This is a genomic window from Streptomyces echinoruber, assembly GCF_014651135.1.
In the GTDB taxonomy this organism is placed as follows: Bacteria; Actinomycetota; Actinomycetes; order Streptomycetales; family Streptomycetaceae; genus Streptomyces; species Streptomyces echinoruber.
On the sequence record NZ_BMWH01000027.1, the window covers coordinates 52201 to 107596 of the forward strand.

General features: G+C 73.9%; 54 protein-coding genes, 2 tRNA genes, 1 pseudogene and 1 riboswitch. Of the genes and pseudogenes, 20 read left to right on the forward strand and 37 right to left on the reverse strand.

The window, feature by feature from the left end; translation table 11 throughout:
• The 5 genes from IE225_RS33510 to IE225_RS26025 form a co-directional block, all read right to left on the reverse strand.
• Positions 1-146: Gfo/Idh/MocA family oxidoreductase (locus IE225_RS33510; protein ID WP_229880053.1), on the reverse strand; the 146-nt coding region annotated here is incomplete at its 3' end.
• A 166-nt stretch (positions 147-312) separates the two neighbouring features.
• On the reverse strand, positions 313-1221 hold the full coding sequence (locus IE225_RS26010; protein ID WP_190060046.1) for a sugar phosphate isomerase/epimerase family protein: 909 nt from the start codon (positions 1219-1221) through the stop codon (positions 313-315).
• A 1-nt stretch (position 1222) separates the two neighbouring features.
• Positions 1223-2134 carry an ATP-binding cassette domain-containing protein gene (locus IE225_RS26015; protein ID WP_190060047.1) on the reverse strand — a complete coding sequence of 304 codons (912 nt, stop codon included), beginning with the start codon at positions 2132-2134 and terminating at the stop codon, positions 1223-1225.
• An 8-nt stretch (positions 2135-2142) separates the two neighbouring features.
• Entirely contained in the window at positions 2143-3219 is a 1077-nt protein-coding gene (locus IE225_RS26020) for an ABC transporter permease (RefSeq protein ID WP_190060096.1), read from the reverse strand.
• A complete protein-coding gene (locus IE225_RS26025) occupies positions 3219-4238 on the reverse strand; it encodes a sugar ABC transporter substrate-binding protein (protein WP_190060048.1) in 1020 nt (339 codons plus the stop codon). The genes IE225_RS26020 and IE225_RS26025 overlap by 1 nt, the downstream gene beginning before the upstream one ends.
• Positions 4239-4567: 329 nt before the next feature.
• Between IE225_RS26025 and iolC the strand changes: the two genes are divergently transcribed.
• The 5 genes from iolC (at position 4568) to IE225_RS26050 (ending at position 10671) form a co-directional block, all read left to right on the forward strand.
• Positions 4568-5527: a 5-dehydro-2-deoxygluconokinase gene (gene iolC, locus IE225_RS26030; protein WP_190060049.1), complete on the forward strand. Its 960-nt coding sequence runs from the start codon at positions 4568-4570 to the stop codon at positions 5525-5527.
• Positions 5528-6067: 540 nt separating this feature from the next.
• Positions 6068-6946, forward strand: a complete 879-nt coding sequence (locus IE225_RS26035; protein ID WP_190060050.1) for a Cgl0159 family (beta/alpha)8-fold protein — start codon at positions 6068-6070, stop codon at positions 6944-6946.
• Between the two features lie 97 nt (positions 6947-7043).
• Positions 7044-7946, forward strand: a complete 903-nt coding sequence (iolB, locus tag IE225_RS26040; RefSeq protein ID WP_190060051.1) for a 5-deoxy-glucuronate isomerase — start codon at positions 7044-7046, stop codon at positions 7944-7946.
• Entirely contained in the window at positions 7943-9814 is a 1872-nt protein-coding gene (gene iolD / locus IE225_RS26045; RefSeq protein WP_190060052.1) for a 3D-(3,5/4)-trihydroxycyclohexane-1,2-dione acylhydrolase (decyclizing), read from the forward strand. Before iolB ends, iolD begins: the two co-directional genes overlap by 4 nt.
• Before the next feature lie 53 nt (positions 9815-9867).
• A complete protein-coding gene (locus IE225_RS26050) occupies positions 9868-10671 on the forward strand; it encodes a GntR family transcriptional regulator (RefSeq protein ID WP_190060053.1) in 804 nt (267 codons plus the stop codon).
• 178 nt (positions 10672-10849) lie between these two features.
• Here the strand turns inward: IE225_RS26050 and IE225_RS26055 are convergent.
• Positions 10850-10923: transfer RNA gene (locus IE225_RS26055), tRNA-Pro, on the reverse strand.
• A gap of 138 nt (positions 10924-11061) precedes the next feature.
• Between IE225_RS26055 and IE225_RS26060 the strand changes: the two genes are divergently transcribed.
• Together IE225_RS26060 and cobF are read left to right on the forward strand one after the other, a co-directional pair.
• Entirely contained in the window at positions 11062-11592 is a 531-nt protein-coding gene (locus tag IE225_RS26060) for a DUF309 domain-containing protein (RefSeq protein ID WP_190060054.1), read from the forward strand.
• A gap of 200 nt (positions 11593-11792) precedes the next feature.
• Positions 11793-12593 (forward strand): precorrin-6A synthase (deacetylating), encoded by an 801-nt coding sequence (cobF, locus tag IE225_RS26065; RefSeq protein ID WP_190060055.1) that lies wholly within the window; start codon positions 11793-11795, stop codon positions 12591-12593.
• A gap of 33 nt (positions 12594-12626) precedes the next feature.
• Here the strand turns inward: cobF and IE225_RS26070 are convergent, their stop codons facing one another.
• The 4 genes from IE225_RS26070 to IE225_RS26085 all read right to left on the reverse strand — a co-directional run bounded on the left by IE225_RS26070 (position 12627) and on the right by IE225_RS26085 (position 16489).
• Entirely contained in the window at positions 12627-13373 is a 747-nt protein-coding gene (locus IE225_RS26070; RefSeq protein WP_190060056.1) for a cobalt-precorrin-6A reductase, read from the reverse strand.
• A 181-nt stretch (positions 13374-13554) separates the two neighbouring features.
• The gene (locus IE225_RS26075; RefSeq protein WP_190060057.1) at positions 13555-14382 is read right to left on the reverse strand and encodes a polysaccharide deacetylase family protein; all 828 of its coding nucleotides are present in this window, start codon (positions 14380-14382) and stop codon (positions 13555-13557) included.
• Positions 14383-14676: 294 nt separating this feature from the next.
• On the reverse strand, positions 14677-15618 hold the full coding sequence (locus IE225_RS26080) for a DMT family transporter (RefSeq protein ID WP_190060058.1): 942 nt from the start codon (positions 15616-15618) through the stop codon (positions 14677-14679).
• Between the two features lie 16 nt (positions 15619-15634).
• Complete coding sequence (locus tag IE225_RS26085) at positions 15635-16489, reverse strand: SDR family NAD(P)-dependent oxidoreductase (RefSeq protein ID WP_190060059.1); 855 nt, start codon at positions 16487-16489, stop codon at positions 15635-15637.
• A 298-nt stretch (positions 16490-16787) separates the two neighbouring features.
• Here IE225_RS26085 and IE225_RS26090 point away from each other — a divergent pair, with 298 nt between their 5' ends.
• Complete coding sequence (locus IE225_RS26090; RefSeq protein WP_190060097.1) at positions 16788-17861, forward strand: MGDG synthase family glycosyltransferase; 1074 nt, start codon at positions 16788-16790, stop codon at positions 17859-17861.
• 81 nt (positions 17862-17942) lie between these two features.
• Positions 17943-18362, forward strand: coding sequence for an Hsp20/alpha crystallin family protein (locus IE225_RS26095; protein WP_190060060.1), 420 nt, complete (start codon positions 17943-17945; stop codon positions 18360-18362).
• Between the two features lie 130 nt (positions 18363-18492).
• Here IE225_RS26095 and IE225_RS26100 read toward each other — a convergent pair whose 3' ends face one another.
• Positions 18493-18897 carry a hypothetical protein gene (locus IE225_RS26100; RefSeq protein ID WP_229880042.1) on the reverse strand — a complete coding sequence of 135 codons (405 nt, stop codon included), beginning with the start codon at positions 18895-18897 and terminating at the stop codon, positions 18493-18495.
• Positions 18898-19045: 148 nt separating this feature from the next.
• Here IE225_RS26100 and IE225_RS26105 point away from each other — a divergent pair, with 148 nt between their 5' ends.
• Positions 19046-19201 carry a hypothetical protein gene (locus IE225_RS26105; protein ID WP_190060061.1) on the forward strand — a complete coding sequence of 52 codons (156 nt, stop codon included), beginning with the start codon at positions 19046-19048 and terminating at the stop codon, positions 19199-19201.
• 209 nt (positions 19202-19410) lie between these two features.
• Here IE225_RS26105 and IE225_RS26110 read toward each other — a convergent pair whose 3' ends face one another.
• Together IE225_RS26110 and IE225_RS26115 are read right to left on the reverse strand one after the other, a co-directional pair.
• Positions 19411-20193 (reverse strand): sulfite exporter TauE/SafE family protein, encoded by a 783-nt coding sequence (locus IE225_RS26110; RefSeq protein WP_190060062.1) that lies wholly within the window; start codon positions 20191-20193, stop codon positions 19411-19413.
• A 207-nt stretch (positions 20194-20400) separates the two neighbouring features.
• Positions 20401-21588 carry a thiolase family protein gene (locus IE225_RS26115; RefSeq protein ID WP_190060063.1) on the reverse strand — a complete coding sequence of 396 codons (1188 nt, stop codon included), beginning with the start codon at positions 21586-21588 and terminating at the stop codon, positions 20401-20403.
• Between the two features lie 170 nt (positions 21589-21758).
• Between IE225_RS26115 and IE225_RS26120 the strand changes: the two genes are divergently transcribed.
• The 5 genes from IE225_RS26120 (at position 21759) to IE225_RS26140 (ending at position 24691) form a co-directional block, all read left to right on the forward strand.
• Positions 21759-22562, forward strand: coding sequence for an alpha/beta hydrolase (locus IE225_RS26120; protein ID WP_190060064.1), 804 nt, complete (start codon positions 21759-21761; stop codon positions 22560-22562).
• 263 nt (positions 22563-22825) lie between these two features.
• Positions 22826-23083 carry a WhiB family transcriptional regulator gene (locus IE225_RS26125; protein ID WP_190060065.1) on the forward strand — a complete coding sequence of 86 codons (258 nt, stop codon included), beginning with the start codon at positions 22826-22828 and terminating at the stop codon, positions 23081-23083.
• Positions 23080-23565 (forward strand): Dps family protein, encoded by a 486-nt coding sequence (locus tag IE225_RS26130; protein ID WP_190060066.1) that lies wholly within the window; start codon positions 23080-23082, stop codon positions 23563-23565. Before IE225_RS26125 ends, IE225_RS26130 begins: the two co-directional genes overlap by 4 nt.
• A gap of 85 nt (positions 23566-23650) precedes the next feature.
• Positions 23651-24001 (forward strand): DUF3140 domain-containing protein, encoded by a 351-nt coding sequence (locus IE225_RS26135; protein ID WP_190060067.1) that lies wholly within the window; start codon positions 23651-23653, stop codon positions 23999-24001.
• A gap of 39 nt (positions 24002-24040) precedes the next feature.
• Positions 24041-24691, forward strand: a complete 651-nt coding sequence (locus tag IE225_RS26140; RefSeq protein WP_190060068.1) for an endonuclease — start codon at positions 24041-24043, stop codon at positions 24689-24691.
• Positions 24692-24842: 151 nt separating this feature from the next.
• On the opposite strand, the gene IE225_RS26145 is transcribed toward IE225_RS26140, so the two are convergent.
• A complete protein-coding gene (locus tag IE225_RS26145) occupies positions 24843-25706 on the reverse strand; it encodes a Cof-type HAD-IIB family hydrolase (RefSeq protein ID WP_190060069.1) in 864 nt (287 codons plus the stop codon).
• A gap of 174 nt (positions 25707-25880) precedes the next feature.
• Here IE225_RS26145 and IE225_RS26150 point away from each other — a divergent pair, with 174 nt between their 5' ends.
• From IE225_RS26150 to IE225_RS26165, 4 genes are all read left to right on the forward strand, one after another.
• Positions 25881-26693: an SAM-dependent methyltransferase gene (locus tag IE225_RS26150; RefSeq protein ID WP_190060070.1), complete on the forward strand. Its 813-nt coding sequence runs from the start codon at positions 25881-25883 to the stop codon at positions 26691-26693.
• A gap of 74 nt (positions 26694-26767) precedes the next feature.
• Complete coding sequence (locus IE225_RS26155; RefSeq protein WP_190060071.1) at positions 26768-28171, forward strand: glutamine synthetase family protein; 1404 nt, start codon at positions 26768-26770, stop codon at positions 28169-28171.
• Between the two features lies 1 nt (position 28172).
• Positions 28173-29306: an amidohydrolase family protein gene (locus IE225_RS26160; protein ID WP_190060072.1), complete on the forward strand. Its 1134-nt coding sequence runs from the start codon at positions 28173-28175 to the stop codon at positions 29304-29306.
• A gap of 281 nt (positions 29307-29587) precedes the next feature.
• On the forward strand, positions 29588-30115 hold the full coding sequence (locus tag IE225_RS26165) for an NUDIX hydrolase family protein (RefSeq protein ID WP_190060098.1): 528 nt from the start codon (positions 29588-29590) through the stop codon (positions 30113-30115).
• A gap of 173 nt (positions 30116-30288) precedes the next feature.
• Here IE225_RS26165 and IE225_RS26170 read toward each other — a convergent pair whose 3' ends face one another.
• The 18 genes and pseudogenes from IE225_RS26170 to IE225_RS26255 all read right to left on the reverse strand — a co-directional run bounded on the left by IE225_RS26170 (position 30289) and on the right by IE225_RS26255 (position 49054).
• On the reverse strand, positions 30289-30756 hold the full coding sequence (locus IE225_RS26170; RefSeq protein ID WP_190060073.1) for a hypothetical protein: 468 nt from the start codon (positions 30754-30756) through the stop codon (positions 30289-30291).
• Positions 30757-31401: 645 nt separating this feature from the next.
• Positions 31402-31475: transfer RNA gene (locus IE225_RS26175), tRNA-Pro, on the reverse strand.
• A 171-nt stretch (positions 31476-31646) separates the two neighbouring features.
• Positions 31647-32009: an MmcQ/YjbR family DNA-binding protein gene (locus tag IE225_RS26180; protein WP_229880043.1), complete on the reverse strand. Its 363-nt coding sequence runs from the start codon at positions 32007-32009 to the stop codon at positions 31647-31649.
• Between the two features lie 147 nt (positions 32010-32156).
• Positions 32157-32684, reverse strand: a complete 528-nt coding sequence (locus IE225_RS26185; protein WP_190060099.1) for a GNAT family N-acetyltransferase — start codon at positions 32682-32684, stop codon at positions 32157-32159.
• Positions 32685-32770: 86 nt separating this feature from the next.
• Positions 32771-33673 (reverse strand): LysR family transcriptional regulator, encoded by a 903-nt coding sequence (locus IE225_RS26190; protein ID WP_190060075.1) that lies wholly within the window; start codon positions 33671-33673, stop codon positions 32771-32773.
• Between the two features lie 31 nt (positions 33674-33704).
• The gene (locus IE225_RS26195) at positions 33705-34898 is read right to left on the reverse strand and encodes a glycine C-acetyltransferase (RefSeq protein ID WP_190060076.1); all 1194 of its coding nucleotides are present in this window, start codon (positions 34896-34898) and stop codon (positions 33705-33707) included.
• A 27-nt stretch (positions 34899-34925) separates the two neighbouring features.
• Positions 34926-35954: an L-threonine 3-dehydrogenase gene (tdh, locus tag IE225_RS26200; protein ID WP_190060077.1), complete on the reverse strand. Its 1029-nt coding sequence runs from the start codon at positions 35952-35954 to the stop codon at positions 34926-34928.
• 333 nt (positions 35955-36287) lie between these two features.
• Complete coding sequence (locus IE225_RS26205) at positions 36288-36830, reverse strand: GAF domain-containing protein (RefSeq protein WP_190060078.1); 543 nt, start codon at positions 36828-36830, stop codon at positions 36288-36290.
• Positions 36831-37032: 202 nt separating this feature from the next.
• Positions 37033-37719, reverse strand: coding sequence for a GTP-binding protein (locus IE225_RS26210; protein WP_190060079.1), 687 nt, complete (start codon positions 37717-37719; stop codon positions 37033-37035).
• Positions 37697-38083 (reverse strand): DUF742 domain-containing protein, encoded by a 387-nt coding sequence (locus tag IE225_RS26215; protein ID WP_190060080.1) that lies wholly within the window; start codon positions 38081-38083, stop codon positions 37697-37699. Before IE225_RS26215 ends, IE225_RS26210 begins: the two co-directional genes overlap by 23 nt.
• 2 nt (positions 38084-38085) lie before the next feature.
• A complete protein-coding gene (locus IE225_RS26220; protein ID WP_190060081.1) occupies positions 38086-38520 on the reverse strand; it encodes a roadblock/LC7 domain-containing protein in 435 nt (144 codons plus the stop codon).
• A gap of 74 nt (positions 38521-38594) precedes the next feature.
• Entirely contained in the window at positions 38595-40817 is a 2223-nt protein-coding gene (locus IE225_RS26225) for an ATP-binding protein (RefSeq protein ID WP_190060082.1), read from the reverse strand.
• A gap of 635 nt (positions 40818-41452) precedes the next feature.
• A pseudogene (locus IE225_RS26230) lies at positions 41453-41780 on the reverse strand (MBL fold metallo-hydrolase); the annotation flags it as partial.
• Positions 41781-41972: 192 nt separating this feature from the next.
• Complete coding sequence (locus IE225_RS26235; RefSeq protein ID WP_229880045.1) at positions 41973-45338, reverse strand: type ISP restriction/modification enzyme; 3366 nt, start codon at positions 45336-45338, stop codon at positions 41973-41975.
• Between the two features lie 235 nt (positions 45339-45573).
• Positions 45574-45729, reverse strand: coding sequence for a hypothetical protein (locus IE225_RS26240; RefSeq protein WP_190060084.1), 156 nt, complete (start codon positions 45727-45729; stop codon positions 45574-45576).
• A gap of 1 nt (position 45730) precedes the next feature.
• Positions 45731-46915 (reverse strand): MBL fold metallo-hydrolase, encoded by a 1185-nt coding sequence (locus tag IE225_RS26245; protein ID WP_229880052.1) that lies wholly within the window; start codon positions 46913-46915, stop codon positions 45731-45733.
• A gap of 207 nt (positions 46916-47122) precedes the next feature.
• Positions 47123-47908: an SGNH/GDSL hydrolase family protein gene (locus IE225_RS26250; protein ID WP_190060101.1), complete on the reverse strand. Its 786-nt coding sequence runs from the start codon at positions 47906-47908 to the stop codon at positions 47123-47125.
• A gap of 243 nt (positions 47909-48151) precedes the next feature.
• The gene (locus IE225_RS26255; RefSeq protein ID WP_190060085.1) at positions 48152-49054 is read right to left on the reverse strand and encodes a M23 family metallopeptidase; all 903 of its coding nucleotides are present in this window, start codon (positions 49052-49054) and stop codon (positions 48152-48154) included.
• 4 nt (positions 49055-49058) lie between these two features.
• Positions 49059-49216, reverse strand: a riboswitch (cyclic di-AMP (ydaO/yuaA leader).
• 548 nt (positions 49217-49764) lie between these two features.
• Here IE225_RS26255 and IE225_RS26260 point away from each other — a divergent pair.
• Positions 49765-50562, forward strand: coding sequence for a tyrosine-protein phosphatase (locus tag IE225_RS26260; protein WP_190060086.1), 798 nt, complete (start codon positions 49765-49767; stop codon positions 50560-50562).
• Positions 50563-50574: 12 nt separating this feature from the next.
• On the opposite strand, the gene IE225_RS26265 is transcribed toward IE225_RS26260, so the two are convergent.
• The 5 genes from IE225_RS26265 to IE225_RS26285 form a co-directional block, all read right to left on the reverse strand.
• Positions 50575-50694 (reverse strand): DUF6126 family protein, encoded by a 120-nt coding sequence (locus tag IE225_RS26265; protein ID WP_190060087.1) that lies wholly within the window; start codon positions 50692-50694, stop codon positions 50575-50577.
• On the reverse strand, positions 50691-51314 hold the full coding sequence (locus tag IE225_RS26270) for a helix-turn-helix domain-containing protein (protein ID WP_190060088.1): 624 nt from the start codon (positions 51312-51314) through the stop codon (positions 50691-50693). The genes IE225_RS26265 and IE225_RS26270 overlap by 4 nt, the downstream gene beginning before the upstream one ends.
• 166 nt (positions 51315-51480) lie before the next feature.
• Entirely contained in the window at positions 51481-52866 is a 1386-nt protein-coding gene (locus IE225_RS26275) for an aspartate aminotransferase family protein (protein ID WP_190060089.1), read from the reverse strand.
• A complete protein-coding gene (gene dxs, locus IE225_RS26280; RefSeq protein ID WP_190060090.1) occupies positions 52867-54849 on the reverse strand; it encodes a 1-deoxy-D-xylulose-5-phosphate synthase in 1983 nt (660 codons plus the stop codon).
• A 33-nt stretch (positions 54850-54882) separates the two neighbouring features.
• Positions 54883-55396, reverse strand: a 514-nt coding sequence (locus IE225_RS26285; RefSeq protein WP_190060091.1) for a flavodoxin-dependent (E)-4-hydroxy-3-methylbut-2-enyl-diphosphate synthase, incomplete at its 5' end; no start/stop codon positions are given.

Here is a 55396-nt window from a genome sequence, read left to right on the forward strand (position 1 = left end):
GCGACGCGTTCGGCGCGGTCGGCGTCGACGTCCGCGACGGCGGTGACGCGGGCGCCGCTGATCGTGCGCTGGATGCGGCGCACGTGGTCGGCGCCCATGCGGCCGGTTCCGATGACGGCGATCCCGAGGTCCGCCGGCTGCGTCATGGTGTCCCGCCCTCCCCCTTGCCTCGTCCGTCCCCGCGCGGCCGGCCGCGGGCCGTCGCACGGCCCGGCGCCGGCGGGTGGTGCCCGGCGCTCCCGGTCGCGGGGCGCCGCCGTCCGCGGCGGGGCGGGCGCACCACCGGCCGCGCCGCCGCCCCACCGCGCCGTGTCAGGCCCCGCAGCTCCTGAGGAACTTCCGCGTGCGCATTGCGATCGGCAGCGGCTTGTCCGGCTCGCACGGGTACATGTCCTGCTCGACGATGGCGAACAGCTCCACGCCGAGCTTCTGCGCCGCCGCCAGCACCGGCTCCAGCGCCGGCACCCCGGACGGCGGCTCGCACATCACCCCGCGCTGCACCGCCGGTCCGAACGGCACGCCGTGCGCCCGCACGTCCGCCAGGATCTCCGGGTCGACCTGCTTGAGGTGCAGGTAGCCGATGCGCTCGCCGTAGGTCTCGATCAGTTTGACGCTGTCGCCGCCGCAGTAGGCGTAGTGCCCGGTGTCGAGGCAGAGGTTGACCAGGTCGGAGTCGGTGGAGTCGAGGAAGCGTTCGACGTGCTCCTCGGTGTCGATGTGGGTGTCGGCGTGCGGATGGACGACGATGTCCAGGCCGTAGGTCTCCTTCACCTCGCGGCCGAGGCGCTCCATGCCCCGGGTCAGGTGGGTCCACTGCTCGTTCGTCAGCTCCGGCGGCTCCAGGATCTCGGCGGTCTTGTCGTCGCGCCAGAAGGAGGGGATGACGACGAGGTGCTTCGCGCCCATCGCCCGGGTGAGGGAGGCGACTTGGCCGACGTGCTCCCAGGTGGACTCCCACACCGCCGGGCCGCGGTGCAGGCCCGTGAAGACGGTGCCGGCGGACACCTTCAGGCCGCGCCGGTCCACCTCCTCGGTGAGGCGGGCCGGGTCGGTCGGCAGGTAGCCGTAGGGGCCGAGCTCGATCCAGGAGTAGCCGGCCTCGGCGACCTCGTCCAGGAAGCGTTGCCAGGGGACCTGCCGGGGGTCGTCGGGGAACCACACGCCCCACGAGTCGGGGGCGGAGCCGACCCGGATGCGGTCCAGGACGGGGGTCTGGGTCATCTCAGGAGGTCCCTTCGGAGGAGGACGCCACGGGTGCCTGCAGGTCGCCCTCTTCGGGCAGTTCGTCCACGTCGACGCCGCGCACCTGGGCCAGCTCGTGCTTGAGCGCGGCCAGTTCGGCGCCGCCCGCCATGTGGTGGGTCAGTTCCTCGAGGCCGATCTCGCTGCGGGCGGCGGACAGTTCCACGGTGCCCAGGCGCAGCACGGTGAAGTGGTCGCCGACCATGTAGGCGTGGTGCGGGTTGTGGGTGATGAAGATGACGCCGAGGCCGCGGTCGCGGGCGGCGGCGATGTACTTCAGCACCACGCCGGACTGCTTGACGCCGAGGGCGGCGGTCGGCTCGTCCAGGATGAGGACGCGGGCGCCGAAGTAGACGGCGCGGGCGATCACCACGCACTGGCGCTGGCCGCCGGAGAGGGTGCCGATGGGCTGCTCCAGGTCGTCCAGGACGATGCCCATGTTGCGCAGTTCCTCGTCCGCGGTCTTCTTCATGCGGGCGATGTCCAGGCGCCGGAAGGGCCAGGGGCCTTTGGTCATCTCCGAGCCGAGGAAGAAGTTGCGCCACACCGGCATCAGCGGGACGACGGCGAGGTCCTGGTAGACGGTGGCGATGCCCCGGTCGAGGGCTTCGCGCGGGGTGGTGAAGCGGACCGGCTCGCCGTCGACGAGGAACTCGCCCTCGGTGTGCTGGTGCAGCCCGGAGATGATCTTGATGAGGGTGGACTTGCCGGCGCCGTTGTCGCCGAGCACGCAGGTCACCCGGCCGGGGTGGACGGCGAGGTCGACGCCGTGCAGGGCGTGGATGTTGCCGTAGGACTTGCCGGCGCCCCGCAGTTCGACCAGGGGGCGGTCCCGCTCGGGCGGGGTGTCGGCGAGGACGGCGCCGTGGGTTCCGGTTCCGTTGGTCGTCATGGGGTCGGTCACCTCCGGGTCGCCGTGCGCTGGACCCACAGATTGATCAGGACGGCGCCGAGGAGCATCACGCCGAGGAAGGCCTTGAACCAGTCGGGGTTCCAGCCGGCGTAGACGATGCCCTGGTTCACCATGCCGAACATGAAGGCGCCGAAGACCGGGCCGATCGCGGAGCCGTAGCCGCCGGTGAGCAGGCAGCCGCCGATGACGGCCGCGGCGATGTAGATGAGCTCCTGGCCGACGCCCTCGCCGGACTGCACGGTGTTGAAGGAGAACAGCTGGTGCATGCCGACGAACCAGGCGCCGAAGCCGACGAGCATGAACAGCGAGATCTTGGTGAAGGTGACGGGGACGCCGACCGCGCGGGCGCTGTCCTTGTTGCCGCCGACCGCGAAGATCCAGTTGCCGTATTTGGTGCGCAGCAGCACCCAGGTGGCCAGGGCGGCGTAGAACAGCCACCACACCACGGTGATCTTCACCTGGACGCCGCCGACGTCGAAGGACGACGCGAAGATCTTCTTCGCCTGGTCGAAGCCGTCCATGTCGCTGATGTCGTCGGTGGCGACGTTGCCGGTGACCAGCTTGGTCACCGCGAGGTTCACGCCCTGCAGGATCAGGAACGTGCCGAGGGTGACCAGGAAGCTCGGCAGGCCGGTCTTGACCAGCATCCAGCCGTTGAACGCGCCGATCCCCAACGAGACGACCAGGGCGACGACCACGCCCATCCAGACGTTGAGGGTGAGCTGGTAGCTGAGCATGCTCGCGGTCAGCGCGGAGGTGATCACCGCGACGCCGGCGGAGAGGTCGAACTCGCCGCCGATCATCAGCAGCGCCACGGGCAGCGCCATGATGCCGATGGTCGACGACTGGTAGAGCACCGTCGCCATCGAACTGCCCTGGCGGACCGTGGGCGCCGCGACGAGGAAGAAGACGAACACGGCGACGGCGCCCAGGAAGACGCCGACCTCCGGCCGGGCGAGCAGCCGCAGCGCCGGCGGGCGCCGCGCGGTCCGTCCGTCGCTCTCCTTCCGGCCGGGGGCCGGCGGTGTGGTCACCGCCGGCGCAGCCTGCTGGGTCATACCGATCACCGAGTGCCCTTCGCGGCGAACTGGGCGACCTTGTCGACGTTGGTCTTGTCGACGAAGGCGGGGCCGGTCAGCACCGGCTGCTCGCCGCCGCCGCTGTAGTTGCCGTTGTTCTTGTAGAGCCACAGGGAGTCGATCGCCAGGTAGCCCTGCAGGTAGGGCTGCTGGTCGACGGCGAACTGGATGGTCCCGTTCTGGATGGCCTTGGTGAGGTCCTTGTTCAGGTCGAAGGTGGCGATCCTGGCCTTGCTGCCGGCGTCGCTCACCGACTGCACCGCGGTCAGCGCGAAGGGGGCGCCGAGGGTGGCGACGTAGTCGATGGACTTGTCCTGCTTCAGCTTCGCGGTGATCGTCGACTTCACGGACGGCATGTCGGTGCCGTTGACGTAGAGGACGTCGGTCTTGCCGCTGAAGGTCTTCTTCACGCCGTCGCAGCGCTGGGTGAGGCCGATGTTGCCCTGCTCCTGGATGACGCAGACGGTGTGCTTGGCGCCGACCTCGTTGAGCTTCTTGCCGAAGGCCTCGCCGGCGACGGTCTCGTCCTGGCCGAAGAACTCCAGCAGGCCGAGCTTCTTCCAGTCGCTGACGCCGGAGTTGAGGCCGACGACGGGTATGTTGGCGCCCTTGGCCTTGGCGACGACGCTCTTGAGGGCGTCGGGCTTGGCGAGGGTGACGGCGATGCCGTCGACCTTCTGGTCGATCGCGTTCTGCACCAGGTTCGCCTGGTTGCCGGCGTTGGGATCGGCGGAGTAGACCAGCTTGATGTTGTCCTTGGCGGCGGCGGCCTCGGCGCCCTTGCGGACGATGTCCCAGAACGTGTCGCCGGGTGACTGGTGCGTGACCAGTGCGACCGTCATGCGCGGGGTGGTGGCCTTGCCCGCGGAGGCGTTCGCCCCACCCTCCTCGGACTTCTTGCCCCCGGAGCTGCTGGAGCAGCCGGCGAGGGTCAGGGCCGCCGCCGCGGCGAGGGCCACGAAGGGGGCGAGTCTGCGGGAGCGGGGGTGGGAAGAGCGGTCCATCTTTCCTGCACCTCACTGTGCGACCGGGGGGGAGACGAGGGGGCGAGGTCCGGTGGCCGGTTCTCGCTGCTTGCGTAAGGGTGCCGCGCTGCGGTTGTCGTGCCGCGTTGCGGCTGTTGCGCTGGGACGCGATCCAATCCCTTGGGGCGCCCGCTGTCAATACTTTGTTAAGACATCATTTCACAAGCAGGTCCGAATGTAAGTACAAACTATTGACAGCGTCGCCGTCCGGGGCCTACACCTGGGAGGCGGCAGGACCCGCGCGGAAGGCGTCCCGAGGACCTTCCGGCGGTGCCCGCATCCCCCGCCCAGTCCGAGGAGCATCGCGCATGGCCGCATCATCCCAGCCCTTCGATCTGATCACGATGGGCCGTATCGGCGTCGATCTCTACCCGTTGCAGTCCGGTGTCCCACTGAGCCGGGTGGAGACCTTCGGCAAGTTCCTCGGCGGCTCGGCCGCCAACGTGGCGGTCGCCGCGGCCCGCCTCGGCCGCCGTACGGCGGTGATCACCCGCACCGGCGACGATCCCTTCGGCACCTACCTGCACGAGGCGCTGCGGGAGTTCGGGGTCGACGACCGCTGGGTCACGCCCGTACCCGGACTGCCCACCCCGATCACCTTCTGCGAGATCTTCCCGCCGGACGACTTCCCGCTCTACTTCTACCGGCAGCCCAAGGCGCCCGATCTGGAGATCCGCGGCGACGAACTGGACCACTCCGCCCTGCGCCGCGCGCGCATCTTCTGGATGACCGGCACCGGGCTGAGCGAGGAGCCCAGCCGCTCGGCGACGCTCGCCGCGCTCCGGGCGCGGGACAGGGCCGGCACCACCGTCTTCGACCTGGACTGGCGCCCGATGTTCTGGCGGGACCCCGAGCAGGCCCGCCCCCACTACCGGGAGGCGCTGCGGTACGCCACCGTCGCCGTCGGCAACCTCGACGAGTGCGAGGTCGCCACCGGGGTGCGCGAGCCGCAGGCCTGCGCGGAGGCGCTGCTGGCGGCGGGGGTGGAGCTCGCCGTGGTCAAGCAGGGCCCCAAGGGCGTCCTCGCCGTGCACCGCGACGGCGGCCGCGCCGAGGTGCCGCCGGTTCCGGTCGAGGTCGTCAACGGCCTCGGCGCCGGCGACGCCTTCGGCGGCTCCCTGTGCCACGGCCTGCTCTCCGGCTGGGACCTGGAGCGCGTCATGCGCCACGCCAACGCGGCCGGCGCCCTCGTCGCCTCCCGCCTCGCCTGCTCCTCGGCGATGCCCACGGCGAAGGAGGTGGAGGAACTGCTGGCGTCCCTGGCCTGACCCCGTGCCTGACCCCGATGCCGGTGTCCGCGCACGGCGGGCGGGACGGGAGGGCGGCGGGACCGCCGGGTCCGGTGCCCGGTACCCGGCAACCTGCCCCCCCGGGCGCCGGGAATCCGGGCGGCCGGACCGGTCGGCCGAGCCCGGTCCCGGCCGACGGGCACACGCTCACGGAGCCGGTCCGGCGCCCGGAACGGGACACCGACCGAGCCGAGCGAGCCGCCGGACGCACCAAGCGGTCGGGCACACCGGGTGGTCGGGCGCACCGAGCGGCCGGACGCACGAGCACACCGCATCCGACCGGCCGGCAGCCGCACACAACCGGCCCCCACTGCCCGACCTCGCCGGCCGCCACCGCGCGGCCGCGCGGCCACCGCCACCGTCCCGCCACCGCAGAACCCCGCCCCCGGCACCGCCCCCCGACCGACCACCCCCACCACCCCGCCGGCGCCCCGAGGCCGCACCCGGCCCACTCCCCCAGCGGCCCACCCGGCCCACCCGGCCGCCCCGGCCGGCCGAGCCACCCGAACGGAGCCTGTCTTGACCCTCAGCATCCCCGACCTCACCGCGGTCAGAGCCCGCCGTCCGGAGGCGGTCGCGGAGGCGGCCGCGCGCCGGGTGCGGCGTCCGCTGCTCGGCGACCGCGGCCGCCTGATGATCGTCGCCGCCGACCACCCGGCCCGCGGCGCGCTCGGCGCCGGCGGCCGCGAGCTGGCCATGGCCAACCGCGCCGAGCTGCTGGAACGCCTGTGCCTGGCCCTCTCCCGCCCCGGCGTCGACGGCGTGCTGGCCACCGCCGACATCCTGGAGGATCTGCTGCTGCTCGGCGCGCTGGAGAACAAGGTCGCCATCGGCTCCATGAACCGCGGTGGCCTGGCCGGCGCCGCCTTCGAACTCGACGACCGCTTCACCGGCCACCGCGCCGCCGACCTGGCCCGGCTGCGCTTCGACGCCGGCAAGCTGCTGCTGCGCCTCGACTACACCGACCCCGGCTCCCTGGCCACCCTGGAGGCCGCCGCCCGCGCCGTGAACGACATGGCCGCCCACCGCCTGCCCGTCTTCGTCGAGCCCTTCCTCAGCCACCGCCGCCACGGCCGGGTGCACCACGACCTGTCCGCCCCGGCCGTCACCCGCGCCATCGCCATCGCCTCCGGTCTGGGCGGCACCTCCGCCTACACCTGGCTGAAACTCCCCGTCACCGACGACCCCGACGCCATGGCCCAGGCGCTGGCCGCCTCCACCCTGCCCGCCGTCCTGCTCGGCGGTGAGGTCGGCGACGACCCGGACGCCACCTTCGACAAGTGGCGCAAGGCCCTGCGCCTGCCCACCGTGCACGGCCTGATCGCCGGCCGCGCCCTGCTCTACCCGCCCGACGACGACGTCGCCGCCGCCGTCGACACCGCCGTGGCCCTGCTGTGAGGACGAAGACCGGGACGCCCCGCCCCGATCCCGGGAACCGGCCACGCCGACCGGCCGCCGCCGACGACGACCCGCGACGCCGAGGAGACAGCAGACGATGACCTCCAGCCCGTACCACCTTCCCGCCGGCAAGGCCCTGGGCGGCCCGTACACCGTGGACGTCACCCCCGCCACCGCCGGCTGGGGCTACTCCAGCCTGCGCGTGCTGGAGCTGCCGCCGGGCGGCTCGCACACCTTCGGCACTGAGGAGAGCGAGTGGATCGTGCTGCCGCTCGCCGGGGGCTGCACCGTGGCCTGCGCCGACGACTCCGGTCACGCCACCTTCGCCCTCACCGGCCGCGACAGCGTCTTCACCGCGGTCAGTGACTTCGCGTACGTGCCGCGCGAGGCCCGCGTCACCGTCGCCTCCGACGGCGGCGGCCGGTTCGCGCTGACCGGCGCCCGCTGCACCCGCCGGCTGCCCGCCCGCTACGGGCCGGCCGAGTCGGTCCCGGTGGAGCTGCGCGGCACGGGCAACTGCTCCCGTCAGGTGAACAACTTCGGCGCGGCCGGGGTCTTCGAGTGCGACAAGCTCATCGCGGTGGAAGTGCTCACCCCGGGCGGCAACTGGTCGTCGTTCCCGCCGCACAAGCACGACGAGCACCGTCCCGGCGAGGAGTCGGTCCTGGAGGAGATCTACTACTTCGAGTTCGCCGCCCACGACGGCACGCCCGGCCTCGGCTACCAGCGGGTCTCCCCCTCCGGGCGGGGCCGCGGCACGGACGTGCTGGCCGAGGTCCGCGACGGCGACGTCGTGCTCATCCCGGACGGCTGGCACGGGCCGTCGATGGCCGTGCCCGGCCACCACATGTACTACCTCAACGTCATGGCCGGCCCCGGGGCCGAACGTGCCTGGCTGATCTGCGACCACCCCGACCACGCCTGGATCCGCGGCACCTGGCCGGGCCGGCCCGTCGACCCCCGTCTGCCCCTCTACACCGCGCCCGAGAGGTCCCGATGAACGCAACCACCCGCCGACTGACCACCGCCCAGGCGCTGGTGCGGTTCCTCGCCGCGCAGTACACCGAGCGCGACGGGGTACGGCACCGGCTGATCGCCGGCACCTGGGGCATCTTCGGCCACGGCAACGTGGCCGGGATCGGCCAGGCGCTGGTGGAGTACGCCGACGTGATGCCGTACCACCAGGGCCGCAACGAGCAGGCCATGGTGCACGCGGCCGTCGGCCACGCCCGCCAGCTCGACCGGCTGTCCACGCAGGCCGTGACCACCTCCATCGGGCCCGGCGCCACCAACCTGGTCACCGGTGCCGCCCTGGCCACCATCAACCGCCTGCCGGTCCTGCTGCTGCCCGGCGACTACTTCGCCACCCGCCCCGCCGACCCGCTGCTGCAGCAGCTGGAGCACCCGGTCGAGGCGGACGTGTCCGTCAACGACACGCTCCGGCCGGTGTCGCGGTACTTCGACCGGATCACCCGGCCCGAGGCGCTGATCCCGTCGGCGCTGCAGGCGATGCGGGTGCTCACCGACCCCGCCGAGACCGGCGCGGTCACCCTCGCCCTGCCGCAGGACGTGCAGGCCGAGGCGTACGACTGGCCGGAGGAGTTCTTCGCCGAGCGGGTGTGGCACGTGCGACGGCCCGAGCCCGACCGGGCCGAGCTGGCGGAGGCGGTCCGCCTGATCCGGGCGGCCGAGCGGCCGCTGATCGTCGCCGGCGGCGGTGTGCACCACAGCCGGGCCGAGGCGGCGCTCCAGGCGTTCGTCGACGCCACCGGCATCCCGGTGGCCTCCACCCAGGCCGGCAAGGGCTCGCTGCGCCACGACCACCCGGCCGACCTCGGCGGCATCGGCCACACCGGCACCGCGGTCGCCGACGACCTCGCCCGCACCGCCGACCTGGTGATCGGCGTCGGCACCCGTTACACCGACTTCACCACCGCCTCCGGCACCCTGTTCGAAAACCCCCGGGTGCGCTTCCTCAACCTCAACATCACCGCCTTCGACGCCCACAAGCTCGCCGCGCGGACCCTGGTCTGCGACGCGCGGGCCGGGCTGGAGCGGCTGCGGGAGGCGCTGGACGGCCACCGCGTGGATGCCGCCTACGAGGCGGAGTACCGCGCCGGCAAGGAGCGCTGGGAGCAGGTGGTGGCGGCCGCCTACCGCGCCGCGGACGACAGCGCCGTACCGACGCAGACGCAGGTGCTGGGCGCGCTGGACGCGGTCGTCGGGGACGACGACGTGGTGATCAACGCGGCCGGTTCGCTCCCCGGCGACCTGCACAAGCTGTGGCGGGCGCGCAGCCCGCGCCAGTACCACCTGGAGTACGGCTACTCCTGCATGGGCTACGAGATCCCCGCCGCCATCGGCGTCCAGCAGGCCGCGCCGGAGACGGTGGTGTGGGCGCTGGTCGGCGACGGCACCTACCTGATGATGCCGACGGAGCTCGTCACCGCGGTGCAGGAGGGCCTGCCCGTCAACGTCGTCCTCGTCCAGAACCACGGCTACGCCTCCATCGGCGGCCTGTCGGAGGAGACCGGCGGCGAGCGCTTCGGCACCGCCTACCGCCACCGGGCCGCCGACGGCACCTTCACCGGCGCCCCGCTCCCCGTCGACCTCGCCGCCAACGCGGCCAGCCTCGGCATGGACGTGCTGCGCGCCAAGACGGTGCGCGAGCTGCGCGAGGCCCTGGCGGCCGCGCGGGCCTCGGACCGGCCGACGTGCGTGTACGTGGAGACCGACCCGACGCCGACCGCTCCCCCCGCGCAGGCCTGGTGGGACGTGCCGGTCGCCGAGACCGCCACCCGCGAGGCCGCGCGCGCCGCCCGGGAACGCTACGACCGGCACGTCGCCGGCCGCCGCCGCCACCTGTGAGCACTCCGACAATTCCTGACGGCACGTCACACAACGATCCCCGGGAGTGCCCGGTGCCGAGGACGACGAAGACCGGCGACCGCCCGCGCGGCGCGCGCGGCGCGGGCGCCACCGCGCTCGACGCGCTGGACCTTGCGCTGGACCGCGCCAGTCCGGTGCCGCTGTACCACCAGCTCGCCCGGCAGCTGGAGGCGGCGATCGAGCACGGGGTCCTCGCCCCGGGCAACCTCCTGGGCAACGAGGTGGACCTCTCCGTCCGCCTCGGCCTGTCCCGCCCCACCGTCCGCCAGGCCCTCCAGTCCCTCGTCGACAAGGGGCTGCTGGTGCGGCGGCGCGGGGTGGGCACGCAAGTGGTGCACAGCCAGGTCCGGCGCCCGCTGGAGCTGAGCAGCCTCTACGACGACCTGGAGGCGGCCGGGCAGCAGCCGGCCACCGAGGTGGTGCGCAACGAGACGGTGCCCGCGCCGCCCGGCGTCGCCGCCGCCCTGCGGCTCGCGCCGGGCAGCGAGGTGCGGCTGCTGGAGCGGCTGCGCCGCGCCCACGGCCGGCCGGTGGCGCTGCTGTGCACCTACCTGCCCGAGGCCCTGCTCGACCTCGGTACCGAGCGGCTGGAGTCGACCGGCCTGTACCGGCTGCTGCGCACCGCCGGCATCACCCTGCACAGCGCCCACCAGACCATCGGCGCCCGCGCGGCCGGTCCCGAGGAGGCGGCGCGCCTCGACGAGCCGGAGGGCGCCGCCCTGCTCACCATGCGGCGCACGGCCTACGACGACACCGGCCGCCCCGTCGAGTACGGCACGCACCTGTACCGGGCGTCGCGGTACACGTTCGACTTCCGGCTGCTGGTCCGGCCGTGACCGCCCGCCCCGGCGGCACCCGCCCGGGGTCGGCGCACCGGCCGGGCCCGTGCCGCCGGGCGGCGGCACGGGCGCCGGAACAGACGCCGGAACGAGTGCCGGGCGTGCCGGGTGGAACACGCCCGAGGGGCCCGGCCGGAAATTTCCGGCCGGGCCCCTCGGACCGCGTTCTCGCAAGTCGGGACGACAGGATTTGAACCTGCGACCCCTTGACCCCCAGTCAAGTGCGCTACCAAGCTGCGCCACGTCCCGATGCGCTCACGACGGCCTTCCGAAGTGATCGCGCGGGCATCACTTTACCGCACGCGACGGGGTGGGCCGAAGCGGATCCGGGGCCGGGGAACGAGCCGGAGGGACAAGCCGGGGGACAATCGGCGTATGGGCAGGCGTATGAGCAGTGCATCCTCACCCCGGCCGCGGCCGGCGGCCGCCGCGCGGGACCGGGACGGCGCGGGCCGGGCCCGCAACGCCCGGCCCCGGGACGGCCTCGGGCGGCCGTTGCCGTACGGCACCGAGGGCGTGCCCCGGCAGCCGGAGGGCGTCGTACGCACCCCGCGCGAGACGGTGGCCGAGGCGCAGGCGCTGCTGGCGTCCGGGCGGCCGTTCCACGCCCACGAGGTGTTCGAGGACGCCTGGAAGTCGGGACCGCAGGCGGAGCGCACGCTGTGGCGCGGGCTCGCCCAGCTCGCCGTCGGCCTCACCCACGCCGCGCGCGGCAACGCCGCCGGCGGCGCCCGGCTGCTGCGCCGCGGCGCCGGCGCCGTCGAGGAGTGGATGGCCGAGCAGGGGCGCTCGCAGCCGTACGGGATGGACCTGGCGGGGCTGACGGCGTGGGCGCGCCGGCTGGCCGGGGAGGTGGCGGCCGGCGGCGGGCCCGTCGACGCGGCGGCGCACGCGCCCCGGCTCACCGGGACGCCGTAGCGGCGCGGCGCACACGCCACGGCAGCGCGGCGCGCGGTCGCCAGGACCGGCGCACACCGCCGCGGCCGGCCGACGCGCGGTGCGGAGTCGGCGCGCGGTCCGGAGTCGGCGCGCGGTCCGGGATCGACGCGCGGTCCGGAGTCGACGTGCGGTCCGGGGCCGGGGGCGGTGGCGCCAGGGGCGTACGGCAGACTCGGGGCGTGCGAAGGATCAATGTCATCGGTATCGGCGCGGGCGACCCCGACCAGCTGACCCTGCAGGCGGTGAAGGCCCTGCGGGCCACGGACGTGTTCTTCCTCCTGGACAAGGGAGAGGCCAAGGCGGACCTCGTCGGGCTGCGCCGGGACATCCTCGCCGCGCACGTGCCCGAGGGGACGTACCGTCTCGTCGAGGCCCGCGACCCCGAGCGGGACCGCACCGCGGGCGGCGCCGCCTACTCCCCCGCCGTCGGGGACTGGCGCAGCGCCCGCGCCGGCATCTACGAGCGGCTGATCGCCGAGGAGCTGGGCGAGGACGAGACCGGCGCGTTCCTGGTGTGGGGGGACCCCGCGCTGTACGACAGCACGCTGGGCATCCTCGAGGAGGTACTGGCCCGCGGCACGGTGACCTTCGAGTACACCGTCGTGCCCGGCATCAGCAGCGTCTCCGCGCTCGCCGCCCGGCACCGCACCGGGCTGAACCGGGTCGGCGGCCCGGTGCAGATCACCACCGGCCGGCGGCTCGCCGAGGGCTTCCCGCGGGACGCGGACGACGTCGTGGTGATGCTCGACGCGCACCAGGCCTTCCGGCGGTACGCCGACCGGGACGCCGACGACGCCGGCGACATCGACATCTACTGGGGCGCCTACCTCGGCACCCCGGACGAGATCCTCGTCTCCGGCCCGCTCGCCGAGGTCGCCCCGCGCATCGAGCGGCTGCGGGCGCAGGCGCGCGCACGCAAGGGCTGGATCATGGACACGTACCTGCTGCGACGGCGCCGCGAGGACGGCGACGGCGCGTAGCCGGCAGCGGGCGGGCGACGGCCCCGGGCGCCGTCACGGCGCGGTGAGCCCGAGCCGCTCCAGCACGCCGGGCACGTCGGGGACGGCCGTCACGCCGGGCGGCAGCGGAGGGCGCCGGACGACCACCACCGGCACCCCGAGCCGTCGCGCGGCCGTCAGTTTCGCCGCGGTCGCCGCGCCGCCGCTGTCCTTCGTCACCAGCACGTCGATGCGGTGCCCGCGCAGCAGCGCCTCCTCGCCGGCCACGGTGAACGGCCCGCGCGCCAGCAGCACCTCGGTGTGCGGCGGCAGCGGCGGCGCGGGCGGCTCCACGGACCGCACGAGGAAACGCAGCCCGGTCAGGTGCGCGAAGGCCGCCAGGCCCAGGCGGCCGGTGGTCAGGAACACCCGGCGTCCCAGCCGCGGCAGCAGGTCGGCGGCGGCCGGCAGGGAGGCCGCGTCGTGCCAGCGGTCGCCCTCGCCGGGCCGCCAGCCCGGGCGGCGCAGGACGACCGCGGGCACCCCGACGGCCGCCGCGGCCCGCGCCGCGTTGCGCGTGATCGTCTCGGCGAAGGGGTGGGTGGCGTCGACGAGGGCGTCCACGCGGTGTTCCCGCAGCCACGCGGCGAGTCCCTCCGGCCCGCCGAACCCGCCGGTGCGTACCTGCCCCGCGACCGCCGCGGGGCGCGTCACCCGCCCCGCCAGCGAGACGGTGACCCGCACACCGGGGCGCGCCGCCAGCTCGGCGGCCAGTTCACGTGCCTCGGCGGTGCCGCCGAGGACCAGGACGTGCGGGGACATGGCGACGAGCGTACGGCGGGCCCGGGCCGGCCGGCGGTCCGGGGTCCGAGCCCGCCGGAGGTCCGGGGTCCGAGCCCGCCGGAGGTCCGGGGTCCGGGCCGGGAGTCCGGGCCGAGGGCAAGCGGGGAGTCCGGGCCGAGGGCAGGCCGGGAGTCCGGGGGCCAGGCCGGGGTCCGGGCCGCTACCGCTCCGCCCGCGCCCCCACCCCGTGCTCCGCCAGCGGCCCCACCTCCCAGCCGGCCTCCCGGCAGTCCCGGACGAGGCCGGGGAGGGCGCCGAGGGCGGCGCGCCAGCAGCCGGGGGCGGCGGTGCGATCGGTGTCGTGGAGCAGGATCGTGCCGCCGCCGCGCAGGTCGGCGCCGACGGCGGCGCGCACGGAGGCGGGGGTGGCGTCCGCCGTCCAGTCCCGGCCCCACGCGGTCCACAGCACCGGACGCAGGCCGGCCCGGCGGGCGGCGGCCCAGCGTCCGGAGGTGAGGATGCCGTACGGGGGCCGGTACCAGCGGGGCCGTCGGCCCGTGGTGTCGTGCACGACGCGGCCGGCCAGCTCCGTCTCGCGCAGATCCCGGGCCGGCGCGGGCAGCCAGGGGCGGCCGTGGGTCCAGCCGTGCACGGCGAGTTCGTGCCCGCGGCCGGCGATCTCCCGGGTGAGCCCGGGGTGGCGGACGACGCTCTCGCCGAGGACGAAGAAGGTGGCACGCACCCCGAGGTCGTCCAGGGCGTCGAGGAAGCGGGGGGTGGTCGCCGGGTCCGGGCCGTCGTCGAAGGTGAGGGCGACGTGGCGGGGGTGGCCGAGGCCGGCCAGCCGCGGGAAACAGGCGGCGCGCAGGCGGGGCAGCCAGGTGGCGGCCGGCACGAGGTGCGCGGCGGCCACCGCGGCGACCGCGGCGGTACACGGCAGCAGAACGGCGGCGGCCGCAGGACGGACACGGACGGGGGGCGCGCCGGCGGGGCGGACGGGGCCCGGCGTCGTGGCCGTGCTGCCGGGGCGGGCGGAACGGCGGTTCATCGAGGAGCCTCCTTTCGTCCTCCGGTCACGCGGTCACGCTGCGACTTCCGGCCATGCTCCGGCCTCCGCACCAGGCGCGCACCGTCCCCGGTCACCCTTCGCCCCCGGACACGCATCGCCCTCCGGCCACGCGTCGCCCCCGGCCACGTTGCGGCCTCCGCACCAGGCGCGCACCGTCCCCGGCCACGCTCCGGCCCCCGGACCAGGCACGCACCGCCCCCCGGTCGCCCTTCGTCCCCAGGCACACATCGCCCTCCGGCCACATGTCATCCCCGGCCATGCTCCAGCTTCCGGTCACGCCGCGCTCGCCGTCCGCGGTGGCTGCCCGCTCGGTGTCCCGCCGGTGTCCCAGTCGCCGGAGACGGTGGGCGCCCGGGCCAGTCCGATGCTGCCGGCGGCGATGAGCGCGACGCCGACCGCCTCCGGCAGCAGGCGCGGGCCGAGCGCGATGCGCTCGCCGAACAGCGCCCAGCCCAGGGCCATGCTGGTGAGCGCGTCACCGAGGGTGAGGGCGGGCTGGGAGGCCACCAGGGTGCCGGCCCGGAAGGCGCCCCGCAGCAGCACCAGGGCGGTGACGCCGGTGAGCGCGAGGGCGTAGAGCGGCCAGTCCGTCACCAGGGCGGTCAGGCCCCTGGACAGGCGCCCGGTCACCTCTTTCAGGACGGCGGCCGTGGCCGCGAACGACAGGGCCGCCGCCAGGCCCAGCAGCGCGGCCCGCGGAGCGCCCCGGACCAGGTGGGCGACGGCGGCGAGCAGGAGCACCGCCGCGCCGGTGGCGGCCCCGGCGGCCGCCCAGCGGCCGACCGCCGCGGTGGAGTGCCCCGCGACGGGGGCGGCCGACGCGAGGAAGAGCGCGAGGCCCGCCGCCAGCGCCAGGAACGACGCCCAGGTGATCCGGTCCGGAGGCCGGTGGAAGACGGCGGCGCCCACCGCCAGCGTGAACAGCAGCTCGGTCGTCATCAGGGGCTGCACGAGGGACAGGCTGCCCACGGCGAGGGCCGCGGCCTGCGCCGCCGCCGCGAGAGCCATGGCGGCGGCGCCCGCGAGCCAGTACCGGCGGTGCGCGGCGCGGGCGCGCTCCCGCGCCGCGCGGACGCGCTCCCGCGCGCGGCTGCTTTCCGCCCGCCGCGTCTTCGCCGCCCTGGGCGCGGCCAGCGCGGCACGGCGCCAGAACACCGAGGCCGCGGCGTTGGCGAGGGCGGCCAGGAGGGCGAGGACGACGGTGAGGGCGTTCACCCCGCTGTCCCACCCGTCATCCGAAGCGCGCGGCCAGGCGCCGGTAGAGGGCGGGGGCCGCACCGTGGATCCGGCCGGGCAGGCGCAGCCAGCCGGGGACGTACACCTCGTCGCGGCCGCGGGCAACCGCGTCCCACACGGCGTCGGCGACCCGCTCGGCGGGGACCGGGCGGGGCCGCGACCGGCGGTAGGGGGTGCCGCGCCGTTCGAAGAAGGGGGTGTCCACGACGCCCGGGACCACGTGGCTGACGCCGACGCCGGTGCCGCGCAGCTCGTAGCGCAGGGCGTCGGCGAAGGCGGCCAGCGCGGCCTTGGCGGCGGAGTAGACGGCCTCATCGCGCACGCCGACCGCGCCGGCCAGGGAGCCGATGACGACGACGCGCCCGCGGCCCTGCGCGACCATGTGGGGCAGGACGAGCCGGATCAGGTGCAGCGTGGAGCGCACGTCGACGTCGACGACCTCGTCGATGGCCGCGGGCGGCATGGAGGTGAAGGGCCCCGCCCAGCCGATGCCCGCGCCCGCCACCAGCAGGTCGACCCGGCCGAGGCGGGTGAGCGCGAAGTCGGCCAGCCGCCGTTCCGCGCCGGGGCGGCCGAGGTCGGCGGGGAAGGGGTGGGCGGGCAGACCCGCGGCGACGTCCTCCAGGCGCGTGCGGTCGCGCCCGTTGAGGACGAGTCGCCAGCCGCCCTCGGCGGCCAGCCGCCGCGCCACGGCCGCGCCGATGCCCGAGGAGGCGCCGGTGACCAGGGCCGTCCTGGTGCCGTCCGGCGCGGTCCGGTCCGCCGGCCGCGGCGGCACCGTCGTGAGGGCCCGCCGCGCACCGGCCGGCGGCGCGGCGGAGGACCGCGCGTGGGACGGGACGTGGGACATGGGCGACGCACCTCCGGGACCCGACGGGCGGCGACGCGCTCCCGGCGGGTGGGCGGGACCAGGCGGTCACGGAGTAACCCGGTGGCGGAGTCCCAAACGCGGCGGGAGAGTGTGCCGTCGTTTGCCCGGGGCCGTACGGGTTACTCGGGCGGCCGTGCTCGACGACCGCACCCGCCGCGCCGCGGCCGACGATGTCCTTTCCGCCTCCTCCCGCCCTTCCCGCGCCGCGGGTTCCCCCCGTCCTTCCCCCGCCGAGGGTCCCGACGGAGCCCGGACGCTGCTCGTGGTGAGCGCGAGCATGGGCTCCGGGCACGACACGGTGGCCGCCGAGCTGGCCCGCCGGGCCCGCGCCACCGGCCGGCGGGCCCATGTCGTGGACGTGCTGGAGCTGCTGCCGTACGGGCTGGGCGCGGGGCTGCGCCGCTCGTACCGGTCCTGGGTGCGCGACACGCCGTGGGTCTACGCCGGCGTCTACCGCGCGTTCCTGCGCCCCGGCCGCCGGCCGCGCCCCTCCGGCACCCCGCTGGCGCGGCTGGCGTCCGGGCGGCTGCTGGAACTGGTGGACGCCACCGGCGCCGACGTGGTGGTGCCCGTCTTCCACCTGGCCGCGCAGCTCACCGGCCACCTGCGGGCGCGGGGCGCGCTGCGGGTGCCCAGTCGCGTCGCCGTCGTCGACTTCGCCGTGCACCGGCAGTGGTTGCACCCCGGCAACGACCTCCACCTGTGCGTCTCCGCACCGGCGGCGGCCGAGGTGCGCCGGGCCACCGGGCGGCCGGCGGAGGCGACCGGGCCGGTCGTGGACCCGGCGTTCACGGTGGCGGGCCCCGGCGCCGAGCGGTGGCGGCGCGTGTGCGAGCGGCGGGGCCGGGGGCGTCCCGCGGTGCTGGTGTCGGCCGGCGCCTGGGGGGTCGGCTCGCACCTGCCGGCCACGGCCCGGCTACTGGCGGCGGACGGTTTCCTGCCGGTGGTGCTGTGCGGCGCCAACGAGGCGCTGCGGCGCCGGCTCGCGGCCGAGCCGGGTGTGCTGGCGCTGGGCTGGGTGTCCGACCTGCCGGATCTGATGCACGCCGCGCGAGCCCTGGTGGACAACGCCGCCGGGCAGACCGCCGTGCAGGCGCTGGCCGCCGGGCTGCCCGTGGTGGGGTACCGCCCGCTGCCCGGCCACGGCGCCGAGGGGGTGCGCCGGATGGCGGCCCTGGGGGTGTCCGAGCACGCCCCGGACGCGTCCGCCCTGTCGGCCTCCCTCGCGCGCCTGACGGCACCCGGACCCGAGCGCGAGCGGCGGGTCGCCGCGGGCCGAGCTCTCTTCCGCGCCGACGCACTGACCCGGGTGGTGCACGGGGTTCCCGCGACGAAAAAACTTGAGCCCTAAGATGTCAATTTTCCCGCGCGGTGGTATATAAGAAGTGAGGACGGAACGCGGCAGGAGCGAGCAGCAGAAGGAGGGATGCAGATGCTGATGCGTACGGATCCGTTCCGGGAGCTCGACCGGCTCGTCGACCAGGTCTGGGGCACGACGGCACGTCCGTCCGGCATGCCTCTGGACGCCTGGCGCGAGGGTGACACCTTCTTCGTGGAGATGGACCTGCCGGGCGTGACTCCGGAGTCGATCGACCTGGACGTCGAGCGCAACGTCCTGACCGTCAAGGCCGAACGCAAGCCGACGTACGGCGAGGGCACCGCGCCGGTGATCACCGAGCGGCCCACGGGCACGTTCACCCGGCAGCTGTTCCTCGGCGAGGCACTGGACACCGACCGCATCGAGGCCTCGTACGAGGCGGGTGTGCTGTCGCTGCGGATTCCGGTCGCCGAACAGGCCAAGCCGCGCAAGATCGAGATCGGTGGCGGCTCCCGCAAGGAGCTGAGCGGCTGACGGGGCCCGGGCCCAGCGCCCGGCGCCGCGTCGGCCCGGCAGGCCGCGCCGGACCCCGGCACCTCCGGGGATCCGGCGCGGCCTGCGCGCGTTCTCACCCGGCCCCTGCCCCGATCCCTCACCCGGTCCGTCACCCGGTCCGCGCGGGCGCCTCCCCGCGGGACGCCGGCTCCGGCGCCGTGCGCGCGTCCGCCGCCCGCCGGATCCGCCGCACGACCTCCTCCGGGCCGGGCACGGTGACGGCCAGGCGCGCCCAGGACGCCGGGGAGCCCAGCTCCACGCGGACGGCCGGCCCGCCGGCGCGTACGGCGACGAAGTCCCGGCCGCGCACATGGCGCCGCTCCCCCAGGCAGCGCCCCGGGCGCCACCGCCCCCGCCGCGGCGTGCCCCGCAGGCAGCGCCACCAGTCCGGCTCGACGTCCGCGCGCACCACCGCGGCCGACGGCACCCGGACCTCCCGGCGGCCGGCCGCGAGCCGCTCCCGCCAGGACAGCCGCAGCACCAGGTCGTCCCCGTCCACCACCAGCCGTGCCATGGGATGCCACCTCCTCACCTCGGGTTCCGGACTCCCGGCGGTAAGATTCTTGAGTCATCTCTTGTAAAGGTAGTTCGCCGCGAGTATGCATGGAACCGGTGTCCTGCTGTTCAGGGTTCCGCTCCGTGATCGGAAGGGAGGGTGACTCGTGCACGCCCTGGCGTGGCTGCTCATTCCCCTGGTGACGGGTATCGGCGCGAGCGTCTGGGGCTGGTGCGCCGGCCGGCCCCGCCGGTCCGACGTGTGGACGGACGTGGAGCGCTACGACCGGCTGCGGGCCGCGTTCACGCGTCCGGCGCCCTGACCCGCCCGAGCGCACCGCGGAGCGCGGGGCCGGGGCCGACCGGCCACCGGACCCCGCGCCGGCGGCCCCCGCCATCGCCGACCACGGCGGCGGCCGCCTTCCCACTCTCCCAGTGTTTCCGGCGACGGGCGCCCGCGCGGCACCGCCCGATTCCTCTTCCGCCCGGTTCCGCTTCCCCCCGGTACCGTTTCCCGCCCGGGCCGCTCCGTTCAGCGCAGCAGCAGCTGCAGTCCGCCGACGACGGTCGCCGCGAGCACCAGTTGCTCGAACAGCCGCTGGTCGATGCGGCGCACCGCCCACTTGCCGAACAGCGCGCCGGGGACGACGAACACCGCCAGCGCCGCGTCCAGCAGCAGCGACGGCCCGTCGATCAGACCGAGGCCGGCGCTGAAGGGCACCTTGGCGAGGTTGACGATCAGGAAGAAGAACGCCGAGGTGCCGAGGAAGCCCAGCTTGCGGAAGCCGGCCGACAGCAGGTACAGCGACATCACCGGACCGCCGGCGTTGGCGACCATGGTGGTGAAGCCGCCCAGGACGCCGTAGGACCGGGCCTTGATCCGCCCGGCGCGGGTGGTGACCGCGTCCGGGGCCCCGTCGTCCTCGTCCCGCCCGGCGGCGCGTCGGCGCCACACCGTCACCGCGGCCATCAGCAGCAGGATGGCGCCGATGGAGGTCCGCATGACGCCGTCGTCGGCCCACAGCAGGAACAGCGTGCCGGTGACGACGCCCGCGGCGACCGCCGGGAACAGCCGCCACAGGGTGGGCCAGTGGGCGTGTCGCCGGTAGGTGGCGACGGCGAGCAGGTCGCCGGCGATGAGGACCGGCAGCAGCACGCCGGTGGAGGCGCGGGCCGGCAGGACGGCCGCGAACACGGCCAGGCTGACGGTGTTGGCGCCGCTGACGGCGGTCTTGGAGAAGCCGACGAGCAGCGCCGCGAAGGCGAGCGCGGCGAAGTCCCAGCCGGTGAGGTGCCAGAGCGTGATCGTGTCCATGCGGGCACCGATGCTATGTCCGGACATCCCACCGGCGTAAGGACCGTCTCGCCAGGCGGCCTCCACCGACATGCCGACGTGCCGGTATGCCGACATATCGATGAAAGGGCGAGCCCGCCGACCAGTCACCCGCGGGGCCTGTGGGGCCCATGGAGGAACCGCGGGCCCCGCGGGGAACGTGAGGAACGTACGGACGGACGCGTCCGGCTAGTGCCGCTCGACCAGCACCGCGCTGCCCTGGCCGACGCCGACGCACATGGTGGCCAGCCCGCGCGCCGCTCCCGTGCGGCGCATGCGGTGCAGCAGGGTGGTGAGGATGCGGGCGCCGGAGCAGCCGAGCGGGTGGCCGAGGGCGATGGCGCCGCCGGTGGGGTTGACCAGCTCCGGGTCGATGCCGAGCTGGTCCACGCAGGCCAGGGCCTGGGCGGCGAACGCCTCGTTGAACTCGGCCTCCTCCACCTGGTCGAGCGACCAGCCGGCGCGGGCCAGCGCCTTGCGGGTGGCGGGCACCGGTCCGATGCCCATGACGTCGGGGTGGACGCCGGCCGAGGCGCCCGCGACGTAGCGGCCCATCGACTCCAGCCCCAGCTCGTTCAGGGCCTCCTCGCTGACCAGGAGGAGTCCGGCGGCGCCGTCGTTCATCGGGGAGGCGTTGCCCGCGGTGACCGTGCCGTCTGCGCGGAAGACCGGCTTCAGCCGCGCCAGCTTCTCGTAGGAGGTGTCCTCGCGGATGCATTCGTCGCGGTCGACGACCACGCCGTCGGGGCGCTCGACGGGCAGCAGTTCGGCGTCGAAGTGGCCCAGTTTGCGGGCCTCGGCGGCGCGCTGGTGGCTGCGCAGGGCGAACTCGTCCTGCCGCTCGCGCGGGATGCCGTACCGCCGGGCGACCTCCTCGGCGGTCTCCCCCATGGACAGTAGGCCGTGCAGTTCCTTCATCCGCGGGTTGACCAGGCGCCAGCCCAGGCGGGTGTCGAAGGTCTCCAGGCGGGGCGGCAGGCCCTCGTCGGGGCGGGGCAGCACGAAGGGGGCGCGGCTCATCGACTCCGAGCCGCCCGCGACGACGACGTCGGCCTCGCCGGCGGCGATGGCGCGGGCGGCGGTGGTGACCGCCTCCAGGCCGGAGGCGCACAGCCGGTTGACGGTGGCGCCGGGGACCGACTCCGGCAGGCCGGCCAGCAGGGCGGCCATGCGGGCGACGTTGCGGTTGTCCTCGCCGGCCTGGTTGGCGGCGCCCCAGTAGACGTCGTCGATGCGGGCCGGGTCGAGGGCGGGCACGTCGGCGACCAGCGCGCGGATCACGGCGGCGGCGAGGTCGTCGGGCCGTACCGACGACAGGGCTCCGCGCAGCTTGCCGATGGGGGTGCGGCGGGCGGCCGCGAAGTGGACGGGACGCACGGCAGGACTCCTCACCGACTCCACGGGTGGCCGGCTCCGGTGACGACCACCCGTTAATTATCAGTGCTAGTTTTAAACTATAGACCCCCGGACCGCTCCCTGGGAAGATCCCACCGTCGCACCCGCGGCCCGCCCGTCCGCCGTAGGAGACCCGAAGGAGACCGAGGAGCATGGCCGACGCCCGCGAGCACGTCCTTGCCGGAACCCGGGGCCCGCTCCACGTCCGCGAGTGGCCGCACGAGCGGCCGCGCTACCTCGCCCTGCTGGTGCACGGATACGGCGAGCACATCGGCCGCTACGAGGAGGTCGCCGGCGTCCTGCGGGAGCACGGCGCGGCCGTCCTCGGCCCGGACCACGCCGGCCACGGCCGCTCGGCGGGCGAGCGGGTGCTGGTCGAGGACTTCGAGGACCTCGTCACCGACGTGCACGCCGTCGCCGGCCTGGCCCGCGCCGCCCATCCCGGGGTGCCGCTGGTGATGGTCGGCCACTCCATGGGCGGGCTCGTCGCCGCCCGCCACGCCCAGCGCCACCGCGGCGCACTCGCCGCGCTCGTGCTATCCGGCCCGGTCATCGGCGCCTGGGAGCTGCCGCGGCGACTGCTCGCCCTCGACGAGATCCCCGACACGCCGATCAGCCCGGCCGCCCTCTCCCGGGACCCGGCGGTCGGCGCCGCGTACGCGGCGGATCCGCTGGTGTGGCACGGTCCGATGAAGCGGCCGACGGTGGAGGCCTTCGCCCGGACCCTGAGGACCGTGCGGGAGGGCGGCGACGTCGGCCCGCTGCCGGTGCTGTGGCTGCACGGCGACGACGACCGGCTGGTGCCGCTCGCCGGGAGCCGGGTGGGCGTGGAACGGCTCGGGGGCCGCCTGACCGAGCGGATCTACTCCGGTGCCCGGCACGAGGTGTTCCACGAGACCAACCGGGACGAGGTCTTCGCCGACCTGCTGCGGTTCCTGGACGGGGTGCTGCCCTGACCGGTACCGGTCGCACCGGTGGGTCGCACCAGTCGTACCGGTGGGTCGTACCGGTCGTACCGGTGGGTCGTACCGGTGCCCGCCCGCCGCGGCGCTTCCCGGCACTCCCCGGTCCTCCCCCACGGCCGGGGCGGGTGGCTCGGCCGCGCGGCCCCGGCGCCGGTCCGCCCGCCGCCCCACGACCCCGTTCACGTGCTGAGACGCCGATCACGGGGCGGCCGGGGAGGCGTTTGTGGAGGGGGCCCCTGGGCACCCGCCGCGTCATGGAGTGGTTGCGGAAAGCGGCCTGCGTGGGTGAGGACCCGGGGCTCTTCTTCCCCGTGGGCACGTCGGGTCCGGCCCTGCGCGACGTCGAGGCCGCCAAACGCGTCTGCGCCCGCTGCCCGGTGACCGTCGAGTGCCTGTCGTTCGCGATGAGCGGCGGCCGGAGCCCGGGGGTGTGGGGCGGCACCGGCGAGGAGGAACGCGCCGCACTGCTCCGGACCGCCAGAGACGACGCCAGAAGGAGTACCACGCCATGACCGTGGTGAAGAGCAACCTGCCCGAGCCGGCGCTCAGGATCACCGGGGCCGCCCTGCAGGAGACCCTGATCGACCTCCTCGGGCTCTCGCTGATCGGCAAGCAGGCGCACTGGAACATCGTCGGGCCCCGGTTCCGTTCGATCCACCTGCAGCTCGACGAGGTCGTCGCCGCCGCGCGCTCCTACGCCGACGACGTCGCCGAGCGCGCCGCGGCCCTGGGCGTGCCGCCGGACGGCCGTCCGGAGACCGTCGCCGCCGCGCACTCGCTGCCCGGCCCGAAGGAGGGCTGGGTCAAGGACGTCGACGTGGTGCAGCTGATGGTGGAGGCGCTGGACACGGCGATCCGCCGGCTGCGCGAGCGCATCGAGCAGACCGAGAAGGCCGACCCGGTCACCCAGGACATGCTGATCGGCATCACCGCGGAGCTGGAGAAGCAGCGGTGGATGTTCGAGGCGGAGAACCACCAGCCGGACGAGCGCTGACCGGCGGACCGCCCGTCGCCCGCGTCCGCGCGACCGCCCGTACCGACGAACCGACGAGCCGACGAGCCGACGAGAGGGGCCCGTGATGACCGATGCCCTCGACCTCGACGCGCTGTGGGAGGACTTCCACCGCGTGGTGAACATGACCTCGCAGGAGCTGGCGGACTGGCTGCGGGTCCGTGACGCCGACGAACGGACCGAGCCGCTGCCGGAGGAGGCGGGCACGCCCACCGGGAAGCACGTGCTGGCCATCCTGCAGAAGCGGCGCACGGACCTGACCGAGGACGACCTGCGGGTGATGCGCAAGGTCGTCGACACGGTCACCTCCGAGGCGGACCTGGAGAACGAGCCCGAGCCGGAGCGCACGGAGGAGGACACGCGCCGCCGGCACCGGCTGATGACGCTGGGCCACGACCCGCTGAAGGCGACCCGGTGAGCCGTGGCGAGCCCTGACGAGCCAGAGCCATGACGAGCCATGACGAGCCGTGACGAGCGCGTCCTGCGGGAGCTGCTGGACGCGCATGGGTGCACCTTCGCCGAGGAGGCCGGCATCACCCTGAGGGACACCCCGCAGCCGCTGTACCGGCTGCTGGTGCTGGCCGTGCTGCTCAGCGCCCGCATCCGCGGCTCCGTCGCCGTGGCCGCCGCCCGCGAGCTGCAGCGGGCCGGGCTGCGCGACCCGCGCCGGATGGCCGGCTCCGCCTGGCAGGAGCGGGTGGACGCGCTCGGCCGGGGCGGCTACCGGCGCTACGACGAACGCACGGCGACCCTGCTCGGCGACGGCGCCGAGCTGGTCCTGGACCGCTGGGGCGGCGACCTGCGCCGGCTGCGCGAGGAGGCCGGCGGGCAGCTCCCGCGGCTGCGCCGCCTGCTCCAGGAGGTCCCGGGCCTGGGCCCGGCCGGCGCCGGCATCTTCCTGCGGGAGGTGCAGCGCGTGTGGCCCGGCGTCGCTCCGTTCCTGGACCCCAAGGCGCTGTCCGGGGCGGAGCGGCTCGGGCTGCCGACCCGTCCCGAGCACCTGGTGAAGCTGGCCGGGGACGCCGAACCGGCCGTCCTGGCGGCCGCGCTGGTGCGCGCCGCGCTGGACCGGCGGACGGCCGAGGAGTGCCTCCGCCGCGCCGGCTGAGCCCTCCACCGCGCCGGGCCGGCCGCCGGCCCCCTCACCGCGCGACCCCTTCACCGCGCGCGGCCCCCTCACGCCGTACGGCTTTTCACCACGCGCCGCCCCACCCCATACGGCCTTCACCCCATACGGCCTTCACCGCGCACGGCGGCGCTCACGCCCCCGGCAGTCCCAGCACCCGCTCGATCGTGCGCAGCACCCCGTGGTCCCGATGGGACGGGGCGACGTACCGGGCCCGGCGGACGACCTCCGGGTGGGCGTTGGCCATGGCGAAGGACCAGTCGGCGGCGTCCAGCATCTCCAGGTCGTTGAGGTAGTCGCCGAAGACCATGGTCTGGGCCGGGGTGACGCCGAGGGCGCGCTGGAGGCGGCGCAGGGCGGCGCCCTTGGTGGCGGTGCGGTTCATCACGTCGACCCAGTGGGCGCCGGAGACGACGACCTGGTGGGTGCCGGCGAAGGGCGCGAGGGCGGGCGCGAGGGTGTGCTCGGCGGCGCCGAAGTCGAACAGCGCCACCTTGATGACCTCGTCGTCGACGGCGGTGGCGTCGGCGACGACGCGGTGCCGCACGTAGTAGGCGCGCACCTCGGACAGGAAGGCCTCGTCGGCGCGCTCCACGTACGCGGACCGCTTGCCGCACACCACCGCCCCCACGTCGGCGCCGTCGGCGGCCAGGCGGCGCACGGTGTGCACGACACGGGCCACGACGGCCGAATCCAGCGGGTCGGAGCTGAGTTCGACGCCGTCACGGACGACGTAGGTGCCGTTCTCCGCGATGAACACCATGCCCTGCCCCGCGTCGCCGAACTGGTGGGCCAGCGTGGCGTACTGGCGGCCGCTGGCGGGGCTGAACACCACGCCGCGGCGGCGCAGTTCGGCCAGCAGCGGCCACAGGTCCCCGGGGATCCGCCCGGCCTCGTCGAGCAGGGTGCCGTCCATGTCGGTGACGATCAGCCGGATGTCGGGGGCGGCGGACGGGCCGGGGACGGTGGCCGGGGGCGCGGAGGTCGAGAAGGTCATGTCCTGTTTCCTGTGCGGGGCTGCCTGCGCCGCCACCCTATCGATCATGCCCGCGGCGGCCCGGAGCGGCCCGGAGCGCGCGTTCTTCGGGGCAAATGCGCGTTCTCCGGGACAGGTTGATCACCGGGCGGCACAATGGCGGCGTCAGCGGCACGGGCGAGGAGAGGAAGAGACGTGAGCGACAGCCGTATCCCGCCGGGCGGGCCGGCGCAGCTGAACACCGCCGTGGCGCACAACGCGCGCGTGTGGAATTACTGGATCGGCGGCAAGGACAACTACGAGGTCGACCGGCAGGTCGGCGAGCACATCGCCGGCATGTTCCCGGTCGTCCGCGACATCGCCCGCGCCGACCGGGACTTCCTGCGGCGGGCGGTGCGGTTCCTGGCCGAGGAGCACGGGGTGCGGCAGTTCCTCGACATCGGCACCGGGCTGCCCACGGCGGACAACACCCACGAGGTCGCGCAGCGCGTCGCGCCCGAGTCGCGGATCGTCTACGTCGACAACGACCCCATCGTCCTGGTCCACGCCCGCACCCTGCTCACCGGTTCGCCCCGGGGCTCCACCGACTACGTCGACGCCGACGTGCGCGACCCGGACACCATCCTGCGCCGCGCCTCGGACACGCTGGACCTGAGCCGCCCGGTCGCGGTGATGATGCTGGGCATCCTCAACTTCGTCCTGGACACCGAGGAGGCGCGCGGCATCGTGCGCCGGATCATGGCCGCGGTGCCCTCCGGCAGCTTCCTGGTCCTCACCCACCCCACCCACGACGCCGCACTCGGCGGCGAGGGGCAGATCCCGGCCATGAAGTTCTGGAACGAGAACGCCACTCCCCCGATCACCGCCCGCTCCGGCGCCGGGATCGCAGCCTTCTTCGAGGGGCTGAAGCTGCTCGAACCGGGCCTGGTGTCCTGCGCGCAGTGGCGCGCCGAGCCGGGTGCCGCCCACGTCGTGCCGCAGTACGGCGGGGTCGCCGTCAAGCCCTGACCCGCCTCGCCCCGTCCCGTCCCGTCTCCCCCACCCCTGCCGCCGAGTGCACAGAAGCCCGTCGAGGAGGACGTATGACCACCCTTGCCGATCCCGTGCCCGGCGGGCGACCCGGTGACGTGGAGCGGGCCGCGGCGCTCAGCGCGGAGCTGTCGGGGCGGGGCGTGCACGGAGTCGTCCTCGCCTACGTCGACACCGCGGGCGTGACCCGGGTGAAGACGGTGCCGACGGCCAGGCTCGCGGACACGGCGGCGTGGGGCGTGGGCATGTCGCCGGTGTTCGACACCTTCCTGGCGAACGACGCGATCGTCACCACCGACGTCCTCGGCTCCCCGGACGGCGACCTGCGCCTCTTCCCCGACCTGGACCAGTTGACGGTGCTGGCGGGCCAGCCGGGCTGGGCGTGGGCGCCGGTGGACCGGATCACGCAGGAGGGCGAGCGGCACCCCGGCTGCTCCCGCACCGTGCTGCGCCGGATCGTCGCCGAGGCGGCCGAGCGGCACGGGATCACCTTCCGCGCGGGCATCGAGGTCGAGTGGTCGGTGGGGCAGGGCACCGCGCCCGGCGGGGCGTTCGTGCCCGCGACGACCGGCCCGGCCTACGGCGCGGTGCGGCAGGCGGAGCTGAGCGGGTACACCGCCGACCTGCTGGCGGCGCTCGCGGCGCAGGGCGTGGCGGTGGAGCAGATCCACCCCGAGTACGCGCCCGGCCAGTTCGAGGTGTCGGTGGGCGCGCTCGACCCGGTGGCGGCCGCCGACCGCAGCGTCCTGGTGCGGCAGACGATCCGCGCGGTGGCGCAGCGCCACGGGCTGCGGGTGTCGTTCGCGCCGGCGGTGTCCGGGCAGGGCGTCGGCAACGGCGGGCACCTGCACCTCTCCGCCTGGCGCGGCACCGCCAACCTGCACGCCGGCGGTGAGGGCCGGTACGGCATGACGGCCGCGGCCGAGTCGTTCGCGGCCGGGGTGCTGGCCCACCTGCCGGGCCTGACGGCCGTGACCGCGCCGAGCCCGGCCAGCTACCTGCGGCTGCGGCCGTCCCAGTGGGCCGGGGTCTTCACCTGCTGGGGCCGCGAGACGCGGGAGGCGGCGGTGCGGATCGTCACCGGCACCGCGGGCCGCCGCCACCGCGCGGCCAACCTGGAGGTGAAGCCGGTCGACCTGGCCGCCAACCCCTACCTCGCCCTGGCCTGCGTGATCGCCGCCGGCCTGGACGGCGTGTCCGGCTCGGCGCCGCTGCCCGAGGAGGTCACCGGCGACCCCGCCCGCCTCGGCCCCGAGGAGGCCGCGGCCCGGGGGGTGCGGCGGCTGCCGGTGTCGCTGGCGGAGGCGGTGGAGGAGTTCCGCGGCGACGAGGTGCTGCGCGCCGCGCTGGGCCCCGTCCTGGCCGACGCGGTCGTCGCCGTGCGCCTCGGCGAGGTCGCGGCCGTGCGGGGCCTGGACGACGAGCAGGTCGCGGCGGCCTACCGCTGGGTGTACTGAGATGCCCGGGCCGGTCCACGAGGCGCTCGACGCGCTGCCCCTGGTCGACCACCACTGCCACGGCGTGGTCACCGCCGACCTGACCCGCGGGGAGTTCGAGGCGCTGCTCACCGAGGGCGGCACCTGGCCCGGCAGCGGCGTCTCGCCGTTCGACACGCCCGTCGGCGTCGCCGTGCGCCGCCACTGCGCTCCCCTGCTGGACCTGCCCCGGCACGCCGGTCCGGAGGAATACCTGGCGCGGCGGGCCGAGTTGGGCGGCGGCGAGGTCGCCCGGCGCTTCCTGACCGCCGCGCGCACCGGGGTGTTCTGCGTCGACACCGGGTACGCGGCGCAGCGGCTCACGCCCCCGGCCGAGCTGGCCGCGGCGGCGGGCGGCACGGCGTACGAGGTGGTGCGGCTGGAGTCGGTCGCCGAGGAGGTCGCGGCGGGCGGGGTCGAGGCGGACGCGTACGGTGCCGCGTTCCGCGCCGCCGCCGAGCGGGCCGTACGGCGGCCCGGCGTGGTGGCGGTGAAATCGGTGGCCGCCTACCGCACCGGCTTCGACCTGGACCCGGCCCGCCCCGCGCCCGCGGAGGTCACCGGCGCCGCCCGGCGCTGGCTGGCGCGCGGCGGCCGCCTGGCCGACCCGGTGCTGATGCGGCACCTGCTGTGGACCGCCGTCGACCTCGGCCTGCCCCTGCAACTGCACACCGGGTTCGGGGACAGCGACATCCGCATGCACCGGGTGGACCCCACCCACCTCACCGACTGGCTGCACCTGACGGCCGGCACGATCCCGGTCCTGCTGCTGCACTGCTGGCCCTACCAGCGCCAGGCCGGGTACCTGGCCGCCGTGTTCGAGCAGGTGTACCTGGACGTCGGGCTCACGCTGCACCACGTGGGCCCGGCGCGGGCGCGGGCGGTGCTGGAGGAGGCGCTGGAGATCACTCCTTTCCGGAAACTGCTGTACAGCTCCGACGCGTTCGGGGTGGCCGAGTTCTTCTCCCTCGGGGCGCTGGCGTTCCGCCGGGGGCTCGCCGCCCTGCTGCAGGACCGGGTGGACGCCGACGAGCTGAGCCTGCCGGACGCGCTGCGCGTCGCCGCGTGGGCGGGGGCGGACAACGCCCGCCGTGTCTACCGGCTTTCCGGCGGCTGACGGGCGGTCCGCCGGGACCCCGACGGCGCGGGCGGCGCCCGTGCGGGACGTGGGCGGCGTACGTGCGGGGCGCGGGCGGCGTACGTGCGGGACGCGGGCGGCGTACGTGCGGGACGCGGGCGGCGTACGTGCGGGACGCGGGCGGCGTACGTGCGGGACGCGGGCGGCGTACGTGCGGGACGCGGGCGGCGTACGTGCGGGACGTGGGGCGGGTCACAGTTGATCCGGAACAGCGGCGCGGACGCCACGGGCCCTGAAAGTATGATCAAGCAATGTCTGACATGACCGAAACCACGCCCGGGTGGCTGAGCCCCGACGAGCTCGAGATGGCGCGTGCCCGCATGCCCATCCTGTACGTCGAGGCCGTGCCCGTACGCGTCGACGACAGCGGCGAAGTCACCAGCATCGGCCTGCTGCTGCGCATCGGGCCGGACGGCACGGTCAGCCGCACGCTCGTCTCCGGCCGGGTGATGCACCACGAACGCGTCCGCGACGCCCTGCTGCGCCACCTGGAGAAGGACCTCGGCCCGGTGGCGCTGCCGCGGGTGCCGGCCTCGCTGCAGCCGTTCACCGTCGCCGAGTACTTCCCCACGGCGGGCATCACGCCGTACCACGACCCGCGCCAGCACGCGGTGTCCCTGGCCTACATCGTTCCGGTGACCGGCGACTGCCGTCCCCGGCAGGACGCGCTCGACCTGGTGTGGTTCACCCCGCAGGAGGCGGCCTCCCCGGCGGTGCAAAGCGAGATGCCGGGCGGCCACGGCGTGCTGGTCAAGCAGGCCCTGGCCCACGTCGGCCTGGTGTTCTGACCCACGGCCCCCGTGGGGGCGCCGGTCCTGCTCTCTCTCCCGGGGGTTGCCGGAGGTTTCCGGGATTGCCGGGGCTCCTCGGGGTTTTCGGGGTTCCCCGGGACCTGGGTCCCCCGGACCTTCCGGGGCCGCTTCCCTGGGCAGGGCCCGGGGGGCGGCCCCGCGCGCGGGGCTCAGCGCGCGGCGCCGTTCAGCGTCCAGCGCGGCAGGCTGCCGGCCAGTCGGCAGGTGGCGAGGTACAGGGGTATCGGCGGGGTGTAGGGCGAGCCGGTTCCGGAGGCGTGGACCAGGCGCAGCGGGCCGGGGGCGGGCCGGGGCCGGGTGCGGGTCCAGGACGGGTCGGCGCAGTGGGCCCCGGTCACGTAGCCGGTGGACGGCGGCCAGACGACGCCGATGTCCGAGCCGGGCGGCACGAGCCACCACCAGCGCAGGTCGTCGGCGTAGACGCAGCCGGCGCGCGGCAGGCGGGCCAGGATGCGCTCACCGTGGTCGCGGGGCGTGCCCACCGCGTCGTAGCCGAGGTCGGCGGCGAGTCCGGCGGGCAGCACCAGGGTCCCGGGGAAGGAGCCGGGGGCGGCGGGGTGCCACGGAGCGGGGTCAGGGGTCGGGGGCCGGTCGTGCCGGTCGTGCGGTCGTTCCATGGTGGGACTGTCCTTCGGCCGAGTGGGGGGCGGCGGGCCGGGGCGGGCCCGCCGTCGGCTGGGATGGGGTGGCGAACGTGCGGCCCCCGTGGAGCGGTCGATTCCCGAAGGCGGGCCGGCCGGGGCCGTCGGGCCCGGGGAGTCGGCCGGGACGCCCGCCTCGGGACGGGCGTACGGAGCGCTCCGCCTCCCGCCCGTCGCGGGGGCCGCCGCGGCGGGTGTCCGCCGGTGACCGGTCCAGCGGCGGAAGGAGGGAGGGCGAAGCCATCGCCGAACGCCTTTCGTGTGCCGTCGCACGGTTGCGTGCGGGGGTCGCGCCGCCCGGCCGCAGCTCCGTCTCTCCCCCGGATGTGCTGCCGTGACCGGTTCCTTCAGCGGGCCGGGACGGTAGGGCTACTGTGGCACCCGTCAACAACACGCCGCAACCGGCAAGTTGAACCTCGCACGAGCGACGTGCACGCTGCCTGGACCATGACGCGCGAAGGGGTCGGCCCGACCTATGAGCAGACGGGCGAGCAGGGCATCCGCGACGAGGACATCGCCCGGTACGGGGCGGTCGCCCGCAAGCCGCGAACAGCCGTGAACAGCCGCGAGGGGCCGTACCGGAATGATCCGGTACGGCCCCTGAAGACGGTGTTCACCGTGTCGGGACGACAGGATTTGAACCTGCGACCCCTTGACCCCCAGTCAAGTGCGCTACCAAGCTGCGCCACGTCCCGATGCCCGTCTGACCTGGGGTTTCCCCGGTCGAACGTGCACAGTAACCATACCGCACTCGTCCCGGTGGTCGCGCACCCCTTTTCCCGGCCGGCCTGCCGGGCCGGCTTTCCGGCCGGTCCTCCCGGCCGCAAGGACCGGCCCCGGGATTACGTACCGGTTCACCGGGCGGGTCACCCGGCGGCGGTCGGCAGGCCGAGGTCAGGGTGGGCTTCCCTCAGGCGCGGCGGGGCGGCCTGGCGCCAGGAGTCGGCGAGGATGTCGCGCAGCTCGGTCTCGTCCTCCAGGGCGGCCAGCCGCACCCGGATCCAGGCGAACCCCGCCTCGTGGGCGGCGACCCAGAACTTCTCCGGCTCGGCCCGCACGAGCTCGTCGCGCTCCTCTTTGGGGCAGCGCACGGCCATGGACGTCTCGTCCTCCGGCAGGGTGGCGAACATCTTCCCCGCGACCCGGAAGGTGGGCATGCTCCACGCGGTCTTCTCGGTGGTGTCCGGCAGGGACAGGGCGATGCGGCGTACGTCTTCTGCGTCCGGCATGCACCGCACCGTAGCCGCTGCCACTGACATTGATCCTGATACTCAGGTTCCGGTGATCGTGGCCCAGCCACTGACTGACGCCCTGCTGGGTTGTCCCCTGCTGGGTTGTCCTCTGACTGTTCTGTCCGGTCGCCAGGACCTGTTCAGTCACCCGGTGGCCGCGGCGGCGCCCAGGTGCTTGTAGTAGAGCGTGGTGGGCCGCAGCGTGCCGGCCGGGTCGGCGGCGTAGTCCGGGATCACGCCGGCCCGAATCCAGCCGACCGAGCGGTAGAGGCGCTCGGCGGGGCTACCGGTCTCGGTGTCCAGGTGCAGCAGGGTGATGCCGGCCGCGGCGGCCGCGTCCTCGGCGGTGGCCGGCAGACGGCGGCCCAGACCCCGGCCGCGGGCTCGCCGGTGCACCATGAGCTTGACCAGTTCGGCGCGGTGGCGGCTGTTGGGCTTGTCGGGGAAGGCCAGGCTGACGGTGCCGACCGTCCGCTCCCCGTCGTGGGCGGCCCAGACGGCGAGCCGCCCGGCGGCCACCTGCGCGGCCCGCTCCCGCCACCAGGCGGCGGCCGCGTCGGGGGCGAGCGGGGCGAGGAAGCCGACCGAGGCGCCGCCCGCCACGGTGTCGGCCAGCAGCGCGGCCAGGTCCTCGGCGCGGGCGGCGAGCTCGTCGGCGTCCAGCGGGTGCACGGCCGCGGGCGCGGCCGTCTGCTCGTCTCTCACATCTCTCACGTCTCTCACGTCCGGGACGCTATCCCCGGCGTGATACGGGCGTGTTACGTGCCGGCCGCCTCGGCGAGCGCGTCGAGCACCGGGCGGATCAGCGGGTGCCCCTCCGCTCCGCGGCGCACGGCGGCGAAGACCCGGCGGGTGGGGGCCACGCCGTCGACCGGCCGGACCACGACGCCGGTGAGGTCGACGCCGCGCAGGGCGGAGCGCGGCACGAGGGCCACGCCCGCGTCGGCCGAGGCGAGCGCGACGACGGCGCGGAAGTCGTCGGAGGAGTGCGCGAAACGGGGCTGGAAGCCGGCGATCTCGCAGGCCAGGACCACCACGTCGTGGCAGGGGTTGCCGGGGTAGGGGCCGATCCACGGGTCCTTGGCCAGCTCGGCGAGCGGCACCTCGGCGGCGTCGGCCAGGCGGTGGGTGACCGGGACGACCGCGTCGAACGGCTCGGCGTAGAGCGGGACGTGGGTCAGGCGCGGGTCGTCGGCGGGCGGCGCGCCCCGGTACTCGACGGCGACCGCGACGTCGACCTGCCGGTCCAGCACCATCGGCAGGCTGGCGTCGCCCTCGGCGTCCCGGACCCGGATGCGGATGCCGGGCGAGGTCTCGGCGAGCCGGGCCACGGCGGGGGCGACGACCAGGACGATGCCGGTGGCGAAGGCGGCGACGGTGACGGTGCCGGCGGCGCCGGAGCTGTAGGCGGCCAGTTCCGCCTCGGCCCGCTCCAGCTGGGCGAGGACGGCGTTGGTGTGGCTGAGCAGGATCTCGCCGGCCGGGGTGAGCCGTACGCCCTTCGCGCCGCGCTCCACCAGCCGGTGGCCGGTCTCCTGCTCCAGGGCCGTCAGTTGCTGGGACACCGCGGAGGGGGTGAGGTAGAGCGCGGCGGCGGCCGCGGTGACCGTGCCGTGGTCGGCCACGGCACGCAGGATGTGGAGCCGCCGCGCTTCGATCATGTGGACGATTCTCTCAGGTCGTGCGGGTGCCTCAGGCGTCGAGCTCCGCCCGCGCCGCCACGAACGCCTCCACCGCCCGGTCGACGTCCTGCTCGGAGTGGGCCGCGGAGAGCTGCACGCGGATGCGGGCCTGGCCCTGCGGCACGACCGGGTAGGAGAAGCCGATCACGTACACGCCCCGCTCCAGCAGCAGTTCCGCCATGCGCCCCGCGCGGGCCGCGTCGCCGATCATCACCGGCGTGATCGGGTGGTCGCCGGGCAGGATGTCGAAGCCCTCCTGCGTCATCCGCTGCCGGAAGCGCGCGGTGTTGCGCGCCAGCCGCTCGCGCAGCTCGCCCGCCGACTCCAGCAGGTCCAGCACCTTCAGCGACGCGGCGGCGATGACCGGGGCGAGGGTGTTGGAGAACAGGTAAGGCCGGGAGCGCTGCCGCAGCAGGGCGACGATCTCGGCGCGGGCGGCGACGTAGCCGCCGGAGGCGCCGCCGAGGGCCTTGCCGAGGGTGCCGGTGACGATGTCCACGCGGTCGGTGACGCCGTGCAGTTCGGGGGTGCCGCGGCCGGTGGGGCCGACGAAGCCGACGGCGTGCGAGTCGTCGACCATGACCATCGCCCCGTACCGGTCGGCGAGGTCGCAGATCTCGCGCAGCGGGGCGACGTAGCCGTCCATGGAGAACACGCCGTCGGTGACGACCAGCTTGCGGCGGGCCCCGGACGCCTCCTTCAACTGCCGTTCCAGGTCGGCGAGGTCGCGGTTGGCGTAGCGCAGGCGGCGGGCCTTGGACAGGCGGATGCCGTCGATGATCGACGCGTGGTTGAGCGCGTCGGAGATCACCGCGTCCTGAGGGCCGAGCAGCGTCTCGAACACGCCGCCGTTGGCGTCGAAGCAGGAGGAGTACAGGATCGTGTCCTCCTGCCCGAGGAACGCCGACAGCCGCGCCTCCAGTTCCTTGTGCACCTCTTGCGTGCCGCAGATGAAGCGCACCGAGGCCAGGCCGTAGCCCCAGCGGTCCAGGGCCTCGTGGGCGGCGGCGATCACCTCGGGGTGGTCGGCCAGGCCCAGGTAGTTGTTGGCGCAGAAGTTCAGCACCTCGCCCGGCCGGCCGCCGGCGGTGACGTTCACCTTCGCCGACTGCGGGGTGCCGATGACGCGTTCGGGCTTGTGCAGACCGGCCGCGCGGATCTCGTCGAGGGTGGCGCGCAGGTCGTCGCGCACGGAGTCGAACATGCTGAAGCTCCTGGAGAAGTACGGGAGTTACGCGGTCCAGTCGAGGATGATCTTGCCGCTCCGGCCGCTCGCCGCGTCCGCGAACGCGGCCTCGTGGTCGCGGTAGTCGTAGCGGCCGGTGATGACGGGCGCCAGGTCGAGGCCGCCCTCCAGCAGCACCGACATGGCGTACCAGGTCTCGAACATCTCACGGCCGTAGATGCCCTTGAGGGTGAGCATGGAGGTGACGATCCGGGCCCAGTCGACGGGGAACTCCTGCGCCGGCAGGCCCAGCATGGCGATCCGGCCGCCGTGCGTCATGTTGGCGATCATGTCGCGCAGCGCCTCCGGCCGCCCGGACATCTCCAGGCCGACGTCGAAGCCCTCGCGCAGGCCCAACTCCCGCTGCCCGTCGGCGATCGAGGCGTCCGAGACGTTCAGGGCGAGACTCACGCCGATCTTGCGGGCCAGCTCCAGCCGCTCCTCGCTGACGTCGGTGATCACGACGTTGCGGGCGCCGGCGTGCCGGGCCACGGCGGCGGCCATGAGGCCGATCGGGCCGGCACCGGTGACCAGGACGTCCTCGCCGACGAGGGGGAAGGTCAGCGCGGTGTGCACGGCGTTGCCGAACGGGTCGAAGATGGCGGCCACGTCGAGGTCGACGGGCACCCGGTGCACCCATACGTTGGACGCGGGCAGCGCCACGTACTCGGCGAACGCGCCGTCCCGGCCCACGCCGAGCCCGATCGTGGCCCGGCACAGGTGGCGCCGCCCGGCCAGGCAGTTGCGGCACTTGCCGCACACCAGGTGGCCCTCGCCGCTGACCAGGTCGCCGACGCCGACGTCGGTGACGTCCCGGCCGACCGACACGACCTCGCCGACGAACTCGTGGCCGACCACCAGCGGAGTGCGCACCGCCTGCCGGGCCCAGCCGTCCCAGGACCGGATGTGCAGGTCGGTGCCGCAGATCCCGGTGCGCAACACCTTGATCAGTACGTCGCCGGGCCCGACGGCGGGCTCGGGCACGTCCCTGAGCCACAGTCCCGGCTCCGCCCTGTCCTTGACCAGCGCCTTCAACGCTACGGCTCCCGTGGGTGAGGCCGGCCCGCGGGCACGCCGAAGGGGCCCGGGGCCGGGGAGAGGGGTGGAATCCGGTAGCAATCTGCCCCACGGGGGCGGCCTGGTCCATCGAGGATTTCTTAAGCGCCGCCGCAGCTTTCCTTCACGCGTTCCGCCCGTCCCGCGTCATCCGAAGGCACACGCTCGGTCCGTCCCGCGTCATCCGAAGGCACGCGCCCGGTCCGTCCCGCGTCGCCCGAGGGCACGCGCCCGGTCCGTCCCGCGTCATCCGAGGGCACGCGCCCGGTCCGCCCCGCGTCATCCGAGGGCACGCATCCGGTCCGCCACGCCTCACCAGAACGCGCCGGCCGTGCCCTCCAGGTGCCGGGCGAGCTGCGCGGCGACCGCCTTGATGGTCTCCAGCCCGTCCCTCCCCCACCGCCGGGGCACGGCGTCGGCCACGCACACCGTGCCCAGCACCATCCCGGTGCTGTCGGCCAGCGGGGCGCCGAGGTAGGAGCGGATGCCGTACTCGTCGACGATCGGGTTGGTCGCGAACCGCGGATAGTCCCGCACGTCCTCCAGCGCCAGGGCCCTGCGCCGCACCACCACGTGCGGGCAGAAGCCGACCTCGCGCGGCAGGCTGCGGCCCGGCAGCGACCCGGGGTGGGGGCAGTGCAGCCCGGCGAGGAACTGCCCGTGCTCCGCAACGAAGTTGACCATGGCGTACGGCGCCCCCGCGCGCTCGGCGAGGCCGACGGCGAAGGCGTCCAGGGCGGGTTCGGGCCTTTCGCCCAGGCCGAGTTGGCGCAGCCGCACGGTGCGGGCGGGTGCCTCCCGGTCCTCGGGGGTGAGCAGCAGGCGGCCGACGGGGCGCGGCGGGTCGTAGCTCATGGCCGGGCTCCGGCGCCGGGTCCTGCGGTGGAACCGGTCCTGGGGGCGTACGTCATGGTGGTGCTCCGTCGGGGCTCGGGTCGGCCGGTGGGGTGTCCGTAGGTCGTCGTCGGATCGTCGTCGGGTCGTCGGTGAATCGTCAGCGGGTCGTCGGTGAATCGTCAGCGGGTCGTCGGTGGGTCGGCGGCGGGTCGTCGGCGGGTCATCCGTGGGCGCCGCGGACGGCCGCGGACGCGGTGGACGCGTGGGCCATGAGGTGCCGCACGAGGGTGAGCAGGGTCTGCACGCCGGAGGCGGATATGCGGGCGTCGCAGGTGACCACGGGCACCTCGGACGGGAGGTCGAGGGCGGCGCGCACCTCGTCGGGGGTGTAGCGGTGGGCGCCGTCGAACTCGTTGACGGCGATGACGAATCCGAGGCCGCGCTCCTCGAAGAAGTCGACGGCGGCGAAGCAGTCCGCGAGCCGGCGGGTGTCGGCGAGGACGACCGCGCCGAGGGCGCCCTCGCTCAACTCGTCCCACATGAACCAGAACCGCTCCTGTCCGGGCGTGCCGAACAGGTACAGCACGTGGTCGGCGTCGAGGGTGATGCGGCCGAAGTCCATCGCGACGGTCGTCTCCGTCTTGTTCTCGACGCCCTCCAGGCTGTCGGTGGCGGCGCCGGCCGTGGTGAGCAGCTCCTCCGTGCTGAGCGGGGCGATCTCGCTGACCGCGCCGACGAAGGTCGTCTTGCCCACCCCGAAGCCGCCCGCCACGAGTATCTTCAGCGCGGTCGGGAACGGGTCGGCGTGGGCGCCGCCGGCGCCACCGGGGTGGTCGCCGCTGCGGGCGTGGTCGCCGCCGCGGACATGGTCGGCGCCGACGTGCTCAAAGCTGTCGTCGTAGTCCATCGAGCACTGCCTCCAGAAGGGCCCGGTCCGTGGGGTGGTGGTGGAAGACGGGGGGCTTGGTGGTGAGCGCCCCGCAGCCGACGAGGTCCGCCAGCAGCACCTTGGCGACCGCCGCCGGCAGCTTCAGGTGGGCGGCGACCTCGGCGACCGAGACGGGGATGCGGCACAGGTCGAGGGCCTGCTCGTGCTCGGGGCCCAGGTAGCCGACGGGAGCGGTTCCGGTGGCCATCACCTGCGACATCAGGTCGAGCGCGGTGCTGGGGCGGGTACGGCCGTTGCTCACCGTGTACGGCCGCACCAGCCGCCCGGCCGCGTCGTCGAGCCAGGGGTCGTCGAGCCAGGGCCCGTCGCCGGCCGTCGCCACGGTCAAGACCTCGTCACCGAGGGTTCGGCGACGTGCTGGCGGGGCGCGGTCTCCAGGTACGGGCGCACGCTCTTGACCAGCATCGCCATCTCGTAGCCGAGGACCGCCGCGTCCGCCTCCCGCCCGGCGAGCACGGCCAGGCACGTGCCGGAGCCGGCGGTGGTGACGAACAGCAGCGTCGCGTCCAGTTCGACCACGACCTGGCGCACGTCGCCGCCGTCGCCGAAGCGGACGCCGGCGCTGCGGCCGAGGGAGTACAGGCCGGAGGCCAGGGCGGCCATGTGGTCGGCGCTGTCGGGGTCCAGGCCGTGCACCGACTTCACGATCCCGTCGCAGGACAGCAGCACGGCGCTGCCGGTGTGCGGGACGCGCTGCACGAGGCCGCTCAACAGCCAGTCGAGATCGGACACATGGCCGGTGGAGGCGTCGCTCGCCATGGTGGATCGACTCCTTGGGGTACGAGTGAGGGGACGAAGGTCTGCTGCGGGCACGGGGGCGGGGCGGGGCGCGGTCATCCGGCCGGCGCGCTCCCGTCGTGCGGGGCGGGGAGCCCGGGACCGGGCGCGGGTGCGTCGTCGCGCGGCGGGTACGGCTCGGGAGACGCGGGCGCGGGCGGCGTCCCGGTGGCGCGGGCGGGCGGATCCGCGCACGGCGCTTCCGGGGCGGGTGCGAGACGGACGGCCGGAGCGGGAACGGGGACAACGGGGGCGAAGAGGCCGGCGGGCCGGGCCGGTTCGGGACGCGGGAGGTCCGCGTATCCGGTGCCGGACCGGGTGCCGGCACCGGACCGGGCACCGGCATCGGACCAAGTCCCGTCGCCGGACCGGACACCGGCATCGGGCCGAGCCCCGCCGTCGGGCCGCACACCGGCGTCGGGGTGCGGGACCGGCGGGACGCCTCCCCGCTCCGCCTCCGCCGTCTCCAGGTGCTGCTGGGCCTCGGCGAGGCCGACGCCGCGCCGGAAGGCCGCCATCAGCCCGGGGTCGTGGCCGGCGGTCCGGTCGGCCTCCGGGCGGGGCTGCGGACGCTCGCGCAGTTGCGGCACGAGATGTTCCCGGGCGCGGCGCCGGGGCAGCCCCGGCTTGTCCATGGTGCCGCGCACGACGTCGGCGCGCGGCACGGGCGGTACGTCGGTGTGCGCGGCGACGGCCGGCCGGTCCTCGGGCCGGATGCCGGGCGCGGCCTCGGCCGGGGTGGGCCGCCGGGCGTGCGCGCCGCGGCGCGGCAGCGGAGGCGGGGCGCCCTCGGCCGGGACCGGACGCGCCCGCACGGCATCGGCGGCCGGAGCACCGGAGACAGGCCGGGCGGGCCGGGCGGGAGACGGCAACGGCACGGACGGCTGCGACACGGACGGCAGCGGCACGGGCGACTGCGGTACGGACGGCAGCGGTACGGACGGCTGCGGCACACCGTCGTGCGGATGGGGCGGCGGGGGCGCGGACGCGGCCTCCGGCGGCTGCTGCGCCCGGGGCGGCGCCATGTCGTCGGAGGCGTCCGGCGCCGTGCCGAGCAGTTCCCGCGGCACGACCAGGACGGCCTGCACGCCGCCGTAGATGTTGGTCTGCAGGCGGACGGTGATGCCGTGCCGACGGGCGAGCTGGGAGACGACGTACAGCCCGATCCGGCCGTCCGCGAGCAGGCCGGCCACGCTGACCTGGTCGGGGTCGGCGAGGAGGGCGTTCATCCGGTCCTGCTCGGCGACGGGCAGGCCCAGGCCCCGGTCCTCGACCTCGACGGCGAGCCCGGAGGTGACGAGGCTGGCGCGCAGCAGGACCTGGGTGTGCGGGGCGGAGAACACCGTGGCGTTCTCGACGAGTTCGGCCAGCAGATGGATGACGTCGGCGACGGCGTGGCCGCGCAGGGTGCCCTCGACGGGCGGGACGAGTCTCACCCGGGCGTACTGCTCGACCTCGGCGACGGCGGAGCGCAGCACCTCGGTCATGGCGACCGGGCGGCTCCACTGGCGCCGGGAGACGGCGCCGCCGAGCACGGCGAGGTTCTCGGCGTGGCGGCGGATGCGGGTGGCGAGGTGGTCGACATGGAAGAGGCCCTTGAGCAGGTCGGGGTCCTCCAGTTCGTTCTCCAGCTCGTCGAGGAGGGAGATCTCGCGGTGCACCAGGGACTGCAGGCGCCGGGCGAGGTTGACGAACACCTCCAGCTTCTGCTCGCTGCCCGCCTGGCTGGACAGTTGCGCGGCCCGGGAGACGGCGGTGACGGCGGCGTCGTGGACGCGGGCGAGGTCGGCGGCGAGCAGGTCGATGTCGTCGACGTCGTCGGCGTCGTCGGCGTGGTCCGGGGGCCGAGGACGCGGGGCGCGCTGCGGCGGGGTCTCGCCACGGCGCAGCGCCTCCACCAGGGCGCGCAGGTCGGCCTCGCCACGTGCGCAGTCGTGCCGCAGCGCGTCGACGCGGTCGCGTACGGAGGCGGCGGTGCGGCGCGCGGCGACGGCGGCGACGAGGATGCCGGCGAGCGTGACCGAGACGGCGCCGGCGAGCACGGCCCACAGGGTCGGGGCGGGTCGTGCCCCGGTGGAGCGGACGGTGTAGAGCACGGCCGCGGTGGCGCCGAGCGCGACCGCGGTCGGCGGCAGCACCGCCAGGCGCAGCAGTGGGGGCCACAGGGACCGCATCGGGGTCTCGCGCGGTGTGGGGGCGGTGCGGGAGACCGGCCGCCCGTGCCGTCCGCCCTCGCGGCGGTCTGCGCGGGGGGCGGCCGGTGCGCGGAGGTGAGCCATCTGGGTCCTCGTACTGGTCCGTCGGTCCGTCGGGCCTGGTGCCGGCGGGGTCCCGCGGGCCGTGCCGGCCGGTCCGCGCGGCACTCCCGGCGTGCCGTGTGCGTCCGCGCGGCGCGGGCATGCGTCGGCGCGGCGTCGGCCGGCGGGGAACCGCGGCACGGCCCTTCGTCGCCCGACGGACACTCACAGTAGTTGCCCGCGCATCACGTGCGGTGGGCAGTTGACAAAGTCCCCCGCACAGCGTCCCGCTCTGGTATGAGCGTTCGTACGACAGACCGATGAGCCCGCTGGACCCGTGACCGTCACCCGAAGAGAAACAATCGGAGCTGGTCAGAACCGGTCACGAACGAGAAGTGGCGGGCGCGACCCCTCCCAGTGCCCGTCGCCGCCCGACACCGCCCGGGCAGGCGCGGCCGACGCGACGAGGCGCCCCGAACACTCCCCGGCCCGCACGAACGCCCCCGGGCATCCTTCGTTTCGTCACTCTCCGTGCCACCTCGGGCCACGGTTCAGGGGTGTTCCGGCGCCGCCGCACCGGCCCGGGCGGCAACGGACCGACGGCGGGCGAAAAACGAAAAACACGGCCGGTCCGGCATCAGGGGGCACCGCGGGACGGGGTGTCCGGCGGGCGCGGGTCAGGAGTCCGCCGCCAGGTCGAGTTCGCCCACCGCGGGCCAGACCGGCCAGCCGCCGGCCGGGGCCAGGGCGACGCCACGCCACCAGGGGTCGCCGGGGACCTTCCCGGAAGGCTCGAAGGGCTCACCGGGGCGGGGCAGGGCGATGCGGGCGCCGGCCGCGTGGGCGGTGGCGAGCGTGCCCTCGCCGGGCTCGGCCCACGGGTGCGGGGCCAGATTGAAGGTCGCCCAGTGGATCGGCAGCATCAGCCCGTGCCGCGCCGCCCTGCAGGTCGAGGTGGGCGCGCATGCCCTCCTCGGGCGTCATGTGGATGTCGGGCCACACGCCGTTCTTGGCTCTGGTAGTTCACATGCGGTGACCGTACCGGGGGTTGACCCCGGTGGGTTTGTATTCAACTGTCGCCAACACGCCAGGACCGCGGCCGTCACCCACCGGCCGCCGCTCACGATGGCTCTCCCACTCCTGAGCCGGGCCGTTGCTCCAAAACTTCACCCATGGCACCGGGTTCAGGCAACAACTCTACGGGTCTTGCCGCTTCCTACGGGGTGGCTGCGTAGCGCCGGGTTTCCGGCTCCTCCGTGACCGCGTCATCGGAGCGGTGGCCGGAGATTCCCTTTCCGCGGTGAGTGGCCTGACGGCGTGCGGCTCGCGTGTCTCGATCCCCTCGGTCCCGGGGATGGGATCGGTTTGTATCGGTGCGGGAGCGGAACGACGTGCGGTGTCCGGGACGGGCAGGACGTTCCGACGCTGCAGCTCGGAGACGCTGATGAGCGGTGACATGAGAACACCATCGAGCAGCTCGTCCTGAGCCGACTGCAACTCGACCAGATGCCACAGGACGGCGAGCACGTACTGGAGTTCCTCGCTCCAGATGGGGCGCCACCGGTCGGGACGGATGAGGTCCAGTTGGCTGACAGCCCTGCGAGACGGCGGCCCCGTCCTGCGTTTCAACCAGCCGTCAAGGACGTTCTGCCCGCTGACCCGGTAATCCCTCATCTCTTGAGTCACCGGCCCGAAGACGCCCTGGCCGAAGTGGAGTTCGAGTTTGTCGGGATCATAGACGAAGCTCTCGGGCAGCTCATCCCTACCAACCTGCCTTCGGTACGTGATCGTCGGCTGCGCGGTTGTCCAGACCTGCTCGGGCCCATGGGGCCTCCCCGCCACCGGGTCCACAAACCTCTCTCCGAAAGTCGAAGCCCAGATCACCTTCCGCCCGATATGCAGCGCCTCCGACCACAGTGCGGCGTCACCGGTGAGTGGTACGCGGACGCCGTTGGTGGTGAGTTCGTCGTCGAAGCGGGAGCGGAAACCGGGATGGGCCGTGATTGCGGCAATGTACGCGGCCAAGTCCTCGGCAGTGACAGACAGACCGCCGAAGGAGTTGCGAAGGTGCTGGAGAAGGCCGGGAGTCACATTGGGGGTGCCATCCTTCTGCAGGAGGGGGATTACTCTGCCACCGCCCCAGCCAGTGAAGTGATGCATATCCGGCATCAACGCGGTGAACAGAGTGGCAGGGCCGCCACCGAAACGTTCGGAGTGCTTCTCCACGATGTAAATCTGCCCCTCGGCCCGGCTCTCCCACAGCTCCGGCGAGCATCTGTCGAGGACCCTGTTGTCCGGAATGATCCACTGTCGATCGAAAGGGCGGAAGGCGACCGGCACCGGCTCTGGACACTCGGGACCCGCCTCCAGCATCGATCGCCTCCGTTGTGCTGAGCCCGGGAGGGGCTTGACCGGCCGGTCGACGGTACGGCCCTGGGTCTCCCTGAACAAAACACGCTTCTCGGCGATGTCCGTCTCGGTGGTCAACCTCCGCCACCGGGAACGCAGCGTGTCGGGGTCCGGGGAGTAGACCCACGTCCGCTTCGGCAAGATGCCGGGCACTGTCCATGGCAGCAGATCATCCAATGCGGGATAGGTATCCCATGCTCCGTGTGCCGCGGGCGTGAACGGGGCACAGGCGTCCTGGCGCACCGACCGCCACTGATCACTGTCCGGCCCGAGAGCCTCAAGCTTCGCGTATTTCTCCTCACGCGTGCCGTCCAGGGCAACGTACCTGATATGGGCGGGTTCGATGTCCCCCCGGCTGCGAACGAACACGGCGATGGTCAATTGCTGCTGTACGCCTTCGAAGAGGCGCGTCCGTATCGGTGGCTGGATTCCCTCGGGGCTGAGGTCAATGATCCATCCTTCCGAACAAGTCTCACGCAGGTACTTCCTCATCCCCCGAAAACCGGGCCCGCTGAGGAAGCCCGCGGTACTGATGAAGGCGACGATTCCGCGGTCCGACTCGGAACGATGCTGTTCGAATACCTTGAAGGTGGCCCAGCGCCAGAAGTAAACGTACAGGTTCTTGAGCTTGTTCTCGTGCACCCCGTTTCTGCCGCCGAGGCGGAAGTCATTAAGCAGAGGTGCTCTGTAGTCACCCTCGCGGCCTTTCTCCACCCATCCGCCTTCCCCCTCGGCTCTCTCCCGGTCCGGTGGGTTGCTGATCATGACGGTGACCTTCTGCTCACGTTTGATCCAGTCCGCCTTGCGGGTGTTCTCGACCAGAGGATCGCCATCGGGCAGGAACGTGAAGAGCGTGGCCCTCTCGTAGGGGTCTGCAAGGGTGTCGGCGAGATGGAGTCGCAGATCGCCGAGTTGAGTGTCGGTGGCTTGATCGCGGAGGGTCTGGGTGATCCTCATCTGGGCGACCGCGTAGGCGGCCATCTGACGCTCGAAGCCGATCAGCCGGCCCGCCAGTTGTTCCACCGCTTCGCCGCGGAACCCCTCCCCACGCCGGGAGCGCTCTTCGGCGACCCTGTCGATGATCTCGCTGAGGAATGTACCCGTGCCCATGGCGGGGTCGACGATCGTCACCTGTTCGTCGGCGAACCCCTTCACGCAACCCAGACGGGTGCGCAGTACGGCGTCGGTGAAGCGGACCATCTCCTTCACGAGACGTGGCGGAGTGTAGTAAGTACCGGAGCGTTTACGCAGCTCGCGGTCGTATTCCTGGAGGAAATTCTCGTAGAGATAAACGTGGGCGTCGGGCTTCCGGGCTCGGATCGCCTCCCAGTCGACAGCGTCGATGACCTGCACGAGCGTGTCGATGCGACGGGTGAACTCGGCGTCCACCGTCTCCGTAAGGAGCTGCAGGGCTCGGCCCATGACCGTGTTCTCGGCTTTCAACTCACGTGCAATGTCACCGAAGTTCCGGCCGGCGAGCGGTACGTTCTCGATACGGGCCAGCAGCAGGGCGAAGGCGATCGTCTGGGTGTAGCGGTCGGCGAAGAGGTGGTCGGGGTCCTGTCCATCGGTCGAGGGGAAGAGCACCTTGCTCCAGTGGTGCGCGAGAGCGGTGAAGGGCTTGGGGACACGCCGTCGGCTGCGAGGGCCGTCTGGTGCTCTGCGTTCGAGGGCAAGCTGCTCCAGCACCTCCTCGCGCAGGTACTGGCACAGTGGAGCGATGGACGTCACCAACTGACCTACGGTGGTGATGCGTTGCGGCTGCCATCCGAGAAACTCCCGCAGCAGATCCCGAAAGGCCGCACCGTCGACTTCACTGGTACGCAGCCGTCTGCCGGACCGGTAGAGATCACCGTCGAGCCGGACCGTGCGGAGAGGCCACGAACCGCCTCGGTACAGACACCAGGTGTGGCCGTTGCTGTACAGCACGTTGGGTAGCCGACGCATCAGCTCCCACTGTTCACGGTCCCGCTTCGTGAAGCCGTCGGGTGTGACGTCGTGTCCAGGTGCCTTCAGCTCCAAGAAGCCGGTGATGCGTCCCGAGGTCTCCACCGCGTAGTCCGGGCGCACCCGGGCCTCGGGCAAGGGGTACTCGGGGTGAAGGCGAGGACTCAGCTTCCAACGTGTCCCGAAAGCTTCCACCAGCTTCGCCACCGGCAGACTGATGGACGCCTCCGTGTCGCTGAACCGCAGACGCTCCCTGCACTCGGCTCCGAAGTCCGCCACGAGAACCCGTACCCATTCCTCCGGCACCTCGTCCCCCTCCAGGCTGTGGTCTCGGGCGGTGGATCACCGCAGACACAGCGTTACTGGAGGCAAAGGGGTCGGTTCAGTGCGCACGGGGGGCGCGCGAGGGGCACGGGCGGCGCGTTCCGTGACTGCTGGGAAATCAGGTGCGGGTGTTGGTCAGGAAGGGACCGCCATAGCCGATGTAGATCTTGCCGGCGCGCGAAGCGTCGTCGTGGAAGTGCACGCCGGAACGCGACGGCGTTGCCGTCGCCAAACGCAGGTGGGCCTTCATGTACACGCGCTTCAGCTCATCCACGTCAGCCCTCGTCCACAAGGTCGAGGTCGTCACGAGACGCCACCGGAGTGATCTCCGGAACGGGCCACTCGCGGTTCAGCGGCAGGGACACATCCCGCCACCAGGGGCGCGTGGGGAGGATTCCAGCGGGCTCGAAGGGCTGGCCTGGAACGGGGACGGCGACCGCCTGTCCGACCGCGCCGGCCGCGGCCAGCGTCCACTCCCCCGGCTCGGCCCAGGGATGCAACGAGAGGTTGAATGTGCCCCAGTGGATCGGCAGCATGACCCCGCTCGGCCGGCCTTGCTGCAGGTCGAGGTGGGCGCGCATGCCCTCCTCGGGCGTCATGTGGATGTCGGGCCAGAACTCGGAGTAGGCCCCGATCTGGATCATCGTCGCGTCGAACGGCCCGTGGGCCGCGCCGATGTCCCGGAAACCGTCGAAGTAGCCGGTGTCGCCGCTGTGGTAGATGCGGTGCTCGGGGCCGGCGACGGCCCAGGAGGCCCACAGGGTGTGCTGGGTGTTGCGCAGGCCGCGGCCGCAGAAGTGGCGGGCTGGGGTGGCGGTCAGGGTGAGTCCGCCGACCTTCGTCTCCTCGTGCCAGTCGAGTTCGCGCAGGCGGTCGGCGGACACGCCCCAGTGCTCGAGGTGGGCGCCGACGCCGAGGGGCACGGCGAACACGGTGTCCGTGCCGGCCAGTTCCCTGACGGTGGGCAGGTCGAGGTGGTCGTAGTGGTCGTGGGAGATGACCACCGCGTCGACCGGGCCGAGCGCGGCCAGGGGCACGGGAACCGGGTGCAGGCGCCGGGGCCCGGCGAAGGGGAACGGGGAGCAGCGCTCGCCCCACACCGGGTCGAACAGCACCCGGTGCCCGTCGATCTCGGCCAGCACGCTGGAGTGGCCCATCCACGTCAGCCGCAGCCCGGTGGCCGGGGGGCGGGCGAGGTCGGCCAGGGTCGTGGCGTGCACCGGGACCGTGCCGGCGGGGCTGCGGCGGGGCCGCTGCTGCCGGTCGAGGAAGACCTTGGCGAAATCCCGTGCCGAACCGGACGGACGGGTACGGGCCTCGCCACCCGGGTTCTGGAACACGCCGTTCTTGAAGTGCGGCGATCTGCGGATGCGCGCCATGCGCTCACCGCTCGGGTCGGCGCCGAAGGCCGCGGGCCGCAGCGCGCGCAGCCGGGAGATCGATGACGGGACGGCGGCCACGGCACCTCCAGGTGGAGTCGGCAGAGGTCTTCCATTATGGGCGGGCCCGGCTCACCGGGTCCGCGGCTATGGGCGGGCCCGGCTCACCGGGTCCGCGGCACGGAACCGGCGGTGGGGGCGGTGGAACCGGGGGCGGGAACGGCGGAACCGGAGGCGGCGGAAAACACGCTCGCGCCGCCCCCGCCCTCACGCTTCGCGCCTCATGCCTCACGCCACCGAGGCGATCCGCATCTTGATGTCGGCCGGCGACAGGGTGCCCTTGGCCGTCACGTGGTCGCCGGAGGACTCGCCGCGCAGGCGGCGGCCGATCCAGGGCACGAGGTGGTGCCGGGCCCAGTGGACGTCGTCGCGGCGGATCTCGAGGGTGCCGCGGGGCGGCAGCGGCGGCCAGGGCTGCTCGGGGTCGGCGGGCACGTCGATGCCGAGGACCTGACCGGCGCGCAGCGCCACGCGCGTGTGCCCCTCGGGCGACAGGTGCAGCCGGTCCTCGTCCCAGGCGCGCCGGTCCTGGACGGCCTTGAGCGACCACAGGTCCAGCACGGGGCAGTGGTAGCGGTCGGCGATGGCGCGGACGTGCCCGTTGTACGTGGCGATCTTCCCACGCAGGTGCTTGAGCAGCGGCACGTCGCGCGTGTCGAAGCCGGTGGCCACCATGACGGTGCCGGCCGCGGAGGCGAGCCGGGCGACCGCCTTCTCGAACCGCTCCGCCACGTCGTCCGGGTCGGTGCCGGGACGGATGATGTCGTTGCCGCCGGCGCAGAAGGTCACCAGGTCCGGGGCGAGTTCGACGGCCCGCGGGACCTGGTCCGCGACGATCTGGTCGAGCAGTTTGCCGCGGACGGCGAGATTCGTGTACGGGAAGTCCCCCTCGGGCCGCAGGTCCGCCAGCATCACCGCCAGCCGGTCGGCCCACCCGACGAACCGCCCGTCGGGGCCGGGGTCTCCGACTCCCTCGGTGAAGCTGTCCCCCACCGCCACGTACGACCCGATCACTGATCTGCTGTCATTCTTCGAATCGTCTGCCACATCGGCCCATCTTTCACCGTCGAATGTGACTTACGCGACCGTAGGCGGGTGTTGACGTCCGGTGAGATGAACCACTTCCCGCGAGCGGGCCGGCCGGGAATGCGGTCGGCCCGAAGGGTGTTGGCCGCACGCCGCCGAGGGCCGGACCCCGGGTGTCGGGGTCCGGCCCTCGGCGGCGTGTCGGGCGGAGCGGGTGCGGCGGGCCCGGCGTCAGCCGACGGTCACGCCGTGTGCGCGCAGGTAGGCGACCGGGTCGATGTCGGAGCCGTAGTTCGGCGTGGTGCGGATCTCGAAGTGCAGGTGCGGGCCGGTGACGTTGCCGGTGGCGCCGGACAGGCCCAGCCGCTGGCCCTTGCCGACGCTCTGGCCGGCCGAGACGGAGATCTGCGACAGGTGGGCGTACTGCGCGTAGTGGCCGTCGGCGAGCTTGATGACGACCTGGTTGCCGTACGCGCCGCCCCAGCCGGCGGAGACGACGGTGCCGGCGGCTATCGCCTTGACGGGGGTGCCGGTCGGGACGACGAAGTCGACGCCGGTGTGGTAGCCGCTGGACCACATGCTGCCCGCGACGTGGTAGCCGGTGCCGATGGTGGCGCCGGACACGGGCAGGGTGTAGCCGCCGGCGGAACCGGCGGGGGAAACCTCGGCGGCCATCATCTTGACGGCGGGGGCCTTGGCGGCCGGCGCCTTGGCGGTGGCGCCCGCGGTGCGCCGGGGGGCGGAAGCGTGCGAGGCGGACGCCGCCTTCTTGCCGAGGATCAGCTTCAGGCCGGGGTGGATGAGCGACGGATCGTCACCGACGGCCTGCCGGTTGTCCTGGTAGAGCTTCTTCCAGCCGCCGCTGACGTGCTGCTCGTCGGCGATGCTCGCCAGGCAGTCACCGGCCTTGACCGTGTAAGTGCGCGGGCCGGCGCCCGGGGTGGCCGCCTGAGGGGCGGCGGCCTGCCGCTGGGCGACCGTGCCGGCCTGGACCGGCTGCTGCGGGGTGGCGGCGTGCGCCCCGGCGGCCCCGACGAGGGGCAGGGCGAGCGCGGCACCGCCGGTGCCGGCGGCGGCGAGCGAACGGATCAGACGCTGGGTCTTGGGACGGCGGTGCTTACCCTTCGCGGGCATGACGCATTCCTCTCCGGCGCCTGCGAGGTGAGCTGTCGGGTTCGGGCTGGAGCTGCCCGGCCGCGTGGGACGCGGCTTCACCCCTAGCCTGTTCCGGGAACCGGGACAGGCGGTCGTACCTGTGGGTCCCCCGCTCCTGCCGTGCACGGGTGGTCGGGTACGGTCCCCGGGCGGCGGCAGGATTCGGCGTTCCGCCCGGATCGGAGGGGAACGTAAGCGACCTGGACGCACGGGGACAAGCGAAGGTTGCGCGGCGACGGGACTCTTCCGTGATCCGGAAGCGGAGAGCCCGGTCACCCTGCGTGCACCCCGGGCCTGAAGTCCGCCCAATTCCCTGCGGAATTGCACATATTACGTGAACATGACGGGCAACGCTCGGTCACGGATATGAAGCTCCTCACGTGACCCGCCCCAGCTCCCCTTATTCCGGAGCGAGTTGGAGCGAAAGCTCCAATTCGGACAGAAATACTCAATGCGTTTGATAACCAGCCTATTTGCGCGCCTCTCCCGCCCCCCTCGCGGCCCCTCGCGGCCCCTCACAGCCCCCTCGCGGAGGCGGGACAGCATCGGTACGACGCCTCACGACCGCCGGTGGACGACCTCGGTGGTCCGTGCACGGATGCCGTATGACGAATGCCGTATGGTCGAGACGCCCCGCCGGCCATCGCACCCGGGCCGCGCCGGCGGGATCGAAAAGGGGAGGAGCTCCTGTGACGCAGCAGGTCCCGTCGACCGAACCCGAGCTGACCGGAGTGCGCAACTTCCGCGACGTGGGCGGGCTGCCGACCGTGGACGGACGCCGGGTCAGGCACGGCGTGCTGTACCGCAGCGGCCACCTGGCGCACGCCACCGAGGAGGACGCCGCGTTCCTCGCCTCCCTCGGCCTGCACACGATCTTCGACTTCCGCAACGCCGCCGACATCCGGCTGGAGGGGCCGGACGTGGAACTGCCCGGCGTGCGCAACGTGAACATGCCGCTGTCCGACCCGGCCGACGGCGCCGAGTTCTGGCGGATGGTCCGCGACGGCGACATCGACCAGCTGCGGGAGCTGCTGTCCGAGGGCCGCGCGGAGGCCCGGATGATCGCCTCCTACCGGGCGATCGTCACCCGGCGCACCGCCGAGCACTCCCGGGTGCTGCACGCGCTGGCCGACGACAGCGTCCCCGTCCTGATGCACTGCGCGGCCGGCAAGGACCGCGCCGGGCTGTCCGTCGCCGTGACGCTGCTCGCCCTGGGCGTGGAGCGGGACGCGATCCTGGAGGACTACCTCAAGTCCAACGCCAAGCACCGCCGCTACAAGGTGCACCGCAGCGGCTCGTCCGCCTCCGCCTACTCCCCCGAGGTCATGGAGCTGCTCAGCCCCCTGTTCGACGCGCGCGCGGAGTACCTGACGGCGGCTTGGGAGGCCATCGAGGAGACCTGGGGCGGGGTCGACGCCTACCTGGAGCAGGGGCTGAAGGTCACCGCCGAGGTGCGGGAGCGGCTGCGAGCGCGGCTGCTGGACTGATCCCGGCGGCCGTCACTTCGCGCCGATCTCGAACAGCAGCCAGATGAAGGCCGCGAAGAGGTGCCCGACGGCGATGTAGATGACGAGCCGGATCCACAGGGCGCGCGGGAACTTCTCCTCCAGGTTGCTCACGGCGTCTCTCCGGTGGTGGGGCCCAGGCACAGGGCGGCCGTGGGACTCTGCAGCAGGGTGTGGACGAACAAGAGCTCCACCCCGTCGTGGTCCTCGGCGACGATCCGGTGCGGGGTGAGCGAGTCGAAGTGCGCGCTGTCGCCGGGCGCGAGCCGGTGCGCGCTGTCGCCGAGGCGCAGCCGGAGCCGGCCCCGCAGGACGTACAGCCACTCCTCGCCGGGGTGCACCCGCACCATGTCGCCCTGGGAGCCGTACGGCACGTGCACCCGCAGGGCCTGCATGCCGCGGCCGGGGGCGCCGGCCGGCCAGTACCGCCAGCCGCCGGCCTCGGTCGGTGCCGTGCCGGCGGCCCGTACGACGGCGTCCCGGCCCGCGGGCGTCTCGCCCAGCAGCTCCGAGACGGTCGTACCGTAGACGCGGGCGAGGGTGAGCAGCACCGGCAGCGAGGGCTGGCGCTGCCCGGTCTCCAGCCGGGACAGGTGCGCGGGCGACAGCCCGGCGGCGCGCGCGGCGGCCTCCAGGGTGAGGGCCGTACGACGCCGCAGCGCGCGCAGGCGGGGCGCCACGGCGGGCAGGTCGCCGCCCACCTCGGGCGCCGGCCCGGACGGGGAGGAGCTCATGCCCCCATTCAGCCGCCGGTTTGCCTCAAGGGCAAATTTTTTGCCTCACAGGCAAACCGCGTCCGTCGCGGCCACCGGTGGGCGATCCCTGCCGGCCGCCGGTGGGTGCCCCCGGCCGGCCACCAGTGGACGACTCCCGCCGGTGACCGGCGGGCGCCCCCGCCGGTCACCGGTTGGCGACCGCCTGCTTGATCAGCGTCCTGCCGAAGTCCCAGATCAGTCCGCCGCCGCCGTGGGCGTCGTCCATCACGGCGGTGAAGGCGTCGACGAAGCGGTCCACCTCCTTCTCGCCGATGATCAGCGGCGGGATCAGTTTGATCACCTCCAGGTGGTCGCCGGAGACCTGGGTGAGGATCCGGTGGCGCTGCAGCAGCGGCACGACGACCATCTGCGCGAACAGGCCCTTGCGGGCGGCCTGCAGCATCGTCCAGCGGCTGCGCAGCTTCAGCGAGGCGGGCCGGCCGAACTCGATGCCGATCATCAGGCCCCGGCCGCGGACGTCGGCGAGCAGTTCGTAGGTGTCGACGAGGGCGGCCAGCCGGGACTTCAGCAGCTCGCCGGTGGCGCGGACGTTCGCCACGATCTGCTCGTTCTCCATTACCGTCAGCACGGCCAGGCCGGCCGCCATGGCCTGGGCGTTGGAGCCGAAGCTCGCCGAGTGCACCAGCACCCGGTCCATGGACGAGTAGACCTTCTTGAAGATCCAGTCCTTGCCCAGGGTGGCGCCGACGGGCACGTAGCCGCCGGAGAGGGCCTTGGCCACGCACACCAGGTCCGGCTCCACCCCCTCCTCGTGCTGGTAGGCGTAGAAGTCCCCGGTGCGCCCCAGCCCGGTCTGCACCTCGTCGGCGATCAGCAGCGCCTTGTGCCGGTGCAGCAGCTCCTGCGCGGCGCGCAGGTAGCCGGGCGGGGCCTCGTGCACGCCCTTGCCCTGGATCGGCTCCACGATCAGGGCGGCGACGTCGCCCTGGCGCAGCTCCCGCTCCAGCGCGTCCAGGTCGCCGAGCGGGATCGCCGTGTCCGGCAGCAGCGGGGCGAAGCCGTCGCGGAAGCCGGCCTCGCCGTTGACGGACAGCGCGCCGGTGGTCAGGCCGTGGAAGGCGTGCTCGCAGTACAGCACGCGCGGCCGGCCGGTGGCGTACCGGGCGAACTTCAGCGCGCCCTCGACCGCCTCGGTGCCGCTGTTGCCGAAGAAGACGCGGTCCAGGTGCGGGCTGTGCGCGAGCAGCTTCTCCGCCAGCAGCCCGGGCAGCGGCTGGCAGTCGAAGCGGGTCAGGTCGGCGAGACCGAGGTCGAGGACGTCGTGCAGCGCCTTGCGTACCACGGGGTGGTGGCGGCCCAGGCCCATCACCCCGAATCCGGCGAGCATGTCCAGGTAGTCGTTGCCGTCGGCGTCCCAGAAGTAGGCGCCCTCGGCGCGCTCGTAGACCTTGTCGAAGCCGATGGTGTGCAGCATGCGCGGAAGCTGGTGGTTGAGGTACTTCGCGTGCAGCTCGTAGCGCTCGGCTCCGCGCTCGGCCAGCAGGGCGCCGAGGTCGAACTCCGTGGTCATTCAGTTCTCTCCTTGACTGCCGTCGGCCGGCACCGGCACGGCCACGGCCTCCTCCAGCACGGCACCGGCCTGCGCGGCGACGGCGCCGGCCCCTGCGCGGGCCGCCTCCGCCTGCCGCCGGACGGCGAGACTGCCGCTGATGCGGCCCGCGATGTCGACCGGGGTGAGGCCGATGTCGGCGAGCACCTCGCCGCGCTTGGCGTGCGCGAGGAACTGCTCGGGGATGCCGAACCTCCGTACCGGCACGTCGACCTCGGCGTCCCCGAGCGCCAGGGCCACCGCCGAACCGACCCCGGCGGCGCGGCTGTTGTCCTCGACGACGGCGACCATGCGGTGCCCGGCGGCCAGCCGCGGCAGCGCGGGGTCGACGGGCTTGACCCAGCGGGGGTCGACGACGGTGCAGCCGATGCCGCGGGCGCGCAGCAGGTCGGCGGCCTGCAGGCACACCGGCGCCATCACGCCGACCGCGACCAGCAGGACCTGCGCCTGCTCGTCCCGGTGCAGCACGTCCATGCCGCCCACGCGGTCGATCGCGGGGATCGCCGGGCCGACGGACTCCTTCGGGAAGCGCACCAGCGTGGGCGCGTCGTCCACGGCGACGGCCTCGCGCAGTTGGGCGCGCAGCTGGTCGGCGTCGCGCGGGGCGGCGATCCGCAGGCCGGGCACGACCTGCAGGACCGACATGTCCCACATGCCGTTGTGCGAGGGCCCGTCGGTGCCGGTGACGCCGGCCCGGTCCAGCACGAAGGTGACCCCGCAGCGGTGCAGCGCGACGTCCATCAGCACCTGGTCGAAGGCGCGGTTGAGGAAGGTGGCGTAGACGGCGACCACCGGGTGCAGGCCGCCGGTGGCCAGGCCGGCCGCGGAGACGACGGCGTGCTGCTCGGCGATGCCCACGTCCCACACCCGGTCCGGGAACCTCTCGGCGAACCCGCCCAGACCCACCGGGTGCAGCATGGCCGCGGTGATCGCGACGACGTCGTCCCGCTCCTCGCCGATCCTGACCATCTCGTCGCCGAAGACGGAGGTCCAGGAGGGGCTGCCGGCCGGGGCGAGCGGCGCGCAGGTGCGCGGGTCCATCACGCCGACGGTGTGGAAGTGGTCCTCCTCGTGCGCGAGGGCGGGTTCGTAGCCGCGGCCCTTCTCGGTGAGGCAGTGGACGAGGACGGGGCCGTGGAAGCGTTTCGCGCGGCGCAGCGCCGACTCCACGGCCCGGATGTCGTGGCCGTCTATGGGGCCGACGTACTTCAGGCCCAGGTCCTCGAACAGGCCCTGCGGGGCGAAGGCGTCCTTGAAGCCCTTCTTCGCGCCGTGCAGGGCCTCGTAGACGGTGGTGCCGACGACGGGCGTGCGCTGCAGGACCTCCTTGCCCCAGGCGAGGACCTTCTCGTAGCCGTCGGTGGTGCGCAGGGTCGCCAGGTGGTTGGCGAGGCCGCCGATGGTCGGGGCGTAGGAGCGCTCGTTGTCGTTGACGACGATGATCAGCGGCCGGTCCCTGGCGGCTGCGATGTTGTTCAGCGCCTCCCAGGCCATGCCGCCGGTCAGGGCGCCGTCGCCGACGACGGCGACGACGTGGCCCGTCCCGCCCTGTACCTGCCGCGCCTTGGCGAGGCCGTCGGCCCAGCCGAGCGCGGTGGAGGCGTGGCTGTTCTCGATGACGTCGTGCTCGGACTCGGCACGGGAGGGGTAGCCGGACAGGCCGCCCTTGCCGCGCAGCTTCGAGAAGTCCTGACGTCCCGTCAGGAGCTTGTGGACATAGCTCTGGTGGCCGGTGTCCCACAGGATGCGGTCGGTGGGCGACTCGAAGACCCGGTGGAGCGCGATGGTGAGTTCCACCACCCCCAGGTTGGGCCCGAGGTGACCGCCGGTCCTGGCGACCGCCTGCACCAGGAACTCGCGTATCTCTTCGGCCAGTTCACCGAGTTCCGTTTCGGACAGCGCCTTCAGGTCGCGCGGTCCCCGGACGTTCTCCAGAATGGTCACGCTGGGCCCCCTCTCGGTCCGTGCCGTGGTGCTTCAACTCACTGTCACTGTCGGTGTCCCCGTGACGGAGGGGGCGCCGTCCACGCCGTCGGCCTGCATCTGCTCGGCGAGTTTCATCGCCTCCTCGATGAGGGTCTCGACGATCTTCGACTCGGGGACGGTCTTGATGACCTCGCCCTTGACGAAGATCTGCCCTTTGCCGTTGCCGGAGGCCACGCCGAGGTCGGCCTCGCGGGCCTCGCCGGGCCCGTTGACCACGCAGCCCATCACCGCCACCCGCAGCGGCACCTCCATGCCCTGAAGGCCCGCGGTGACCTCCTCCGCCAGCTTGTACACATCCACCTGCGCCCGCCCGCACGACGGGCACGAGACGATCTCCAGCCGCCGCCGGCGCAGCCCCAGCGCCTCCAGGATCGCGATGCCGACCTTGACCTCCTCCGCCGGCGGCGCGCTCAGCGACACCCGGATCGTGTCCCCGATCCCCTGGGAGAGCAGCGCCCCGAACGCCACCGCCGACTTGATCGTGCCCTGGAAGGCCGGGCCCGCC

Coding starts and splice junctions, on each gene's coding strand:
- IE225_RS26010 (WP_190060046.1), bottom strand. CDS start 1,221: ATGACCCAGACCCCCGTCCTGGACCGCATCCGGGTCGGCTCCGCCCCC.
- IE225_RS26015 (WP_190060047.1), bottom strand. CDS start 2,134: ATGACGACCAACGGAACCGGAACCCACGGCGCCGTCCTCGCCGACACC.
- IE225_RS26025 (WP_190060048.1), bottom strand. CDS start 4,238: ATGGACCGCTCTTCCCACCCCCGCTCCCGCAGACTCGCCCCCTTCGTG.
- iolC (WP_190060049.1), top strand. CDS start 4,568: ATGGCCGCATCATCCCAGCCCTTCGATCTGATCACGATGGGCCGTATC.
- iolB (WP_190060051.1), top strand. CDS start 7,044: ATGACCTCCAGCCCGTACCACCTTCCCGCCGGCAAGGCCCTGGGCGGC.
- iolD (WP_190060052.1), top strand. CDS start 7,943: ATGAACGCAACCACCCGCCGACTGACCACCGCCCAGGCGCTGGTGCGG.
- IE225_RS26060 (WP_190060054.1), top strand. CDS start 11,062: ATGAGCAGTGCATCCTCACCCCGGCCGCGGCCGGCGGCCGCCGCGCGG.
- IE225_RS26070 (WP_190060056.1), bottom strand. CDS start 13,373: ATGTCCCCGCACGTCCTGGTCCTCGGCGGCACCGCCGAGGCACGTGAA.
- IE225_RS26075 (WP_190060057.1), bottom strand. CDS start 14,382: ATGAACCGCCGTTCCGCCCGCCCCGGCAGCACGGCCACGACGCCGGGC.
- IE225_RS26085 (WP_190060059.1), bottom strand. CDS start 16,489: ATGTCCCACGTCCCGTCCCACGCGCGGTCCTCCGCCGCGCCGCCGGCC.
- IE225_RS26090 (WP_190060097.1), top strand. CDS start 16,788: ATGGGCTCCGGGCACGACACGGTGGCCGCCGAGCTGGCCCGCCGGGCC.
- IE225_RS26095 (WP_190060060.1), top strand. CDS start 17,943: ATGCTGATGCGTACGGATCCGTTCCGGGAGCTCGACCGGCTCGTCGAC.
- IE225_RS26100 (WP_229880042.1), bottom strand. CDS start 18,897: ATGGCACGGCTGGTGGTGGACGGGGACGACCTGGTGCTGCGGCTGTCC.
- IE225_RS26110 (WP_190060062.1), bottom strand. CDS start 20,193: ATGGACACGATCACGCTCTGGCACCTCACCGGCTGGGACTTCGCCGCG.
- IE225_RS26120 (WP_190060064.1), top strand. CDS start 21,759: ATGGCCGACGCCCGCGAGCACGTCCTTGCCGGAACCCGGGGCCCGCTC.
- IE225_RS26125 (WP_190060065.1), top strand. CDS start 22,826: ATGGAGTGGTTGCGGAAAGCGGCCTGCGTGGGTGAGGACCCGGGGCTC.
- IE225_RS26130 (WP_190060066.1), top strand. CDS start 23,080: ATGACCGTGGTGAAGAGCAACCTGCCCGAGCCGGCGCTCAGGATCACC.
- IE225_RS26135 (WP_190060067.1), top strand. CDS start 23,651: ATGACCGATGCCCTCGACCTCGACGCGCTGTGGGAGGACTTCCACCGC.
- IE225_RS26140 (WP_190060068.1), top strand. CDS start 24,041: ATGACGAGCCGTGACGAGCGCGTCCTGCGGGAGCTGCTGGACGCGCAT.
- IE225_RS26145 (WP_190060069.1), bottom strand. CDS start 25,706: ATGACCTTCTCGACCTCCGCGCCCCCGGCCACCGTCCCCGGCCCGTCC.
- IE225_RS26155 (WP_190060071.1), top strand. CDS start 26,768: ATGACCACCCTTGCCGATCCCGTGCCCGGCGGGCGACCCGGTGACGTG.
- IE225_RS26160 (WP_190060072.1), top strand. CDS start 28,173: ATGCCCGGGCCGGTCCACGAGGCGCTCGACGCGCTGCCCCTGGTCGAC.
- IE225_RS26165 (WP_190060098.1), top strand. CDS start 29,588: ATGACCGAAACCACGCCCGGGTGGCTGAGCCCCGACGAGCTCGAGATG.
- IE225_RS26170 (WP_190060073.1), bottom strand. CDS start 30,756: ATGGAACGACCGCACGACCGGCACGACCGGCCCCCGACCCCTGACCCC.
- IE225_RS26180 (WP_229880043.1), bottom strand. CDS start 32,009: ATGCCGGACGCAGAAGACGTACGCCGCATCGCCCTGTCCCTGCCGGAC.
- IE225_RS26190 (WP_190060075.1), bottom strand. CDS start 33,673: ATGATCGAAGCGCGGCGGCTCCACATCCTGCGTGCCGTGGCCGACCAC.
- IE225_RS26195 (WP_190060076.1), bottom strand. CDS start 34,898: ATGTTCGACTCCGTGCGCGACGACCTGCGCGCCACCCTCGACGAGATC.
- IE225_RS26205 (WP_190060078.1), bottom strand. CDS start 36,830: ATGAGCTACGACCCGCCGCGCCCCGTCGGCCGCCTGCTGCTCACCCCC.
- IE225_RS26210 (WP_190060079.1), bottom strand. CDS start 37,719: ATGGACTACGACGACAGCTTTGAGCACGTCGGCGCCGACCATGTCCGC.
- IE225_RS26220 (WP_190060081.1), bottom strand. CDS start 38,520: ATGGCGAGCGACGCCTCCACCGGCCATGTGTCCGATCTCGACTGGCTG.
- IE225_RS26225 (WP_190060082.1), bottom strand. CDS start 40,817: ATGGCTCACCTCCGCGCACCGGCCGCCCCCCGCGCAGACCGCCGCGAG.
- IE225_RS26255 (WP_190060085.1), bottom strand. CDS start 49,054: ATGCCCGCGAAGGGTAAGCACCGCCGTCCCAAGACCCAGCGTCTGATC.
- IE225_RS26270 (WP_190060088.1), bottom strand. CDS start 51,314: ATGAGCTCCTCCCCGTCCGGGCCGGCGCCCGAGGTGGGCGGCGACCTG.
- IE225_RS26275 (WP_190060089.1), bottom strand. CDS start 52,866: ATGACCACGGAGTTCGACCTCGGCGCCCTGCTGGCCGAGCGCGGAGCC.